This window comes from Microbacterium sp. SLBN-146, assembly GCF_006715145.1.
Classification (GTDB): Bacteria; Actinomycetota; Actinomycetes; order Actinomycetales; family Microbacteriaceae; genus Microbacterium.
In genome coordinates, this window is record NZ_VFMR01000001.1 from 2,010,456 (window position 1) to 2,066,765 (window position 56,310).

Genomic DNA, 56,310 nt, shown 5'->3' on the forward strand with positions numbered 1-56,310 from the left:
GTAGGCCTCGTCCTCAGCGCTCGGACGCGGAGCCGACTCGCGACCGGGCAGCTTGTACGCGCCAGGCGACCACATGAAGTAGTTGCCCGAGCTGTGGATGTTCATGGCGAACTTCAGCTTGGGGTTGTTCGCAGCGACCCAGTCGACGTTCCGCGACTCCGGCTCGCTGAGCTCCGACGGTCCCGCGTAGGTGTCGCTCGTGCACGACGACGATGCGCCCGAGTAGCCGTCCGTGAGGCTGTACGTGTCGTAGTTGCGGTTGACGTCCACGCCCCACGCGTTGCGGGCGTTGAAGTCGATCGACGTCGAGGTCGTCCCGTGGCAGTGGTTGGTCATGTTCCGGCGCTGCGACGCGTAGTCGTAGAACGAGTAGTGACCGCCGTCGGGGTTGACCGACGGGAGGATCCAGATGTCCAGGTTGTTGACGAGTTCCTTGACCTTGCCGTTGTGCGCGTAGTTGCGCAGGAGGCGCTCCGCGGTCTCGATCGTGACGAGCGGCGGCACCCATTCACGCGCGTGCTCCTGCGCGTAGGCGAGGACACCCGGCTTCGATCCGTCACGGACGGCGCCGATGCGGATCGCGTATACGGGGTGCGGGTCGCGCGACACGGATGCCGGAGCGTTGAGGCCGTCCGTCAGGGTGACGGTGCCCGCCACGACGACGGACGCGCCCGCGTTGCCGCGGTACGTGTACGCGTCGATGAGCTCGTGTGCGGCGGCGGACCCGTTGATCGCGGCCACGACGTCCGCCGCGGTGCTCGTGATCGCACCCGCTGCGTCGGTCGCAGGGTTGACGGTCACCGTGGTGCCCGTGACTCCGACCGACAGAGGAGCGTTCGCACCAGCGGGCTCGGCGATCGTGACGACGATGCCGTTGCCGCCTTCGTGTCCCCACGCGTGAGAGTCGATGCCGACGCGGTTGGCGTTGGACGTGCCGAGCACACCTTGGGCGAGGCGACGGTAGCCGTTGGTCTTGTAGGGCAGTTCGACGATCTCGGCGATCGAGGGGAACTCCGCCGCGAGGGCCTTGATGCGGTCGTAGAGCTCTGTCGGCGTCAGGTACGACGAGATGAAGTCGGTCTCGTAGTTGGGGCCGAAGACGTCGTCACCGTCGATGGGGAGCCAGTCGCTGACGGTCGCCTCGGCGGTCTGGCCGGTGGGGCTCGTGACGCGGACCTTGTCCGGGCGCGTCGTGACCGTCGTTGCTCCGCGGTGCTTGACGTAGACGCTCGCGTCGACGAATCGCGTGATGTTCTGCGTGCCGCCGGAGCCCATCTCGGTTCCCGGCCCGTTGTCGCGCTCGACGACCATCGGAGCCGTGTTGGTCTGGCCGTCGGCGAAACGCGCCTCGACGGACAGGTAGCCGACGCCGAACGAGGTGTAGTAGTCGGCCCGGAGGATTTCGACATCGGCGACGTTGGCCGCCATGCTCCGCGCCTGGAAGGCGAGGTTCTCGGCGACGGCCGCGGACCGGGTGGCTTCGCGCTCGGCGAGGACCTCCTGCGTGTCCTGTTCCGTGTAGAGAGCGGCTCCGAAGGTGAATCCCCGTGCTTCGAGCGCTTCGACCTGGCTCGGGGTGACGATGGCGCTCACCGTGAGCGACCCGTCGTCGTTCGTGTCGACGCCGTGGTCGAGGTCGATGCCGGTCGACACGAGGCGGTCGAGTTCGGACGTGTCGGGAACGGTGATCTCCATGACGCTGACAGCTTCGTCAGCCTCACGGAGGAGATCGAGGCGTTCTTCGTCCGTGCCGACGGCGGCACCGGGGGTGAGCGTGGACAGGAGCAGGCCTGCGAGGGCGGCCGCGACGGAGACACCTCCGACAGCTCTTCTTCTTCGTACTGCAGACAACAAAGTGCATCCCCTCTCTGGGCGCGCGTTCGTAGGACGGGCGAACTCGGAGTGGTGCGGAGGCGAATCGATGCAGACACTCCGACGTCGAGGCCGTGATCAACCGGGGGGTCGAGCGGGTCGCGGCGTGACCAATGTCTATCGGGTGGATAGATCCAGGTCAAGCGATTCTTGTGAATTGCCTGAAAGATGACGAGCGGAGTGCTTAGTCCGCATCGCCGAGCGCGGTCAAATTGTCGCGATGCGACAGCCGGATAGCGGCATCATGCCCGATGTCGACAACGATGGCGTCGACGCGGATGGCGGCGGTCACTCCCGGACACGACACGGGGATCTCTCGCCACTTTCAGGATATCGCCCGGGTGGGGGCTTGCCACAAGGCCCTGGTCCGGGTTGAGAATCGGTCCTCGTGACAACTCGTGAGACCACCGCCTTCGATCTTCCCGACCGGCTCGGGGCGAAACGCGCGCCCGCGCTCATCGCCGACGACGACGAGCACTTCGCCGCGATCGGCGAGGCGCTCGCTCTGTCCCGAGCAGAGACGGCGCGACGCATCGAGGACGCCCGTCGGCGACCGGCGGGATCCGGTGAGGGGGCGCTCGAACGGGATCTCGAGGTCCACCGGCTCTCCGCACAGCAGCGCACCCTCGAGCGCTACGGGCTCGACGTGTGCATCGGCCGGATGACACGCGCCGGCGTGGCGGACAGCGAGTCGTTCACGCGCGCCCCGCGGGTCTACATCGGTCGGACGGGCATGACGGATGCCGGGGGCCGGAGGCTCCTCGTCGACTGGCGGGCGCCCGCCGCGGAACCCTACTTCTCCGCGACGCCCGCCCGGCCGATGGGATTCGCCGCGCGGCGCCGCTACCGCTTCACCGGCGGGCGGGTGAGCGACTACTGGGACGAAGCGCTCACCGACGACATCGCCTCCACGGCGGCGCTCGATGACGAATCCGCCTTCATCGCGAGCCTCGGCGCTCAGAGGTCGCCGCAGATGCGTGACGTGCTGAGCACGGTGCAGGCCGACCAGGATGCCATCATCCGCGCCGATTCTCATGGTGCGCTCGTCGTCGACGGTGGCCCCGGCACGGGAAAGACGGTCGTCGCCCTTCATCGCGCCGCATACCTGTTGTACGCCGATCCGCGGCTCGCGCCAGGACGTGGCGGCATCCTCTTCATCGGTCCCCACGAGTCGTACCTCGCCTACGTCGCGGACGTGCTGCCGAGTCTGGGTGAAGAGAGTGTGCGGATGTGTACGCTGCGCGACCTCGTTCCCGAGGGTCGTCGAGCTGCCGTCGAGCACGACCCGCGCGTCGCGGTCCTCAAGGGCGATGCTCGGTGGACAGCAGTGATCGACGCTGCGCTCGGCCGCTTCGAGCAGCCGCCGAACGAGTCGGTCCTCATCGAGACGCCGTGGATGGATGTCACGCTCGACCCGGACGACTGGGCGGAAGCATTCGCCGCCGTCGAACGCGGCACTCCGCACGATGCCGCCCGTGAGGACATCGTCGCGACCCTCGCCGACATCATCGTGGACCGGATGCGAGCGGGACGATCGGCGCCGGGAGTCCGCCGCTATCTCGAGCGATCGGAGTTGCTGACGGACGCTCTCGACGCATGCTGGCCGCTTCTGGATGCCCCGGCCCTCGTCGCCTCGCTGTGGGCATCGCCGTCGTTCCTGCGAGCGTGCGCCCCCTGGCTGTCGGACGAAGACGCACGGCTGCTTCACCGCGACGACATCGGAGCTGCAGAGCCCGACCGGCACGCGTGGACCGTCGAGGATCTCCCGCTGCTCGATGCGGCGCGGGCGCGCGTCGGTGATCCGACCGCGGCGCTGCGCACCCGTCGTCGCGATGCCGAGCTGGCTGCGCGGCGCGAGGTGATGGACCGTGTCGTAGACGACCTCATCGCGGGCGACGACAGCGACCTCCAGCTCATGTCGATGCTGCGGGTCGAGGATGCGCAGTACTCGCTCGTCGACGATGCGGGTCTCGCGCAGGTCGACACAGGACGCTTCGACGGGCCGTACGCGCACATCGTGGTCGACGAAGCTCAGGAGCTCACGGATGCGCAGTGGCAGATGGTGCTCCGGCGCTGCCCGTCGAGAAGCGTCACGATCGTGGGCGACCGGGCGCAAGCGCGGAACGACTTCGCCGAGTCGTGGGAGAAGCGTCTCGCGCGCGTCGGATTCCCACACGTCGAGGTCGCGCATCTGACGGTCAACTACCGGACGCCGGAAGAAGTCACCGCCGTCGCCGAACCCGTCATCCGAGCCGCGATTCCCGACGCGAACGTGCCCGTTTCGGTGCGTCGGAGCGGTGTGCCGGTTCGGACGGCGCCGCGCGCCGATCTCGACGACATCGTCCAACAGTGGCTTGCGTCGCACGAGGACGGTATCGCGTGTGTCATCGGCGACCCCGCACAGGACGACAGCCCTCGCGTGCGGTCGCTCACCTCCGAGGGTGCGAAGGGCCTGGAGTTCGATCTCGTCGTGCTCGTCGACGACGGACGCGCCACGGCGGCCGACCGCTACGTGGCGATGACGCGCTCGACGCGAGAGCTCGTGATCGTCACCGACGCTACGCTCGAGGCGTGATGCCCCGCCAGATCGACGACGCCATTCTCCGTACCGCGCAGCCGGGCGACGAAGCCGGCATCCTCTCCTGTATCCACGGCCTCGCCGAGTACGAACGCGAACCCGACGCCGTCGAGAACACGGTCGAGATGCTCACCGAGACGCTCTTCGGTGAGGCCCCCGCGGCGTTCGCGCACGTCGTCGAGCGCGACGGTGCGATCGTGGGGATCGCCCTGTGGTTCCTGACGTATTCGACCTGGACGGGTCGACACGGCATCTGGCTCGAGGACCTCTTCGTCGATGAGAGTCAGCGCGGCCGCAGCTACGGTCGGGCGCTCATCGGTTCTCTTGCCCAGGTGTGCCTCGAGCGGGGCTACTCTCGCCTCGAATGGACCGTGCTCGACTGGAACGAGCTCGCGATCGGCTTCTACCGCTCCATCGGGGCGACGCCCATGGACGAATGGACGACGCAGCGTCTCACGGGCGACGCGCTGGAACGATTCGCCCGCAGCGCGGGATAGACCGATCTAGGCTGGCGGGAGCGAATGGCGTCAGGCGAAGGAGGAACGTCATGCCCCAGGTCCGCATCGCCGGAGTGGCGCTCGACGAGTCCGGCCAGCACGTTCTGCTGCTGAAGCCCATCGACCAGCTTCCGGGCGCGGGACGTATGCTCCCGATCTGGGTCGGCGCCCTCGAGGCGACCTCGATCCTCATCGCGATCGAAGGTGCTGCGACGCCCCGTCCCCTCGCGCACGACCTCATGAAGGAGATGCTGGCGACGCTCGAGGCGACACTCGAGCGCGCAGAGGTGACGCGCATCGACGATGGGACGTACTACGCCGAGCTGACGCTCGCGACGCCGCACGGCATCCGCACGATCGACGCCCGTCCCTCGGATGCCATCGCCCTGGCCGCGCGGGTCAACGCGCCGATGTGGGTCTCGGACAGTGTCATGGAGGATGCTGGTGTGCCCGACCTCATGGCGGACGAGACCGAGACCGAGGAGAGCGTCGAGGAGTTCACGCGCTTCCTGAACGAGGTCGACCCCGACGACTTCCGCGGCTGAGGCTCACCCCGGGGCGCGGCGGTAGAGCACCTCGGGTCGTCCGCGCGCGCCGAAGCGATGCGACGTCGTGACGAGGCCGCGCGCGATGAGGTGGTCGAGGTATCGACGGACGGTCGCGCGCGACGCGCCCGAGGCGTCGGCGATCGCTCGCACGCTGATCGGCGTCGACGGGTGCAACGCGGCGAGGATGAGCTGGAGGGTCGCGAGGGAGAGTCCTTTGGGGAGGGCTTCCGGACTCGCCGCAGCCGGATCCGTGCGAGCTTGAGGCGCGAGTCCGGCGAGTCCGGCGAGGCCGACGAGTCCGTCGATCTCGCCCTGCGCCAACCCGACGCTGACTTCGCGCGGGCGGTCGCCCCGCGCGCGGCGATACTCGCCGAGGCGGTCCGCGAACGCTTCACGGGTGAAGGGCTTCACGAGGTAGCCCGCGACGTGCGCGGCGGCGGCCTGGCGGATCGTGAAGGCGTCGCGTGCGGAGCTGATGACGAAGACGTCGACCTCCCAGTCGCGCAGCATCCGTATGCGGTGGAGCACCTCGATGCCGCTGAAGTCGGGGAGATTCATGTCGAGGAGGACGAGATCGACGCCGCTCGTCGTCGCGAGTTCCGCTCCCGCGCGCCCCGTCCGGGCGGTCCCGACGAGCACGAACCCTTCGAGCCCCGCGAGGTAGGACGAGTGGAGCCTCAGGACGGCGGGGTCGTCGTCGACGAGCACGACCCGGATGGTGGAATCCGTCATCGCCTCACCCCCGGCGCGGGCATCTCGACGGTGAATCGCGCACCGCCGAGGTCAGACGTCCCCACCGTGACGTCGCCGGATCGCGCGCGCACGTGACGTCGAACGAGATCGAGCCCGACACCGCGGTCGCCGCCCGACTTGCTCGACACTCCGCGCTGGAAGATCCGCGCGAGGTCGGAGGGCTCGATCCCCGGTCCATCGTCCGAGACGTCGATCACGATGCCGTGTTCGTCAGCACCCACGAAGACCTGCACGCGACCTTCCGGGGAGACGGCCTCGAGCGCGTTGCGGCAGAGGTTCGCGATGACGCTGAAATCCCCGTCGTCGAGGATGCCCCTCGGAGCGGACGACGCGGGATCGACGTCCAGGCGCACCCCGCGAGCCGTCGCGTCGGCGCTGAGGCCGTCGAGGAGGGCGCGAAGCGCGGGGTCGTCGAGGGAGAGGAGGCGGGGCGAGAAGACGCCGTGCCCGTCGGCGGAAGGGCCTCCTGACGAGTCGACTGGCACGATTCCGCCGATGTACTCGAGTGCCTCGGTCGTCTCGCCGTCGGCGACGAGGCCGCGGATGACGTGAAGACGCGTGTGGAACTCGTGCGTCTGGTCGCGCAGAGCCGCCGCGATGAGCCGCTGCGTCTCGAGTTCTCGGACGCCGCGCTCGAGCCGCCGCAGCCGACGCCCGACGAACGCCGTGATCACGCCGCTCAGCCCGAAGCCGACGACGAGCGAGCCGACGACCCAGGGCAACAGCCCGCGGACGGCGGCGTCGAAGGCAGTGGAGATGTCGCTCTCGAGGATGCCGACAGAGGCGGTTCCGACGATGGTCGAACCGTCGACGACGGGCACCTTCGCCCGCAGCGTGGGCCCGAGCGTGCCGATCTCTGTGCCCACGAAGGTCTCGCCGGCGAGCACCTCGCTCGGATCGGTCGATACCGGGAGCCCGCGCTCGGACGGTGTCGGGTGAGTGAGTCGGATGCCCGCGGCATCCGTCACGACGACGTAGTCGACGCCGGCCGCCTCTTCGATGAGGTCGGCGAGCGGCTGCAGTTCGCGCATCGCGGCATCCCTGTCGCCTTGCACGGCGGACTTCACCTGCGCGAGACCGGCGAGGCTCTCCGACACGTCGAGGACGCGCTCGGCCGTCGCCGAACGGATGCTGCGCTCCTGCACGGCGATCGCGATGACGGTTGTGACGAGGACGCACACGAGGACGACGGCGAACTGGACGACGAGGAGCATCGCCAGGCGCGTCCGCGTCGGCGGACTCGATGCGGCGGGCGTCGTCATCGACACCTCCTCGGCGTGAGCATCAAAGAGCGCAAATCGAAAAGGGCCGCACCTCTCGGTGGACCCGGTGTCATCCTACTCTCCACATCTGCCGCACAACGAGGTCGAAGCAGGAGGACGGACATGCGTCGCAGGATCACGGGAACGATCGTGGGGGTGGTCGCCGCCGCGCTCTTCGTCGTCGCGGCGGTCAACGCCAGCGCGACGGGCGGTGCCGCAAGCCCGCGCACGAAGCTCACCCTCGTGGCTCCCGCTGCCCCCGGCGGCGGATGGGACGCGTTCGCCCGGGAGGCACAGCAGGTTCTCCGCACCGACGGCATCGTCAGCGCCGTGCAGGTCATGAACGTGCCGGGTGCATCGGGGACGATCGGTCTCGGTCAGGTCGCCGAGATGGGCGACCGCCACGATCTCATGCTCGTCACCGGAGGAGTCATGGTCGGCGGAATCGTCATCAACGGTTCCACGGTGACCCTCGAGGACGTCACCCCGATCGCGCGGCTCGCCGACGACTTCAACGTCCTCGTCGTGCCGGGCGATTCCCCCTACGAGACCCTCGACGACTTCACGGCGGCGCTCGCGGAGAACCCGGGCGGGACGGCGATCGCGGGCGGTTCGCTCGGAGGGATCGACCACCTCTTGGCAGGCATGCTGGCCCGCGAGGTGGGGGTCGATCCTGCCGAGGTCAACTATCTCGCCTATCCCGGAGGTGGCGAGGTCGTCACGTCGATCCTGTCCCACACGGCGCACGCGGGCCTGTCGGGCTACAACGAGTTCCGCGATCAGATCGCGTCGGGCAACCTCCGTGCTCTTGCGGTGTCCGCGCCGGAGCCGATCGACGGCATCGAGGTCGAGACGTTCATCGAACAGGGGGTCGATGTCGCGATGTCCAACTGGCGCGGCTATGTCGCCCCGCCGGGCATCAGCGACGAGGTGCGGGACGACCTCATCGCCATCGCGACCGAGCTGCGCGAGACGACGGCCTGGGAGGACGTGCTCGCGCGTAACAACTGGGTCGACAGTTTCATGGTGGGCGACGAGTTCGCGGAGTTCATCGGAACCGAGACAGAGCGGACGGAAGAGATCATGACGGAGTTGGGACTGTGAGCGTCCAGGAGCCGTCGTCGATGACGACAGGGACGCTCCGGGTCGTGCGCACACCGCGCTGGTACACGGGACGCAGCGAGCTGATCGTCGTCGCGGGCGTCATCCTCCTCGCGTCTCTCCTCACGTGGGGGACGCTGGCGATGGAGGTACCGGACGGGACGGCGTTCCCCGGCCCCCAGTTCTTCCCCACGATCGTCGTCGTCTTCCTCTACGGCGTCGGCATTGCGCTCGCGATCGACGTGCTGCGCCGCCCGCAGCGAGCCCACGTCGCCGATGATCCGACCGAGATCTCCAACGAGATGCTCGAAGACTTCGGCGCGATCGACGCGACCAGCGAGATCCGCGTGGTATCTCCCGAAGACGTCGTCCCCGTCGGGCAGGTCCCGGCGTCGCGCGTCGATTGGCGCACGCTCCTCATCGTCGTCGGGGGGCTCGCCGGGTTCATCCTCGTGCTGCCGATCGCGGGCTGGCTCCTGTCGGCCGCGGCGCTCTTCTGGATCATCGCGTTCGCGTTCGGCAGTCGCCGACCCCTCATGGACATCGCGATCGCCGTCATCACCTCGTCCGTCGTCCAACTCGCGTTCGGAGCGGGCCTCGGTCTGCCGCTTCCCGCCGGCATCCTGGAAGGAGTGGCACCGTGGATCAGCTGACTCACCTCATGGAGGGCTTCGCAGTCGCCTTCACGCCGCAGAACCTCCTCTTCCTCGTCATCGGTGCCGTCCTCGGCACGGCGGTCGGTGTCCTCCCGGGGCTCGGCTCCGCGATGGCCGTCGCACTCCTTCTCCCCGTCACCTTCAGCCTCGATCCGACCGGCGCGTTCATCATGTTCGCGAGCATCTACTTCGGCGGTCTTTTCGGGGACTCCACCTCCGGCATCCTCCTCAACACCCCCGGGAACTCCTCCGCGATCGCCACGACGTTCGAGGGCCATCGCATGGCGAAGGACGGGCGCGCCGCCAAGGCGCTCGGCACGTCGGCGATCGGCGCCTTCATCGGCGGCACGATCGCGTGCGTGCTCGTCGTCTTCTTCTCGCCGTTCATCGTTCAGCTCGCGACGGTCTTCGGTCCTGCCGAGTATTTCGCGCTCGCCGTCTTCGCCTTCATCGCGATCTCGGCCGTCGTCGCCGACTCGATCGTGCGCGGCCTCGTCTCCTTGGGTCTCGGCTTCGCGCTGGCGATGGTCGGCATCGACGCCATGACGGGCGCGGAACGCTTCACGCTGGGAAGCCCCGTCCTCTTCGACGGGATCTCGATCATCGTCATCACGGTGGGCCTCCTCGCGGTGGGCGAGGTCCTGCACGTGGCATCCCACATCCGTCGTTCCGACGGCCCCGGCACGCTCGTCCGCCCGTCGGGGTCGCCGCTTCTCTCGCTGCGGGAGTGGCGGCAGGCGCTCCCGGCCTTCCTCCGTGGGACGGCGTTCGGTGTGCCGTTCGGAGCGATCCCGGTGGGGGGATCGGAAGTGCCGACCTTCCTCGCGTACGGCACGGAGAAGCGGCTCGCGCGGCGCCGGGGTGACACGGACTTCGGCAGCCGTGGTGCGATCCAGGGTGTCGCCGCGCCGGAAGCGGCGGGCAACGCGACGGCGGGTTCGGCGATGGGCGCACTCCTCGGCCTCGGACTTCCGACGTCGGCGACCGCCGCCATGATGATCGCCGCCTTCCAGCAGTACGGGATGCAGCCGGGCCCACTCCTCTTCGAGCGCAGCGGTGACCTCGTGTGGCCGCTGCTCGCGAGCCTCTTCCTGGGGCTCATCATCCTTCTCATCATCAACCTGCCATTCGCGGCGGTGTGGGCGAAGCTGCTCCTCATCCCGCGCCACTACCTCTACGCGGGCATCACGGTCGTCTCGATGCTCGGCATCTACGCGATCGCGTCGCGTGTCGTCGACCTCTGGATGGCGCTCGCGATCGGCATCGTCGGTTTCGGGATGCGGCACTTCTCGCTGCCGCTCGCTCCGGTCCTGATCGCGGCGATCCTGGGTCCCATGGCCGAGACGCAGCTCCGTCGCGCCCTCGCGGTCTCGGAAGGGGATCCCGGCATCCTCGTGTCGTCGCCGATCACGATCGTGCTGTACGCACTGCTCGCTGTGACAGTCGCGATCAGTGTCCTGCAGCACGTGCGGCACGCGGCGCGCGAGCGGTCGCGGCGGGCTCCGATGCGCGAGCGCGAGAAGCTCGATGCGTGAGTCGGCGGGATCGGCGCGGCATCCCGATAGTGTCGCCTCATGAGCGAACGACCGACCGTCTCCCTCGTCATCCCCGCCTACAACGAGGAACTGACGATCCGGCAGTGCCTCATCGCGGCGATCGAGCAGACGGAGCCGCTCGACGAGATCGTCGTCGTCGACAATCGGTCGACGGACGATACCCGAGGCGCAGTGGAGAAGATGATCGCGGCCTTCCCCGAAGCCGGCATCCGCCTGATCTCGCAGGACGAGGAGCAGGGGATCACGCCCACGCGGAATGCAGGGTTCGACGCCGCGACGGGAGAGATCATCGGGCGCATCGATTCCGACTCGATGCTGCACCCCGATTGGGCGGAGCAGGTGCGCAACGCGTTTCTCGCGGAGCCCGACGTCGGGGCCTTGAGCGGTCCCGTCGACTACTACGACATGCCCATGCGCGCCTTCGGTCTCCACGCCGACGATTCCGTCCGCAAGGTCACCGCCAAGCTCGCGGGCAAGTACGTCTTCCTCTTCGGCAGCAACATGGCGCTCCGCGCGAGCGCGTGGGCGGTCGTCCGCGACAAGGTGTGCCCGGATCGCGAGGACCTCATGCACGAGGACCTCGACCTGTCGGTGCACCTCGCTCTCGAGGGAATCAAGGTGGGATACGCGCCCGGCATGATCGCGGGCATCTCCGCGCGCCGCCTCGACACGTCCCCGCGCGACTACCTCTTCTACGTCGAACGTTTCGAGCGCACGTACCGCGCACACGGCATCCACGATGTCGGCGCGCTGACCCCGATGGCGGTGCTGATCGGGATCTACCCGGGTCTTCACGTGCAGCGGGCGATCGCGGCACGCCTCCACCCCGATGAGCAGCGGAGCCAGGCGTCCGCTCACCATGAGCTGACCGACTAGGGCCGGAACGCCACCGCGCTTGTCGCGGCTATCCGCCCTCGACGATGCGGGCGAGCGCGGCGAGGTGAGCTTCGAGCGCGATCCTGCCCTCGGCCGACAACGACACCCACGTGAATCGTCGGGCATCGGTGCGCGTCGACGAGGCCTCCTTGCGCACAGTGACAAGGCCGGCATCCGCGAGCACCTTCATGTTCTTCGACAGGTTGGCGTCGCTCTGACCGAGCGTGTCACGGATGACAGCGAACTCCAGTTCCGAGACGTTGCGCAGAAGACCGCAGATGCGAAGGCGAACGGGTGAGTGGATGATCTCGTTGAAGGCGGGGGGTGGGGACGGGCGGGACTCGACGCTCATGTCTTCGCGCCACCGCCCGCGAGTTCGAGCCGCAGCGCGGCGTCATAGCGACGCCCCAGCACGATCGTCGCGAAGAGGACGACGCCGGCCGGGAGCAGGCCCCACCACGCGGACTGCTCGGTAGCTCGGATGGCGAGCGCGGCCACCATCCCCGCGGCGAGCACGATGAGGGTGGTGACGAGGAGTCTCCGCGTACGTGGCCCGACCGGGCTGCTCGCCGAGACTCCGTAGCGGCGCGTGTAGGTCGTGGTGATCACGGGAAGCGACACGATCCCCGCGACGACGAGTCCGATCGAGAGGGGCGCGGGGAGGGTCTGCGACATCACGATCGTTGCGACGACCAGGCCGAGGGTGAGGTGGTACCACCAGGGTGTGACGACGCGGGTCGCGAGCGATGCGCCGTCAGCGGTGAGGCCGTCGAGGATCGCGCGGGCTTCGGATGGTGAAGGCTGGTCACTTTCCATAGAGGAAAGTGTACGAATCACTTGCTGATATGGAAAGTGAGTGCTCGGGAGGTCTGTAATAGTCACGGCCCGCGCACGAGATGAGGACCGCACCGGTGCACTAGCGTCGCAGTGTGTCGACGGCATCCGCTCCGCGCTTCGGTCTCCCCGCACGTACGGCCGACCCCGGCCTCATCGGTCTGCTGGGGTTCGCCATCGCGACCTTCACGGCGCAGCTTGCCCACTTGGGGGTGCAGGACGAGAGCGCGGTCTTCTGGGTCGGCGCGATCTTCGGCGGTGTCGTGCAGATCGTCGCGGGGATGCTCTCGTTCGCGATCGGCGACGACTTCCACTTCCTCGTGTACAACGCCTTCGGCTGGTACTGGCTCTGCATGCCGGGATTCCTCCTCGGCGGCGAACTCGGCTTCTTCGAAGTGGCAGGGCCCGCGCGCGGCGTCTTCACGCTGATGTTCGCGGGGCTCGCACTCCTCTTCGCGCTCCCTGGCGCGACGCACAATTCGGTCTTGCCGGTGACGCTGCTGTGCGTCTCGGCGGGCCTCGCACTGCAGTCCGCCTCGGCGTTCGGAGCCGCGCCGGGCTTCGGCGCCGCGGGCTCGGTCGCCCTCATCCTGGCATCCGCGCTGGCGACCTACATGCTCGCCGAGAAGTTCATCCGGAGGACGATGGGACGCATCGTCCTCCCGCTCGGGCGCCCGTGGCTCCGCGGCTCGACCGACTCGGAGTCCTGAAGCGGGGTCGCGCCGGCTTCGTTGACGGGATCAGAGGTATCCCGTTGTCGGATCGATCGAGGCGAGGAAATCACGGATCGCGGTCTCATGGTGCTCGTGACTCTCTCGCCCGGAGCCGGACGAGCTGAAGCCATAGCCGGGGTTGGGGCCGGAGATCCAGTCGTAGTGGACGGAACCGTCGTCGTCGCGCCTTCGGACCGTGAACGTCTCGCCGTCGACCTCGAACGTCCCGATCTCGGTATAGGTCGACGGGTTCGGGAGAGCGGAGGACGGGACGTAGATCACGTCGTCCTCCGCGGCATCCCGTCGGCTGTTCATCTGCACGACCCTACCGAGGTGCGCAGCGATCACACGGACGCGGTCGCGGTGCGCTCCGTGTTGGGCACCCAGCCGAGCGACGGCGCGACGTACTTCGCGAACGACTCGACGACGCGCAGGTTGAACGCGACACCCAGCTGGCTCGGGATCGTGAGCATGAGGGTGTCGGCCGTCTGGATCGCGGCGTCGCCGAGGAGCTGCTCGACGAGGGCGTCGGGCTCGGCGGCATACGTCTTGCCGAACGTCGAGCGCATGCCGTCGATGATGCCGATCTGGTCGCCGTCCTGACGTCCGCCGAAGTACATGTGGTCCTCGGCCGTCGTGAGCGGGAAGATCGAGCGGCTCACCGACACGCGAGGCTCGCCCGCGTGGCCGGCGTCGCGCCACGCATCGCGGAAAGCATCGATCTGCTCGGCCTGGAGGATGTCGAAGGGGCGACCATCCGCGGAGGTGAGGAGGGTCGACGACATGAGGTTGACCCCGATGCGTCCCGCCCACTCGGCCGAGTCGCGGTTGCCGGCGCCCCACCAGATGCGCGAACGGAGACCCGGTGAGTGGGGCTCGATCCCCTGCATGCCCGAACCGCCGCCGAAGGGCGACGACGCGTCACGCTCGGCGAGTCCCTCACCGTCGATGGCGCGAAGGAAGAGGTCGAAGTGCTCGCGGGCGAGGTCGGCACCGCGAGGGTCCTGAGCGCCCGTGTAGCCGAACGCCTCGTAGCCGCGCACGACGGTCTCGGGTGACCCGCGGCTCACGCCGAGAGCGAGTCGTCCGTCCGAGATGAGGTCGACGGATGCCGCCTCCTCGGCCAGGTACAGAGGGTTCTCGTACCGCATGTCGATGACGCCCGTGCCGACCTCGATGCGGCTCGTCTTCGCCGCGATCGCCGCGAGGAGCGGCATGGGGGAGGACTGCTGGCGCGCGAAGTGGTGGACGCGGAAGTAGGCGCCGTTGACGCCGAGCTCATCCATACCCTGCGCGAGATCGATGGCCTGAAGCATCGAGTCTTTCGCGGTGAGCTGTCGGCCACCGCCGAGGGGGCCGTAGTGGCCGAAGGAGAGGGTTCCGAATCGCTGCATGACAGGTCCAACCGTACGCCGGTCGTGTGCATTCCGCTGAATGGACAATTGGCGCGCGCAGGTCGTCGCCTCGGCAATGGACGTGCCCGATTCAGTTCGCGTTCACCGGGGGTCTTTCTGTACGTCAGCCGCAGCCGGTGGTGTCGAGGACCGTGACCACCCGATTTCTCACCCGTACGCGTGCCGCCCTCGCCTCCCTGGGAGCCGCAGCGATCGCTCTCGCCGGTGTCGGCATCGCAACGCCGGCCGCCGCTGCCCTCGTTGACGCCCTCCCGCCCCTCGTCATCACGGAGGTGATGCAGGACAACGCCGGCACGCCCGGTGATCAGGACTACTTCGAGTTCTACGAGGTCACCAACACGACGGCCACGGCGATCGACGTCGCCGACTACCGGCTGCAGTACAACGGTGCGGCGTTCATCGAGGCGGTGGAGCCGGGCACGGCGACAGCGCTCGCCGACGTCGTGATCCCCGCGAACGGCACCGCCGTCTTCTGGCTCCGCTACGCCGTCGGCTCGGGTGACGCCGCCGTCACGCAGTGGCAGCTGAGCGAGGCCGACTTCCGCCAGCACTACGGCGACGGAGCATCCACCTATCCGCTCTTCCATGCGATCGGCCAGGCCGGGTTCGCCAACTCCGGCGCCCGCACACTGCGCGTCTTCGAGGCTGACGGCACGACGCTCGTCTCGGGGTCGGACTACAACCGTGCGGCGACGAACCGCGGGAACGCCGACCACTTCCGGATGCCGGAGACCGGCGTCCTGCTGACCGACGCGACGGCGGGCGTGCCCACGCCCGGCACGGTCGGACCCGAGCAGCTCGTCCGCCCTGAGCCCGAGCCCGAGCCCGAGCCCGAACCGACTGAGCCGACCGAGCCCGGTGAACCCACGGAGCCTACGGAGCCGACAGGGCCGGGTGCGGGTGCGGACGGGAACGCGGGGGAGTACTTCCCGCTCGTCATCACCGAGATCTACGGCGACAACCCGGGGACCGACCTGTACGAGTACGTCGAGGTCACCAACACCACGACGGAGGCGATCGACCTCACGGCTGCCGGTATCGGCTTCCGCTACCACACGAGCCAGTGGAACGCCGGCTCGGCTCAGCCGTTCGTCCACCTCGACGGAGAGGGCGACACGCCCGTTGTCATCGCGGCGGGGATGTCCGCCGTGTTCTGGCTCAACTACGCGGAGGGCTCGGCGCAGCGCGGCATGACGAAGGAGCAGTTCCGCACGGCCGTCGGCGCCGACGCCGCGACTCCCGTGTACCGGTTCGGACCGCAGGCGGGGATCGCCAATGGCGGCGACCGCGGCTTCAGCCTCGTCGACGCGGAGGGCACCGTCCTCACCCGCGCGTGGGCACCCGCCGACGCGGATCCCGCGGGCAACTGGAACGCGCACTTCGCGGTTCCCGGCACGATCGGAAGCGTCGACGCCCTGCTGGTCGAAGCCGGACCCGCCGTCGCGACCTCGGCCGGCACCGTGACGCTCGCCCAGGTCACGAGCGCGCTCTCCCGTCCGACCGACCCCGCGCTGGCCGCTCCGCTCCTGCAGATCACGGAGCTCGCCCCCGACACTGCGAACGTCGGCGGCGGCGACGCGTACGAGTTCGTCGAGGTCTACAACGCATCGGATGCCGCGATCGACTTCGGCGACTACACGCTCTCGTACCTCTACACCGACAACGCACTCGGCGGTCCCGTGACACTGAGCTCGACGCTGTGGCCCGCGCAGCCGAGCGACGTCACGATCGCGCCGGGCGGAACGCTCGTGCTGTGGGTGAAGAACCCCGCCGGTGTCGCGGCAGGACTCACGGTCGCGGACTTCAATACGGCCTTCGGCACCGACCTCGTGCTCGGTGAGACCATCGTCGAGCTGTACAACGGCGGGATGTCGAACGGCGGCTCTCGCGGCATCCAGGTCCGGACCAACACGGGACACGACATCAGCCGCGCGTACTACTTCGCCGACGACCAGACGACCGCGAGCACGGCGATCCAGTACGGATGGAACTCCGCGGCTACCGTGCCGCTGTGGGTGCCGCCGACGCCCGCGGGCACGGTGCAGACGATGATCGGGCTCGCGGCACCGACGCCGGGCGCCGTGAGCGCCGACCAGGTGCCCGCAGCGTTCGTGGCAGCTCCCGCACCCGGGACCCCGCCGACGATCACCGACCTCACGGGCAGCTCGGACGTGCCCGACACGGCCGACCTCGACCTCGGCTTCGACGTGACCGATGACGTACTCGTGCGCTCCGTGACGTTGAGCCTCACCGACAACCTCGGTGCGACCGAGACCCGCAGCCTCGGCTTCGACGCGGCCAACCGCTACTACTACTCCGTTCCGGCGGCCGACCTCTTCGGCAAGCGCTGGATCGAGTACACCGTGATCGCGAGCGACGGATCGCAGGAGTCCGCCCTCGGCCCCGTTCGCGTCGACCTCCTCGAGGGCGAGCCGGACGCCGTGCGCCTCAACCTCGTCGAAGGGCAGTTCCTCGGTGGGGAACACCGCGTCACGGCGACCGCCGACAGCGGCCCGGCGCCCGAACTGACGATCGACGGGACTCCCGTGGCCGACCCCATCCCGTCCCTCGAGACGGGGCCCGTCTTCGCCTTCGAGGCTACGAGCACGGATGCGTTCTTCCGGAACGGCGTCCTGCTCGGTGACGACGTGCTGAAGGTCTTCGACGAGGGCTACTACTCGCGCATCGTGACGGTGGATGCCACTGTGCCGGTCGACCGCGTCGTGCCCGGCGAACCGCTGACGCTGACGATCGTCGCCGGGACGAAGGCGTGGCCGGAGGCGAACGTCGACGAGAACAACGACGACTTCGTCGGCATGAACCTGCGTCTCGCGCTCCCCGACGGACGCGTGCTGCGTCCGGCCTTCTGCGCCACGACCAAGGAGCAGGCGGGTGCCGTCACGGCTCCTGCGTTCGTCGAGTGCCCTGCTCCGGATACGCGGATCGCGTTCTCCGATGCCAACCTCGTCTCCTTCCTCGCGACGTTCGACGTGCCTGACGACGCCTTCACGTCGGTCTCGACGGTGTGGGACACGACGGCGGTCACCGACGGCTCACATGTCGTCGCGGCGCGCACCGATGCGGCGACGACGACGCGGACGGTGCAGATCGACAACACGGCTCCCGTCATCGAGAGCCCGCTCGTCGAGGGCGAGCGCTACCGCGGGCAGGTTGCGGTGGATGCGACGGCGACGGACGCGGGGTCGGGTGTGAGCTCCCTCACGGCGACGCTCGACGGGAATCCGATCTCGCTCCCGCTCGTGACGAGCTCGCTCGCGCTGGCACCCGGCGAGCATGTGGCCGAGTTCACGGCGACCGACGCCGTCGGCAATACCGGAACCCGCACGGTCACGTTCGAGACGGTCGACGAGCAGCCGGCGATCGAGCTCGATGGTCCCTCGGACGGCGAGATCATCGAAGGTGACAGTGCCGACCTGACCGCAACGCCGGGGTCGCCCGAGGAGGATGCGCTCGACCTCAGCTTCCGTGAGGGATACCGCTACGCTCCCGGCGACACGGAGCTGACGGTGACCTCGGGCACCGTGACCGACTCCGCGACGGCGGACCGGAGTGCCGGTGTCGCGCTGGGCGCCGACGATCTGCAGAAGCTCCTCGGAACCGACGGGGTCGAGGTGGAGACGACGAGCACGAGCGCGCTGCCCTACCAGCTGTTCACGGTGGCAGCGCCCGAAGGTGCCGGGCCCGGATCGCTCGCGCGGGTCGACTGGCGCGGCCGTGCGAACAGCGACGCGAAGGTGACGCTGTACGCCCGGACCGTCGACGGCGTGTGGGAGACGGTCGACCAGGTTCTGACGACCGACGACGCCCCGACCGACTTCACGCTCGAGGCGCTCGTGCCGGTCGATGGACACGTCGTCGAGGGCGAGCTCACCTTCCTCGTGCAGCACTCGGAGGGCTTCGCGGCGACCGACCTCTCGACGCGTGAGAGTGCCGCGGATCCGTTCCACCCCGAAGCGACGGCGAGGGCGGGGTACGACTTCACGATCGCGATCGAGTCGGACACGCAGTATTACAACGAGACGCCGGAGTACTACCGGCACCAGCTCGCGATCCATGAGTTCCTTCGCGAGGAGCGTGCGAACCTCAACCTGCAGTACCTCATCCACAACGGAGACATCGTCAACGTGCACACGCAGCCCGAGCAGTGGGCGAATGCGGATGCCGCGTACCGCCTGCTCGACGAGGCGGGACTGCCCTACGGCGTGCTCGCGGGCAACCACGACGTGGGCGGGTTCGCGGCCGACTACACGCAGTACTCCCGGTTCTTCGGCGAGGCGCGCTTCGCGGGGAACCCGTGGTACGGCGAGTCGTACAAGGACAACCGTGGCCACTACGACCTCGTCTCGGTCGGCGGAGTGGACTTCCTGTTCCTCTACATGGGATGGCCGACGCCGAACGACGTCGCCGACAACACCGAGGACATCGCGTGGATGAACGACGTGATCCGTCAGTATCCCGAGCGCAAGGTGTGGCTCAACCTTCACGAGTACATGCTGACGACCGGCGGACTCGGGCCGTTCCCGCAGCGCGTCTTCGACGAGGTCGTTGCGGCGAACCCCAACGTCTTCGCGGTGAGCTCAGGTCACTACCACGACGCCTATACGCGGACCGACGACTTCGATGACGACGGTGACGGCGTCGCCGACCGCACCGTCTACTCGATGCTCTTCGACTACCAGGGGCTTCCCGAGGGCGGCCTGGGCTACCTCCGCCTCGCGCACTTCGACAACGAGAACGGACGGATCCTCTTCCGCACCTACTCGCCGTCGCTGATGGACTTCACCTCCGACGACCCGTCGCTCAACGACCCGCCCGGAATGCAGGAGTTCGAGATCCCGTATGCCGCAGTCGGCATCACCCCGCAGGTCAAGACCCTCGCGACGGACTCGTTCCAGGTCGAGATCCTGACGGCGAACGAGATCGGAGCCGTCGCCGACGCCGCGTCGGGTCAGCCCGCCACGGTCACGTGGAACGGCCTGACCGAGGGCGAGCACGGCTGGTACGTCATCGCGGAGGGACCCTTCGGCGGCGTCCAGTACTCCGCGCTCCGCTCCTTCACGACGATCCCGGGCGAGACCGACCCGGGCGACGGGGACCCGGGTGACGGGGACCCCGGTGACGGGGACCCCGGTGACGGGGACCCGGGGGATGGGGACCCCGGTGAGGGAGACCCGGGTGACGGGGATCCGGGTGACGGGGAGACCGTGGAGCCGACGGGCACCGTGACAGCGGCGTTCGGTTCCGCGCTCGTGCCGGGCGGACGCATGCAGGTCGACTTCACGGGCTTCCAGCCGGGTGAGGAGGTGCGGTTCGTGCTGCACTCGACTCCGATGGCGCTCGGCGAGACCCTCGTCGTGGGAGCCGACGGCATCCTGAGCGGTGTCCTGCTGATCCCGACGGATGCGGCATCCGGTACACACCGCCTCGAGGCGGTCGGGGCGTCCGGACTGTCGGTCATGTCGGATCCCTTCACGATCTCGACTCCGGCCGGCGCGGGGCAGAGTGTGCTCCCGTTCACGGGTGTCGAGGCGACGCCGGTCCTCTTGGCGGGTCTCGTCCTACTCCTCCTCGGGGTGGGAGCCATGATCGTCGTCGCGCGGCGCCGACGCTCGCTCAGCTGACGACGGATGCCGGTCGTGGGCGCGTCCTCGGGGAGGCGCCCACTACCGGCACGTCGCAGCGATGTCGATCATCGCCTGCGACGGGTAGCCGTAGGCGTACACGCCGTTGCCCTCCGCCGTGTGCCCCATGCTGATCGCCCAGGCGGTCGCCCACTCCTCGTTCGCCGCGTCGTCCGCGGAGTCGAACTTGTCAGAGCATTTCGACGTGATGGCGTGCCCGACCTCGTGGGCGACGAGAGCGCGCGCGTTGGCGTCGGGCCACTCCTCCGCCACGGAATGCGACAGCGTGATCGTCGAGAAGCCGCCGCGGACGGCGTTCCATGTCGCCGTGCCGCCCATGCCCGCGGATCCTCCCGTGCCGGCAACGATCTGCGCCCAGTCGAAGTCGAGCACGACGCCGCCGGCGATCGAGCGCGCGTAGGCCTCGATCTCGAGGCGTGTCCCCATGAGCGGTCCCGCCTTCTCCGCGAGTTCCGAGGCCGACGACGCGGTCAGGGCCTCGGCGCGCTGCGCGTAGGTCGAGAAGGCGACGGCTGCTCCCGATCCGACAGCCGTCTGACCGACGACAGCCTCGGCGGCGTCACGGAAGTCGAGGACGACGACCGCGTTCGCCGAGACGTGGGCTGCCTCGAAGGCCGTCGCGGGAGCCGCCGCACTCGCGTAGAGCGCCCGAGCGGCGGTGTCGACCGGCTCGCCGCTGTCGTCGAGGCGTGTCCGCGCTTCGTCCATCCGGTCGATCGTGTCCTCGACGGCACGCGCTCGTTCATCGAGGGCGGATGCTTCGCCGAACAGCTCCCATGTCCAGGCGGGCTTCTCGGCGGTCCCGTCGTCGACACCCTCATCGAGAACCGTTTCGGCGTCGGCGGCAACGGTGGCCTGTGCAGCGACGGCCGTCTCGAACGCGGCCCGGGCCGTGGCATCCACAAGGTCATCCCGAGACGAATCGAGGATCTGCCCCGCTGACAGGAGTGACCCCTCGATCCCCGTGAGGAGAAGGTCGAGCCGCTCTTCGGCGTCGATTCCGATGACGACGGCCGCCTCGAGGTCGGCATGGGCAGCGTCGTAGGTGCGGTTGGCGACGACATGCACGGCCGCCGCCGCTGCACCGACCAGCATGACCGCGCCGACCCCGATCGCCCACGTGGCTGCAGCCTTGCGCGAGGCTCGGGGGCGAGTCGACGCCTCGTCCCTCGGATCTTCTCGGTCGGGCGACTCGTCGATGGGCGCGTCAGCCTCAGCGTTCTCCACGCTCAGACTCTAGATCGTGCCGGCGTGGGTGGTGGCTGCGATGCCGAATCGGGAGCGGGCCCCCTCCCGAAGGAGAGGACCCGCTCCACGCCGCCGTGATCAGCCGATGGGGGTCGGGTTCACGGGGTCGGGAGGAACGGGAAGCGAGCCGTTCACGCGGTTGCGGGCCTGGCACTGGCCCGTGCAGTTCGTCGCCCCCGCCGACAGTTCGATCGCGTCTTCGCCGAGGACACCGCCCATCCGGCCACCCGGCTGCACCACCCACTTCGTCACGGTGCCGCTTTGGAACGTCTTCACGGCGACCTGCGGGCTGTCTTTGCCGATCAGCATCTGGTGCGCGTTCGTGCCCGAGGCAACGGCATCCGTCCCGTCGCCGAAGTTGATCTTGCCCGTGAACTCGTTGACGAAATAGAAGAGTCCGGGTCCGAGAGTGTGGACGATCTCGACGGGGCTGGCGAACTCGGGCTCCATCTGGAAGATGCCGCCCTGCGCGCCGTCCTTGGCCTGCACCTTCAACTTGCCTGCCGCTGTCGTGAAGATCGCGACGATCGCGTCGTCCTTGACTTCGAGCTTGGAGAGCCGCACCCCGGACCGCTGCGTATCCGTGAGCGTCGGGACCTTCGACGAGAACACGACGGTGGGCGCCGTCACCATTCGCTGCGTGTCGTCTGTGCCCGTGAGGGTGTAGTCGTACACACCGAGTGTCACCGCGTCGATCGTGAAGCGGTTGTTGCGTCCGGACACTGTGATCTTTCCCGAAACCGCAAGGTTCTGGAGTTTGATGTCCTTGCCTGCGGCGGGGTTGTAAGTGGTTCCGTTGACCGTGACGGCGTAGTCGCCGCCCGTCGATGTCGTCTTCGCCTCGGCCGCGTTCGCGACGAAAAGGACTCCGGATGCCGCGATCAGTGCCGTGGCCAGGACTGCGGTTCCTCGTCTCAGCGAGATTCTGCTCATTCTCGTACCTCGTTTCAGCTGGGTGAGCCCCCTCACCATCCGTCGAGGCCGAAGAGAGCGGCAATCGGACGATGATCGTAGTACTGCCCGGACTGGTCGTACGACCATCGGTCACTGGTGGCCGGACCATGCGCGAGAGGACGCTGGAGCCAGTGATGACGCCAGGGCTTCGCCCATGGCAGGTCGCCGGACAGAATGAGCGAAGGGAACAATCATGAAGAAGCAGATCCTGTTCGGAACGGGCGCACTCCTGCTCGTGGCCGCGCCCGCCGTGATCGGGTTGTGGGGCAACGCCTCCTTCGCGCAGTCGGTGCCGGTGCGCGTGCCGGTATCGGGTCAGGTCATGACGGCGACTCCGATGCCGATGCCGACAGCGACACCGACCCCGTCGGCATCCGTCGGCGACGACGGCACGATCGACGACCACGGCGGCGACGTCCCCCGCGACCAGCGCACCGAACCGGGCGATGACCGCCGCGTGAACGGCGCCGGCAGCGACGACAGCAGCGGTCGGGGTGGCGGCGACGACAGCAGCGATGACCACGGCGGGGATGATTGAGTCGTGACCCAAGATGCACGCGTCTCCTCGTCCACGGCCCCGGCCGCGGATGGGGAGTCCCGCGTGCTACGGGTCACTCTCGTCGCAGCCCCGGAGTCCCCGGCGGTATCCCGTCGCCCCACGACGACACGGGCTGTCATCCTCCGGCTCGCGGCGGGCCTCGCTGCCGTCCTCGTCGTCGTGGGACTTCTCGCGACTTTCGCGGCGCAGTGGCTCGCGGAACGCGAAGCCGTCAATGACGCGGCGCATGTCACCGATGTCCTCGCGGACGCGGTGATTCAGCCGAACCTCACGGCCGACCTCGTCAACGGGGATGCCGCGGCCGTCGACTCCTTCGATCGGCTCATCCGCGAGCAGGTTTTGGGAGCCGACGTCGTCCGGGTCAAGATCTGGAGTCCGGAGGGCGTCGTGCTCTACGCCGACGAGCCACAGCTCATCGGGCGGTCATTCGAGCTCGACGAGGCGCAACGCCAGGCGCTGGCGAGTCCGTCCACGCGAGCGGCGATCTCGGACCTGTCCGAGGACGAGAACGTGTTCGAGTCGGGTAACCGGCTTCTCGAGGTGTATCGCCCGGTGTGGGCGCCCGACGGACGGCAGCTGCTGTTCGAGGTGTACCTTCCGTATGAGCCGGTAGCCGCGCGATCGGCTGACCTGTGGCGGGGATTCGCGGGCGTTACGACGAGCACGCTCCTCCTCCTGATCGTCCTCACTGCTCCGATCGTGTGGGGTCTGCTCCGCCGATTGCGAGGCGAGGAGACCCGACGTGCCGATCTCCTCCAGCACGCGGTGGAGGCATCCGATGGAGAACGTCGGCGCATCGCCGGGACGCTTCACGACGGACCCGTCCAGGAACTCGTGGCCACCAGCTTCGCCGCTGAGAGCGCCGCAGAGGCCTCGCGGTCCCGCGGCGATGATGTCGCAGCCGAGCAGCTTCGCGAGGTCGCGGCGTCGGTCCGCGGCAACGTGCGCGTGCTGCGGTCGCTGCTCATGGACATCTACCCTCCGGGACTCGCCGCCGCAGGCATCGGTCATGCCATGCTCGACCTCGCCGAGACGGCTCGCAGTCGCGGTGTGATCGCCGAGGTCGAACTGCCATCGCCCTTGCCTGGTCTCGCCGAACCTGATGTGCAGCTCGTCTACCGCGTCGCCCAGGAGACACTGCGCAACGCCGTCACCCACGCGGCCCCGTGCGGCGTGACGATTCGTCTCCGGGTCGTCGGGGCGGACCTCGTGCTCGACGTCGTTGACGATGGACCCGGATTCGATGTCGCGCTCCTCTCGCAGCCACCGGCGGGCGGGCACCTCGGTACGCGTGTCCTCCTCGATCTCGCGCGCGACAGCGGGGCCGAGCTCTCGATCGCCAGTTCCGCGGGGGAGGGCACTCGATGGCGCCTCCGCATCCCGTCGATCGCCACACGGAAGGCGGGCAGTGCATGATCCGCGTCATCGTCGTCGACGATCACGCCATGGTGCGTGAAGGCCTCGCCGCTGTGCTGACGGTGGACGGCGACATCGACGTCGTCGCCCTCGCCGCCAACGGTGCCGACGCGGTCGCGCTCGTCGAAGAGTTCACGCCCGATGTCGTCGTGATGGACCTGTCGATGCCCGTCATGGACGGTGTCACCGCGACGCGCGGAGTGCGCGCGGCATCGCCGGACACGCGAGTCCTCGTGCTGACCTCTTTCACCGATCGCGAGCGTGTCCGTCGCGCTCTCGAGGCCGGTGCCACCGGATATCAGTTGAAGGATGCTGAGCCAGCCGACCTGCGAGTCGCCGTGCGCGCGGTCCGCGCCGGTCACGCACCTCTCGATGCCCGTATCGCCGGAGCGCTCTTGCCGTCGGAGCGGCCCGATGAGCAACTCAGCGCGCGAGAGCGCGAGGTTCTGGAACTCGTCGCGCAGGGCCTTGCGAACAAGCAGATCGCGTCGCTTCTCGGCATCTCTGAGCGCACCGTGAAGGCCCATCTCGGCAATGTCTTCCGCGAGATCGGAGTTGCTGACCGCACGAGCGCCGCTATGTGGGCGCGCGACCATCTTGCGTGAGCATGACCACCCGTCGCCCGTCGCAGCCATGAAGATAGACTGCTGTCTATGAGTGACGTCGAGACGCCCGGCCTTGCGGTTCTCGCCGACCCTACGCGCGCACGGATCCTGCGGCTTATCCGCGACAGCGAAGACGGGCGGATGCTCGTCGGACACCTCGCTGACGAACTGGGCCTTCGCCAACCCACCGTGAGCCACCACATGGCCGCCCTCCACGCGGAGGGGGTGGTCGTACGGGAGCGCGACGGACGCCGCGTCTGGTACTCGCTCCATCCTGACGAGGTAGACCGGATCACGGCTCTTCTCGGCGCTCCACCGGTGAACGACGCCGCCGACTGGGATCGGGTCGTCGAAGATCTCGCCGCGCGCTACCGCGGCACCTTCAGTCGCGAGACGGTCGCCCACTACCTCGCAGACAGTCGGCGTCTGCTCGAAGCGCGGGGCGGAGCGCCGCTCCTCGCGTCCCGCGCCGCAGCCTTCACGACCGCTCGCCTCGACGACCTCGAACGCATCGAGGAGCGCGACGAAGACGATCCGCCGACGGTGCTCTTCGTCTGCGTCCAGAACGCCGGTCGCTCGCAGCTCGCGGCCGGGATCCTCCGCCAGCTCGCCGGTCCCCGGCTCGTCGTGCGCACCGCGGGATCGGCGCCCGCGAGCGACGTACGCTCGGTCATCGTCGAGGCTCTCGACGAGATCGGCGTGCCTCTGGGGGGCGAGTTCCCCAAGCCGCTGACGGACGAGGCGGTCAAGGCGGCCGATGTCATCATCACGATGGGGTGCGGCGACGCCTGCCCCGTGTATCCGGGGCGCCGCTACCTCGACTGGGATCTCGACGATCCCGTCGGGAAGCCGCTCCCCGTCGTGCGCGGCATCCGCGATGACATCTCCGAACGGGTGCACCTTCTTCTCTCCGAGATCTTCCCTTCTCCCGATCTTTTAGAAACATAGATATTGGTCTATGCTTTCTGTAAAACGAGGGAGCGAGACACCATGACCACGAAGCCCACCGTCCTGTTCGTCTGCGTGCACAACGCGGGCAGGTCCCAGATGGCCGCTGGATACCTCCAGGCCATCGCCGGCGACCGCATCGAGGTCCTCTCCGCGGGCTCGGAGCCCAAGGATCAGATCAACCCCGTCGCGGTCGAAGCGATGCGGGAAGAGGGGATCGACATCGCCGGCAACACCCCCAAGCTCCTCACGGTCGACGCCGTGAAGGAGTCCGACGTCGTCATCACGATGGGATGCGGCGACGCATGCCCGATCTTCCCCGGCAAGCGCTACGAGGACTGGCAGCTCGACGACCCCGCCGGCCAGGGCATGGAGTCCGTCCGCCGGATCCGCGATGACATCCGTGGCCGCGTCGAGACTCTCGTCGATCAGCTCACCGCGGTCGGTGAACCGTCGTGAACGTCGCACGGGGCCAGGACGGGCTCCTGTCACCCGACCGGGTCCTCCACCGCGCCGTCGAACGTCTCGCACACCAGTTCGCCGGCATGGTGAACGCCGAGACCGTCGATCGCGTCGTGTTCGAGTCGTACACATCACTCGCCCGCACGGCGAGGGTCACGACCCACTTGTCATCGATCGCGGAGAAGTTCGCACGCGACCGTCTCACGGCTCTCGCGCAGTCGCGCGGACTCCTCGCGAAGCCCGTTCCCGAGATCCTCTACGTGTGCGTGCAGAACTCCGGGAGGTCGCAGATGGCGGCTGCCATCACGCGCCACATCGCGGGGGAGCGCGTCCACGTCCGATCCGCGGGATCCCAGCCGTCGTCCGAACTCCTCCCGGCCGTCGTGACCGTGCTCGCCGAGCAGGGCATCGACGTCGGCGATGAGTTCCCGAAGCCTCTCACCGACGATGTCGTGCGTGCCGCGGATGCCGTCGTGACGATGGGATGCGGCGACGCCTGTCCGCTGTATCCGGGGAAGCGCTACCTGGATTGGCAGCTGAACGATCCCGGCATCCTCGATCTCGACGGTGTCCGAGCCGTTCGTGACGAGATCCGCCGCCGTGTCGAGGACCTCGTCGAGGAGCTCACGGCCGTGTCGTCGTCCGCCGCGCGGTGACGGTCGACACCGCCGCGCCGACGCGGTCCTCCCTCTGGCGGCGAGCGCTCGCCGAGTTCCTCGGGACGGCACTCCTCGTCGCGATCGTCGTCGGTTCGGGTATCGCCGCGGAGCGCCTCTCCGCCGACATCGGGCTTCAGCTCCTCGAGAACTCGATCGCCACGACACTCGGTCTCGCCGTACTAATCCTCCTCTTCGCGCCGATCTCGGGGGCGCACTTCAATCCCGTCGTCTCGCTCTCCGATTTCGTGCTCGGACGCCGCAGCCGCACGGGCCTGGCTCCCGGCGTCCTCGCGCTCTACGTCGTCGTGCAGATCCTCGGCGGCATCGCAGGCGCCCTCTTGGCCAATGCGATGTTCGCTGTACCGACGGCGGTGGCCACGACGGAGAGGGCGACGCCCGCGACCTTCCTCGCCGAAGTCGTCGCGACCGCGGGACTCGTCCTGCTCATCGTGGGACTTGCGCGGACGAATCGCAGCGTTCCCGTCATCGCTGCGGCGGTGGGATCGTATATCGGTGCGGCCTACTGGTTCACGAGCTCCACATCGTTCGCGAACCCCGCCGTGACGATCGGCCGGGTGTTCACCGACACGTTCGCGGGGATCGCGCCGGCGTCCGCCCTGCCCTTCATCGCTGCGCAGGTGATCGGCGCCGCCGTGGCGATGGGGCTCGGCATCCTGCTCTTCCCCGATCCGCCGACGGGCACACCCCCGATCACTGCATCGCCACAGAAGGCTCCGACCGAGTGACGCGCGGCGGAGTGTGGTCCGCCGCGGCCTCCTCTCGAGGCCGCCGCGCGGGGATCGCGTCCGGACGCGTGCTGCGGAGGTCGACGGAGGCCTCATCGTCGGCCGAGCGGCTCGCGTCCGCGGGAGGTGCGCCCCGGAGTGTCCCCGGCTCTTCTGCGACGACCGCGAAGCGGCGCCCCGTGACGGCACTCGGCGTGAGCTTGACGACGTGCTGCTTGAACCGCGGGCTCGCCGTCGCCATCCGCGTGATGCCGGTGCGTTCGATCTCCACATCGTCGCGGATGCGCTCGGCCGTGCCGCGGATCACGACGCTCCACCATTCGGAGCCGTCGTGCCCATCCACTTCGAAGGCGACGTGCGGGCTGTTCGAGATCGCGATGAGCTTGACGTCCGGTGCGGTGCGGATGTAGATCGCCCCTTCGAAGGCGACGTAATTGACGGGGAAGATGTCCGGCGCTCCATCGGTGGCCGTCACCGCCCATCTGCCGAGCCGCTCCCGTTCGAGGAGGCTCCAGCAGTCCGCAGTGCTCAGCCGCGGCTCGTCGGTCGTGGAAGTTCGCATGGCGATGTCCTCTCGCTCCGTCTCCATTCCACTCGGCCACGGTCTTCCGGTGAGGGCCCAAAGTCCCGCGGGGCCTCTGGTCTGCCACCCGCGAGCGCCGTAGCCTGGCGGAGACCCCGCAACCGTCCGAGGAGGGGGGGTGCACGCCGTGGACGACGACGATCTGTCGTTCCCCGATCCTCCGCGCCTCGATCTCGACGAAGCGCTGACGGCGCTCATGGCGCAGGCGGAGCGTTTCCGCACGACGCAGGGGCGACTTCGCGATCTCCTGACTGCGACCCGCGCCGTCCTCGAGGAGAGCGACCTCACGTCGCTCCTGCACCGGATCGTCGAGGCGGCAGCCACCCTGGTCGACGCGGAGTACGGCGCTCTCGGCGTCCTCACCTCCGAGGGTGACGCGCTCGAGCAGTTCGTCTACGTCGGTATCGATGACGAGTCTGCGGCCAAGATCGGGCACCTGCCGACAGGCCACGGACTGCTCGGGCAACTGATCGTCGATCCGCGCCCCATCAGGCTCGAGAGCGTCTCCGCCCATCCGTCGGCGGAGGGGTTTCCCGCACATCATCCACCGATGGACAGCTTCTTGGGAGTCCCACTGCGCGTGCGTGGCGCCGTCTTCGGCAACCTCTACTTGACGAACCGGCGAACGGGAACGTTCACGAAGGAGGACGAACAGCTCGTGGGCGCGCTCGCGGCCTCTGCGGGGTTCGCCGTCGAGAACGCGCGGTTGCTGCAGCACTCCCGCACGAGGGAGAAGTGGATGGCCGCAGCAGCCGAACTGTCGGCATCCCTGCTGTCGTCGCCCACCGAGACGGCGTTCGACCTGATCGCCGGGCGCATTCACGACCTCGCCGACGTCGATCGCACGATGCTCGTGCTGACGGGAGACGACGCCGCGCTCCTGCACATCGCCGCAGCGAGAGGAGAGGGCGAGTCCCGACTTCGGGGAATGACGACGACGGTGCGAGCGGGGGAGCTCGACGACGCCCTCGTGGCAGGGGCGATGTGCGCGCTCGCGTCGGCTCCCGCGTCGCACGGCGAGGCGTTCCGTGTCGTCCACGCGGGTGTGGCGGGCCCGGCTCTCGTGGCTCCCCTTCGATCGCGCGCGCGTCTGTGGGGGGCGACGGTGCTCGTGCGCGCTCCCGATCGTGCCCGGTTCTCGGATGCCGAGATCGAGAGCATCGGCGACTTCGCGTCGCGGGCGAGCATCGCGCTCGAGCTCGCCCACGCCCGCGAAGAGCAGCAGCGTGCTCGACTCGCCGACGATCGCCGGAGGATCGCGCGTGACCTGCACGACCACGTGATCCAGCAACTCTTCGGAACGGGGCTCACCCTTCAGGCGATCGCGGGCAGCATGGCTCCCGGCCATCAGTCCGAGAGCCTCCGCGAATCGGTCGGCCGGCTCGATGATGCGATCTCCCAGATCCGCACGGTGATCTTCGCCCTCTCCGGATCGGACGACACCTCGACCCGGCACCGCGTCCTCGATGTCATCGCGGAACTCTCGGCATCTCTCGATCGTCCGCCATCAGTTCGGTTCTCCGGACCTGTCGACCACGTCATTACGGCGCATCTCGCGGATGACGTGATCGCCGTCGTCCGCGAACTGCTCAGCAACGCTGTCCATCATTCGCGCGCCGACAACTTGTCGGTCGAGGTCGGTGCCGTCGATGCGAGCGTCGTCGTCGCCGTGGAAGACGACGGCGTCTCGATTCCCGCCGACGCGCACCGCAGCGGACTGTCGAACCTCGAAGAGCGCGCGGTTGCGCGCGGCGGCGTCTTCCTCGTCGACTCCGTCCCCGGACGGACGAAGGCGACCTGGCGTGTCCCCGTCCGCGACGAGGGTGACAGAGAGGATGCTGGCGAAGGAAAGGGTGCGGGAAACCCGGTGTCCCCGGGCCCCGCAGGCCCCGCAAAGGAGAGTTCTCGATGACCACGGTGTTCCTCGTCGACGATCACGAGATCGTGCGGCGCGGGCTGAGCGATCTCATCGGAAGTCAGCCCGACCTCGAGGTCGTCGGCGAAGCGGCGACCGTGCGGCAGGCGTTCGGTCGGATCGAGGCGACGCGACCCGAGGTCGCCGTGCTGGATGTGCGGTTGCCCGACGGAAGCGGCATCGACCTGTGCCGCGACATCCGCTCACGCCTCCCCGGTATCGCCTGCCTCATGCTCACGGCGTACGACGACGACGCGGCGGTGGGCGCGGCGGTCCTGGCAGGCGCCTCCGGGTACGTCTTGAAGGACATCGCGGGCAGTCAGCTCATCGGCGCGATCCGTGCGGTCGCGACGGGCAGGTCGCTCCTCGACTCCGCTGTCGCCCGTCGCGCGAGCGAGCGCATCCGCCAGAACGTCGACGACGACGATCCCCGCTTGGGGTCGCTCGGCCTCCGCGAACGACAGATCCTCCGCCTCATCGCCGACGGGCTCACGAATCGGCAGATCGGCGAGCGGCTGGGGATCGCGGAGAAGACCGTCAAGAACTACGTCTCGTCGCTGCTGAGCAAGCTGGGTCTCGAACGTCGCACGCAGGCCGCCATCTTCCAGGTCGAGCATCCCGGTCACTGAGCGCGCGTCACCTCTCGCGCGAGGCGCTCGGTACGACGACGATGGGGCATTCCGCGCGCCAGAGCACGTCGTGCGCCACCGAGCCCCACAGGCTTCCCGCCACGACACCCCGACGGTGGGTGCCGATGACGAGCATCGACGACTCCGGCGCGTACCGCAGCAGCGCCGTCGAGGCGCCCTCCCGATGCAGCTCCGCACAGACATCGAGTGCAGGATGCCGCAGCGACGCTGCCCGAGTCGCGGCATCCAGAGTCATCCTGTGCCCTTCGACGACCGCCTCGGGGCTCGCCATCCGCGCGGTCGCACCTGTGAACGTCGGGGTCGGCATGAGCCAGGCGTGTACGAGCCGCAGCGATCTGTCGGACTGGAACGCCTCATCCGCCCCGAACGACACGGCATCGTCCGACGAGTCGTCGGAGTCGATGCCCACCGTGACCGGATCGCCGACATCCACCCAGCCGGGAGGCACCATCACGACAGGCACCCTCGACCTCGTGCTGATCCGCAGGGGGAGCGGCCCCGCGAGTGCGGAGCGGAGCGGATGCCCGGGGTCGACGCCGACGACGACGAGATCCGCCTGTTCACGGGATCGGAGCAGCACGTCGACGACCCCACCCGCGGGGGACATGACGCGCACGGTGGTTCCGGGTGCTCGCTCACGGAGGAAGGCGTCGGCGTCGGTGAGTACCCGCATCGCTTCCGAGTGTTCCGCGGTGCCCCGCGAGACGACAGATGTCAGGCTCACGGTCGCCGGTCCGCGCGAGGCCCGTTCGGCGACCCACGTGAGTGCCGACACCGACGCCGGAGACCCGTCGAAGCCGATCAGGATGCGTTCCATGATCCGTGCTCATCGCACGATGATGACCGCCGTCGGCATCTGCTCGATCACCGCTTCGCTGGTCGACCCGAGCAGGAATCGCCCGATGGCGCCGCGCCCGTGGCTTCCGACGACGGCGAGCCGCGCGTGCTCGGCTTCGCGGCAGATCAGCTCGCCGGGGTACCCGGAGGCCACTACGACGCGCACGTCGAGGTCGGGGTAGTCCTGCCGAAGGCCCGCGAGCGAGATCGACGACTCCTCTTCCGTGAGCGCCTGCATATTGGCGAGGTACTCGGGAGGATAGGTGCCCGTCCCCATCGGCACGGGGAGAGGCGACCACGCGGTGACGGCCGTGAGGGTGTCGCCGTGCCGGTCTGCCTCCGCAGCCGCGAACCTCACGGCACGTTCCGAGACGTCCGACCCGTCGACGCCCACGACGACGCCGGTGCTTCCGAACAGGTCGCGGTCGGGGATGACGGCCACGGGACAGTGGGCGCCGGCCGTCATGCGTATCGCCTGCCCTCCGAGGTGCACACCGTCGGCGTGCCGGAAGCGGTTGCGTCCGATCACCAGCAGCTGCGCGTGTTGCGACACCTCGATCAACCGGGCGAGTGGCTTGCCGCGTTCGATCCGTGCTTCCGCGCGGACGCCGCGGGATCCGGCGAGTTCGACGGTGGCGTCGAGCATCAGTTCCGTCGCGGCGACGACTTCATCGACGAGGGCGCCCTCGCCCGACACTCCTGAGCCCGCCCCCACGACCGAGACGAGCAGCAGATCATGGTGCAGGGCGGCCGCCCGTTCGATGGCCCATTCGACCGCCCGTTGGGACGCCGTCGTGTTCGTGATCCCGACTGCGATGACGCCGTTCATGATGTCTCCTCCGCTGAGATGGATGCTTCGCCTCGAACGACGAGCACAGGACAATGCGCGTGCGAGACGCACGAGCTGCTCACCGACCCGAGCAGCAGACCGGTGAAGCCGCCGTGGCCTCGCGTGCCGACGACGAGCATCGCGGCATCCCTCGACGCATCGATCAGTTCGTGCGCCGCACCGCCCTGTCGAATGCCTGTGCGCAGCCAGGCGGGGGTGCCCGCGGGGAAGGCGCGCTCGACCTCTACTGCGAGGAGGCGCTCGGCGTTCGATCGGAGGCTTTCCGCCGACTCCGGGTAGTAGTACGCATCGCCCCACGCGAGGGTCGGGTAGTCCCATACGACGACGGCCTCGACCGGCAGGCCGAGCTTCGGCCCGATCTCTGCCGCGTAGCGCAGCGCCGCGCGAGACGGTTCCGATCCGTCGATGCCGACGATGATGCTTCTGGGGGTCGGGAGCGCTTCTTCCATGTCTGCATCCTCCGGCTTCCACCGGTCCGCATCGCGGGCCCAAGGTCCCGCGGCTCGCGGTGAACGGACCCCGTCCGTGGGACTTTCGACCCGCGGCATCCGTCCGGCGCGGAGAAGACTCGAACCGTCAGATTCCTATCGAGGAGAGAGTCATGCGAACAGCAGTTGTCACCGCATTCGGTGCGCCGGCAGTCGTCGAAGAGCGCCCGATCCCACACCCCGGTCCGGGGCAGGTGATGGTCCGACTCGAGACGTGCGGTCTTTGCCACACCGACATCCACGCGATGCACGGCGACTGGCCCGTGCAGCCGACCCTGCCGCTCGTTCCCGGTCACGAGGGCGTCGGCATCATCGAGGAACTCGGTGAGGGTGTCACGACCCGCACGGTCGGTCAGCGCGTCGCGATGCCGTGGCTCGGTCACGCGTGCGGCGACTGCCGCTACTGCGTCGACGGTCGCGAGAACCTCTGCGAGAAGCAGTACAACAACGGCTATGCGGTCGATGGCGGGTACGCCGAGTACATGCTCGCCGACGCACGGTTCGCCGTGCCGGTCCCCGACGGCGTCACGCCGCTGGATGCCGCGCCCCTGACGTGCGCGGGAGTCACGACGTACGCCGCGATCAAGAACGCCCACATCACGCCGGGCGAGACCGTCGCCGTCTTCGGCATCGGCGGACTCGGGCACCTCGCCGTCCAGTACGCCCGTCTCGTCGGCGCGAAGGTCATCGCGGTCGATGTCACGCAGGAGAAGCTCGACCTTGCGACGGAACTCGGCGCCGACCACGTCGTCAACGCGCTCGAGACCGACCCCGTCACCGCGATCCGTGAACTCGGGGGAGCGGATGCCGCCGTCATCCTGGCCGTCGCCCCGCAGGTCTTCCGCCAGGCGTTCGACGCACTGAACCGCGGCGGCCGGCTCGTGCTCGTCTCGCTCCCTGCCGGGGGGGAACTCACGGTGCCGATCTTCGACACGGTGCTCAAGGGCATCAGCATCATCGGCTCGATCGTCGGAACACGGCAGGATCTCGTCGAGGTGTTCGACCTGCACGCCGCGGGTCGCACGCGCGTCATCACCAAGACGCGCGACCTCGCTCAGGTCAACGAGTCGATCGACGAGGTTCTCGCGGGCACGGTTCCCGCGCGGCTCGTCTTCGCGTATCACACCGCCGATGTGGTCCCCACGGAGCACGAAGAGAGTGCCGCGATCTGACGCTTCGTTCTGCAGGAGAAGTCTCGACCACAGGATGCCGCGGCCACGCCCATCCTGTCGGAAGGATCTGTCCTGCGAACGGAGTCGGGGTCAGCCGGCCGGCACCGCGACGAGGAGGGTGTCGCCGATCAGTTCGGCGTCGTCCGGGGAGAGGCGATTCGGCGACGACGCCCACTCGACGGTGACACCGGCAGGGTTGGTCAGGGAGGGCATCCCTCCACCGCACGCGGAGGCGGATGCAGCAGGGTCGGGCGCCACGAGCACGATGCAGGTGTCACGTGTGCCTGTCGGTCGTCCGACCCAGTACTCATTGTCTGCACTGTCCACTCCGACGTACCGTGTGCTCGATGCGTCGAGCTCACCCACCTCCGCTTCGGCGGGCAGGGTGTCCTCGGCGGTCTGCTCCCGATCGAAGATGTCGGGCCCCTCACCGAAGCCCGTCGTGCAGCCGGCGAGGCCGAGCGCGAGTCCTGCGAGTGCGAATGCCGCGATCGTCCGCTTCATGCGCCGAACCTATCGGACGGGTACGGTTCCGCTGAAGACTTCAGCGGAACGGGTTCGGGGTGTCTCCGCCCGCGGCATCCGTCGAGCCGGCAGCATGCCCCTGGTCCCATGCGTCGCCGAGGGCCTCGATGTCTCGCGCGAAAGCGTCGCGGCGGGCCGGGGCTTCGACCAGGCCGAGCACGATGGGCCTCTCGGGGTCGTCGCCCTCGAACGCGATCCACACCGCTGAGCCGACGGCGACACCGTGCGCCGTGAACGCCGCGATCGGATGGACGCGGGCTGCCCACAAGGTCGCGCCGCTTGCCGGGATCTCCACCTGAAGGCGGCCCGCACCGCTCGGATCGTCGTCTGACACGACTGTTGCACGCTGAATTCCCACGCGCTCACGCTAGTCCCGCGACGGCTCTGCAGGGGAGATCTCTCCGACAGGATGCTGGGGGAGCAGGCGTCCTGTCGGAGCAAGTTTTCCTGCCTAGTGGGCGGGCAGGTGCCGGTCGCCCTCGCTTGCCCCGCCGCCTCTACACCAGGACTCGTTCACTCGGCAGGGAGCCCTGGGCGCGGGCATCCTGCGCAGTGGTTTTGTCCTGCGCACGGTCGGCTCAGTGGCCGCTGCCCAGTTCGCCGCTGAGCCGCCCGTGGAAGCGGGTCGTGGCGTCGTTCATGCCCTCGAAGACGACCGATTTGCCGAGGTGCTCGTACTTCGTCTGGATCGCGTCGAGCGCGGCGACCGTCGAGGCATCCCAGACGTGCGATCGGGACATGTCGATGACGACACGGTCGGGATCGTGGGTGTACTCGAACTGCGTCGTGAGGTCGTTACTCGATGCGAAGAACAGCTCGCCGTCGACGGTGTAGTGGGCGACCGGCGCGTATCCGTCGTCGACGCGGCGCGTGACCGTCACGAAGTGGGCGACGCGACGCGCAAAGAGGATCATCGCGGCGACGACGCCGACGCCGACCCCGATCGCGAGGTTGTGGGTCCAGACGGTGATGCCGACCGTCACCGCCATGACGAGCGTTTCGCTCTTCGGCATCCGCTTCAGTGTCGATGGACGGATGCTGTGCCAGTCGAACGTCGCGACCGAGACGACGATCATGACCGCGACGAGAGCCGCCATGGGGATGATCGCGACGATGTCGCCGAGCACGAGGACGAGGACGAGAAGGAACACTCCGGCGAGGAAGGTCGAGATTCGCGTCCGCGCACCCGACGCCTTCACGTTGATCATCGTCTGGCCGATCATGGCGCAGCCGCCCATACCTCCGAACGCGCCGGAGAGGATGTTCGCAGCACCCTGGCCGAGGGCCTCACGGGTCTTGCGCGAGTGCGTGTCGGTGATGTCGTCGACGAGCTTGGCCGTCATGAGCGACTCGAGGAGACCGACGATCGCCATCGCGGCGGCGAACGGGAAGATGATGCCGAGCGTCTCCCACGTCAGTGGCACGTTGGGGATGAAGAGCTCCGGGAGGCTCTGCGGTAGTTCGCCCTGGTCGCCGACTGTGGGAACGCTGATGCCGAAGACGACGGCGGCACCCGTGAGCAGGACGATCGCGACGAGCGGTGCCGGGACGACGCGGGTGATGCGCGGCATCCCGTACATGATGAGGAGTCCGACGACGACGAGCGGGTAGACCATCCACGGGACGCCGATGAGCTGCGGGATCTGCGACACGAAGATCAGGATGGCGAGGGCGTTCACGAAGCCGACCATGACGCTGCGCGGGATGAACCGCATGAGCTTCGCGACGCCGAGGACGGCGAGCACGATCTGGATGACACCGCCGAGAAGCACGGTCGCGATGAAGTAGTCCATGCCGTACTCGCGGGCAACAGGAGCGATGACGAGCGCGATCGCGCCCGTCGCTGCCGTGATCATCGCGGGCCGGCCGCCGAGGAACGAGATCGCGACCGCCATGACGAACGATGAGAAGAGTCCGAGGCGCGGATCGACACCGGCGATGATCGAGAACGCGATCGCTTCGGGGATGAGAGCGATCGCGACGACGAGGCCCGCGAGGACCTCGCGCGTGAGGATGCGGGGGCTCCGGAGCGCCTGCAGCACGGTCGGTTCGATGCGGTAGCGGCTGGCAGGATCGGGTGTGGGGATGACAACGGTCATGGGGCTCCATTCGGAACGGGCGAGGGTTGCTCGCGAGGGAGCGCACCGGTGCGCGGGGCTCCGTGAGCCCGAGGGGAGAAGATGGGAGTTCGCCGCGCGAAGAGCGGCCTCGATGAACTCTACCGTAACGTGAGGGTTGGAACGGAGTCGCATGCCCGAGCTGGGTACGATGCACATCGGCGAGCTCGCCGAACGCACGGGACTGTCGCTGCGGACGCTGCGGCACTACGACGAGATCGACCTGTTGACGCCGTCAGGGCGCAGTGAGGGCGGCTTCCGCCTCTACACCGCCGACGATGAGTCGCGGCTTCTGTTGATCCGTCGAATGAAGCCTCTCGGCTATTCGCTCGAGACGATGCGAGATCTGCTGAAGGTGATCGACGGACTCGCTGCCGACCCGGAGGACGCCCAGCTTCGTGAGCACCTCGACGCGATCCGCGCGGAGGCGATCGAGCGTCGAGACAAGCTGCGTGGTCAGCTTGCGGCTGCCGACGAGTTCGTAGAGCAGCTCAACATCCGCTAGCGCGGGGGCGGTGTGGTTGGGTGTGGGTGAGAGACCCCTCTCTCACCCACACCCGCTGCTCGTCGGGGCCTGGGGGACAGCCATTCCCGTGGGGGCCGGTGGTGAGCAGGTTCGAGGACGGTTGTCCTCAGGTGTGCCCGGGGGCACATGCCGGTTCTCGGTTCGCGGGGACGATGCCGCGAACCGAGAACAGCGGGTCAGGGCTTCAGCTGAATGCGAGAAACGGTGTTCCCGCTGCGGCAGACCAGAAGGAACTTGCCGTCTGGGCTCATCGCCAGTTGCGCCGGCGTGTCACTGAGCTGAATGGCGGCTGTCACCGCTCCCGTCGCGGTGGAGACGCGCAAAATGCGATTGGTGTTGTACGCGCTCATGTAGACATAGGCGCCATCAGGGGTAATCGCCGTGCCCTGGGAGCCACCACCACCGGGAATCACTGCCCAGTTGGTCGGCACGCGTGTTGCGGTGTTCACTCGCGCCTGATTGGTGTCGCTATAGCTTGCAACGTACAGCGTGCTTCCATCGGGCGACATCGTCATCTGGTGGGGATTGGCCGGAACGCTGATCGAATGTGTGACCGCATTGCTTGCGGTGTTGATTCGGACGACGTTGGCCCCTGACCAGCGCGATGCCCACACGGCGCTGCCATCGGGGCTGAACTCGATCCCGAGAATGGCAGCTCCACCGGTTGAGGGAACGCTGGCCGTCAGGGCATTCGTCGCCGTGCTGATCCGCTGAACTCCGACGTCATCTCCGACGAAGGCGTACGTGCCGTCCGGGCTGATCGCCACACTGCGCGCACCTGTCACCGGCACGGTTGCGGTCACGGTGTTCGTCGACGTGTTGACCCGCTTCACCCCGCCGTTGTAGTCGTGGGTCACGTACGCATACGATCCGTCGGGAGCGAAGGAGATGCCGTCGGGGTTCGGGGCCGTCGTGATCGTGGCTGTCACGGTGTTCGTGATGGTGCTGATCCGCGATACATTCCCCGCAGCATTGCTGCTCACGAAGGCGAACGTGCCGTCGGGGCTGATCTCAATTGCGCGAGGTCCCACGCCGACCGCGATCGTGGCGGTGATGGGCAGGATGTCGAGCATGCTCGTGTTCGTGAGCGGGCCCGAGATGGCGGAGATTGTCGCGGTCGCGGCGGTGGTGCCGGTCGCTGTGATCGTCGTACTGATCTGTCCGGCCGAGTTGGTCACGCCGGTGCTGGGACTGAAGCTCAGCGAGCCGGGGGTGTCGCTGGTGAATGACACCGTCTGACCGGGCCAGGGATTGCCGTGCGAGTCAAGGACTGTCGCGGTCGCGGTGATAGGGAGGCCGGGGGAGATGCCGGTCGCTGTCTGGGTGAGGAGCAGCGTGGAGTTGGCGGAGGTGGCGTGGGCGGGTACGGCGGTGGTGAGGACGATGGCGGGGGTGGCGAGGGCTGCGGCGGTGAGGACCTGCCTGCGATTGAGGCCTACCCCTTCAGCGGGGGGGGGGGGGGGGGGGGGTATTCATGGCTGCGGTCCTCCAGGTAGTCGGGTATGCGCTCCGCGCCCGGGTCGTGAGATCCGGTGAAAGCAAGAGGACGGTACGGCGCAACGAGCGAGGCCGGCATCCGGCGCAGGCGAAATCAGTGCGGTTGTCGGCCGGCGAATTCATCTTCCGCATCACCTCTGACACTGCGGCACGAGGTGTACGTAGCGTTCGTCCGCCCTCTCGTGGTTGGGTGTGTCCATGGCTTCGGAGCAGGCGCGCGTTCCCTCGTCGCATCCCGACGAGCCTCACCAGCAGGGGCTTGCTCAGCGCCTCAACTGGCTGCGCGCGGGGGTGCTGGGAGCGAACGACGGCATCGTGTCCGTCGCGGCGATCGTTGTCGGTGTGGCGGGCGCGACGAGCGACATCGCCCCGATCCTGACGGCGGGCATCGCGGGTCTCGTCGGTGGCGCGATCTCGATGGCCCTCGGCGAATACGTGTCGGTCAGCAGCCAGAGCGATAGCGAACGTGCGCTCATCGCGAAAGAGAAGCGCGAACTGGCAGAGATGCCCGAGCAGGAGCTCGAGGAGCTCGCCGGACTGTACGAGGCGAAGGGCCTCACGCCCCAAACGGCCCGCCAAGTCGCGGTCGAACTGACGGCGCACGACGCCGTCGCAGCTCACCTGTCCGCGGAGCTCAATATCGACGAGGGCGATGTCGTCAGCCCGTGGCATGCCGCCGGTGCGTCCGCTCTCGCCTTCACCGTCGGGGCGATCCTTCCCATGCTCGCCATCCTGCTTCCGCCCGAGGCGTGGAGAGTGCCCGTCACCTTCGTGTCTGTTCTCGTCGCGCTCGTGCTGACGGGCTGGATCTCGGCGTGGATCGGCGGCAGCTCCAAGCCGAAGGCGATCTTGCGCATCGCGATCGGCGGAGCCGCAGCTCTCGTCGCGACCTACGGCATCGGCCTCCTGCTCGGAGCAACCGGAGTCGTCTGACAACTTGACCGGCGACCACCAAGGCCGTTGTCACTGACTCGGGTCGCCGTCGGCGCAATGTCGAGGCGGGGTGCCATCATGGACGACATGACGACAGCGTTACTCGATCGGGCGATCTACTCCTACGCGGACGTGGACCGACTGGTCGGGCTGCACACGGGGACCGCACGCCGATGGCTGGATGGCTACCAGCGGTCTGGTCGCTACTACGACCCCGTTCTGCGCGAGAGTCCGACCGGCCAGGAGGTCGTCACCTGGGGAGAGATGGTCGAGGCTCGATTGCTCGCCGAGTTTCGTAGCAAGCACGTTCCTGTGCAGCGGCTTCGGCCGGCGATTGTGAGGCTCCGCGATGAATTCGGTCGTTATCCTCTCGCGCACGCCCAGCCCTTCCTCGAAGTGGACGGCCGCGAACTGGTTCGAGCCGTTCAGGAAGAAGTAGGTGTCGACCGTCCCTTGCAGTTCGTGGTCGTCCGAAATGGACAGACCATCCTTACTGAAGCGATGCAACGCTTCAACGACACTGCGAGGTACGAGGGCGGCGTGGTTGCAAGGTTGAGCCCCAGCCCCCGGACCCCGCAGGTCTCGATGGATCCTGAGCGCGCGTTCGGCCAGCCTGCAGTCCGAAATGTGCGTACAGATGCGCTTGCAGAGGCGTTTCGTGCGGGAACATCACGGGAAGAGTTGGCTGACCTCTACGACCTCGATCCGGGAGAAGTCGATTCGGCGATTCGGTTCGAAATGATCGCGAGTTCAGAGAACGCGGCCTGATGGCCCGCGGGTTCGCGCCGGTGTACTTCACCGACGAGAACGCGCTCGGTCTCGGCAAACTCTTACGGCGGAAAGGACGCGACGACGTCGTCTACCCCGGTCATGAGAGTCTTCCCGAGGTCCCTCTGGGCACGCTCGATTTGGACTGGATGAACGTGATCGGTGTGCGCGGGTACATCGTGCTCACTCGTGATCGGCGTATCAGGACACGACCCGCCGAGTTGCTTGCATACCGGGAAAACGGCATCCGTTCGGTATGAATCGGTGCCAAGCAAGACCTCGGGCCGCAGGACCAGCTGGACCTGTTCGAACGCTATGAGGAACGGCTTCGGCGGGAGATCATCAAGCTCGGGGCAGGGCCCTGGGCGCTTGCCCTGTCCGCATCGGGAGTTCGGCCGCTCGCGGTCAAAGCGAACGTCTGACAACCTCAGGCGCGTTCGATCGGCAGCCACAGCTCGGTGGTCGCGGTCGCAAAGTCGTCCGCGCGATCGAGGACGGCGACGATCGAGGGGCCCGGGCGGAGCCTCCAGGGATTCGAGGGGAACCAGTCCGTCGCTGTCGCGGCCCACGTCGACTGGAGCGACGCGGGATACTCCCCCTGCGAGAGGAACACCGCCCACGTCCCGGCGGCAACGTCGATCGCCTCGAGATCCGCTGGCACGGGCGTCGCGTCGGCGACGGCGACGCCGTGGAGGTAGGTCAGTTCGGTGCCCTCCGCATAATCGGGATCGACGTCGGCGCTCACCTGCAGGGGGCCGGACGGTTCTGCGCTGCTCAGCTCCTTCAAGCGGGCGTGCTCGGTCGCCGGCAGGGAAGTGATGAAGGACTGGATGTGAGGGTTGGTGCCCTCGTGGATGAGCGGCACACGCGCAGTGTGGCCGATGAGGCGGAAGGCGGGACGGTCGATGATGCGGGTGTCCATGGTGATGTTCCCTTCTACAGTCAGGCGGAACCTGAGCGTCGGTTGCGTCTGAAGGGGGCCACCGTTTCGGCGCACATCGCCGGGACCGACACCGTGCACGGACCGGAACGCGCGACCGAACGCCTCGGTCGATCCGTAGCCGTACGTCACGGCGATCGATAGCAGCTCACCGTCACCGAGGACATCTGCCACCGCGACGGACATTCGTCGCCGGCGGACGTACTCCGACAGCGGTAGTCCGGCGAGCGACGAGAACATGCGGCGCAGGTGGTACTCCGTCGTGCCGAGCGTCGATGCCAAGCCTGCGATGTCGATCTCCTCCGTGAGGTGATCCTCGACATACTCGACGAGGCGATTGAGCTCTGCGATCACGGTTCCCCCTTCGACCTCCAGCCTGCTCGCGCCCGCTGATCCGCACCCTACTATCGCGGTCCGATCCGGTCGGCGGCCGCCGGGTGCGGAGAAGTCCGGTAGGCTTGACAGTGATAGGCGAACTCTCATTCGTCTCGCCCCGGCCGCGTGGTAACGGTCGGGGCTTCTTCTTTTCCTGAATCGCCTGCTACGTCGACTCTCGAGGCCTCGTCGCGACCGCGGGTTTGCCCACGACCTCATTCGGTATGCCGCGCGAGAAGAACAGCGAGAAGAGCGCGATGAGCACGAGTGCGAAGAAGGCGATCCGCAGCGACGACAACTGCGCGTCGGCGTAGAGCTGCGAGAGGGTCTGCGCATCGGCGGCGTCGAGTCCCGCATCCGTCCCGATCTTGTCGACGCTCGCGGCCGGAACGATCTCGACCCCGCCCGACGTGCGCTCCGAGATGGTCTGCTGCACCTCCGAAGGGAGATCGCTCCCGGCCACGCCGGCGGCGAACGACGTCGCGAGCGCTCCGATGAGGATCGAGCCGACGAGGGCCGTCCCGAGCGACGATCCGAGGTTCTGGAACACGCCCTGCAGTCCGCCTACCTCGCTCGTGTCCTTCTCGGTCACCGCCGACATGTTCACGTTGCCGAGTTGTGATGCGAGCAGTCCCAACCCGGCGCCGGCGAAGAACATGCCCGTCCCGAAAATCCAGCTCGAGAGCTTCGGATCGATGGCGGACAGCAGGATGAGAGCGCTCGCGACAAGGATCCACTGGCCTACGCGGACGATCCGCCGGGGCGACCACACTTTCGACAGCCGTGTTCCCACGATCGACAGGAGGATGAGCGAGACGGAGAGCGGGAAGATCCGGATGCCGGTCTCGAGAGCATCCAGCCCGAGTGCCATCTGCAGGTAGACGGGCACCATGAAGAAGAGTCCCGCCGTCGTCGCGTACTGGGCGCCGAGTACCGCGAGACCGCTCCGCAACTGCCGGATCGAGAGCAGCGACACGTGGACGAGCGGTTCCTTCTCGTGCGCGATGAGGTGACGCTGGCGACGGAAGAAGAGCGCGACGACAGCGATGCCGATGACGATGAACCATGCAGTGAGAGAGATCCCCAACGGGGCGATCGCGACGCCGTTGATCTCAGGCGAGGAGAGAGGCTTGATCCAGCCCCACACCTTGCTCTGCAGCATCCCGAACACGATGAGGAGCAGTCCTGCTGCCGAGAGCAGCACGCTCAGCAGATCGATGCGGATGGGACGCCGCTCCGCGGAGTCGGAGATGTGTCGGGCGAAGAAGACAACCGCCGCCATGATGACCACCTCGGCGATGAAGACGTAGCGCCAGCTGAAGTACGTCGTGACGAAGCCGCCGATCAGCGGACCTGCGGCCACGGCTGCTCCCGACAGGGCCCCGATCATCGCGAAGGCCGTGATTCGATCGGATCCCTCATAGTTGTCGGCGATCAGCGCCGCGATCGCCGGGATCACGAGCACCGCGCCGAGACCTTCGATGATCGACCAGCCGAGGAAGAGAACCGTCATGTTCGGGGCGAGCGCTGTCAAGAGCGACCCGGCGGCATAGACGATCGATCCGATGATGAGTGCTCGACGCCGGCCCCAGACATCGCCGAGCTTCGCGCCCAGCAGCATGAGCGACGCCATCGTCAGTGTGTAGAAGGTGATGGCGGACTGCATCGCCGCGACCGAGCTGTCGAGATCCTTGACGACGGCACCGATCGAGACGTTCATCACGGTGCCATCGAGCACCATGACGAACTGCGCGCATCCCAGAGTGATGAGGACGGACCACTTCTTCATGGCATCGGCTTTCGACGAAGGGAGGCGCGGGCCTGAACGCTCACATTCAATACCCGGCGAGTGCGCGGGGCAATCGGTTCGCCGGTCGACGCGGTTGCGGACTGTGTGGCGCGCCGCCCTATGCGGCGGACAGGCGGGACGAGAACACGCGGATCCGCTCCCGCAGTGCTTCGAACGCGGCGTCGAAAGCGGCCGCGGTGCCCTCGACGGCGGGGTCGGCGATGGACCAGTGCAGATCGTCGCCGTCACGGAGGCGTTCGTGGGCGTCGTCGCACACCGTGATGATGAGATCACCGTCGGCCTTCACGTCGTCGATGTGCCGTGGGCGCCGTGAGGTGTCGAGGTCGAGGCCATGCCGCGAGGCGCTCGCGGCAGCACCCGGATTGATCGCACCCGCGGGCAGCGTGCCGGCCGAGGCCGCGGGCACGGCGCTGGCATCACGCCAGATCACCTCCGCCAGCTGCGACCGGGCGGAGTTCGCCGTGCAGACGAAGAGGACGCGATCGGGCGCCGAGACGCTCGCGGGCGCGAGGGTCTCGAAGATCTCGGGCCGCAGGCCCACATAGCTTCGACGGCGGTCGAACTCCGAACGCGTGCGGGCGATGATCTCCGCCGCCTCGAGAGTACGGAGGTGATGGGCGACCAGGTTGGATCGGAGGTCGAGGGCCGCGGCGATCTCGGACGACGACAGATCGCCCATCGTCAGCAGATCGACGATGCGCAGCCGAGTCTGATCAGCGAGGGCGGCGAAGATCCCCACCCGTCGTTCGAGGTCAGTCATCGACCCATGCATACCAGGCCGGAGGCGTTATGTCTACGGATATTGAGTCAGTGCGCGTTGAGTCTATGGTTGCCTGTCGGAGGGCCGCGATCGCAGCCCGCAGAGAGGTCTACGTCATGGGAATCGGAAGCGGCATCGCGCTTTTCGTCATCGGAGCCATCCTCGTCTTCGCCGTCAACATCGATACGGGCGGCTACGTGGACCTCGACCTGATCGGCTACATCCTGATGGGCGCGGGCGTCGTCGTCTTCCTCATCAGTCTTCTCATGATGCTGCGTCGTCGGCGGACGGAGTCGGTGGCACGCACCTCCGTCGACCCTGCAACGGGGGAGCGGGTCACGCGTCGCAGCGTCCGTGACGATGACCCGATCGCCTGACCCGGCGAAGACCACACCATTCCCCGCAGGGATGCAGGGGACGGTGGTGGGTGACCGCTATCACCTCGACTCGGTGCTGGGCGAGGGAGGCATGGGCGTCGTCTACCTCGCGAAGGACACGGTGCTCGATCGCTCCGTCGCACTGAAGATCTTCCGTGACGGGATGGAGGACAAGGCCCGGACGGCGTCGGAGTCGCAGCTTCTCGCGAGCCTCAACCATCCGGCGCTCGTCACCCTTTTCGACGCCCACGTCGCAGAGCATGCGCCGCGCTACTTGGTGATGGAGTACGTGGATGGACCGACTCTGCAGTCCGTCCTCACCGCCGGGCCGCTTCCCGCGAGAACGGTGGCGCGCATCGCGCGGGACCTCGCCGAGGCTCTGCACGTCGTCCATCGCGCCGGCATCGTCCATCGAGACGTCAAGCCGTCGAACGTGCTGCTTCGTCCGTCGTCCGTTCCCGGCGAACAGTTCCACGCGAAGCTCGCCGACTTCGGAATCGCGTACCTGCTCGACTCGACCCGGCTCACTGTGCCCGGCACGGTCATCGGGACCGCCGCGTATCTGAGCCCCGAGCAGGTGACGGGAGCCTCGCCCGGTCCGGCATCCGATATCTATTCTCTCGGCCTCGTCCTCATCGAAACCCTCACGGGTCGGCGCGCTTTCGCTCAGGAGAGTGGAACGGAAGCGGCACTCGCTCGCCTCGCCGGCGACCCCGTCGTTCCCGCGTCGTTGGGCACGGAGTGGGGTGCGGTATTGACGGACATGACCGCCCGGGATCCTGCGCACCGGCCTTCGGCGCTCGATGTCGTGGTCCGGGTCGCTGAGTTCGGCATCCGTCCCGCGGCTGCTCCTCTCGACGATACGGTCGCGGATCCCGTGCCCGTGCTTCCAGACACCCGCGATGCCGATCCGTCGACGCTGGTGCTCTCCGACGTCATCGGCTCGCCCTCCGAGTCCGAGTCCGAGCTTCGCGCGGGAAACCGGCGGAGGGCGGTCACCAGGTGGACGGTCGCGCTGGTCGCCCTGGTCGGTGTGGGTGCCGTCCTCTTCGGGGTGGCCGCACTGCTTCCGGGTGAGGAGCCCGCGCTCCCACCGGCGCTCCCCGCAGTGGATGAGCCGCTGGGGTCGCATCTGGAACAGCTGATGGATTCGGTGTCGCCATGATGCGCGTTCGTCGACTCAGAGCGGCCGCTGTGCTGGTGGCCGCGTCGCTCACCCTGGTCGGATGTGCGGCCTCGACTCCGGACATCGCCGCTCAGACGGCAGCTCTCCTGCAGACGCGGGTGGTCGCGATCGCGGAGGACGCGGCTGCAGGAGATCCCGCAGCGGCGCTCGATGATCTCGCAGCGCTCGAATCCGAAACTGCAGCGGCTCTCGCCTCGGGAGAGCTCAGCGCCGAGCGTGCGGACCTCATCGCGCAGGCGGTCCTTCTCGTGCGTGCGGACCTCGAGAGCAGATCGGCAGAGATCCCCGCGCCCGAGAACTCCGAACCCGCTGCGGTCGTCGGGCACACCGAGCCCGCGCCGACTCCCGTCGAGAACGCGGGGAATGGCGGACCGGATGAGGGCACGGAGAACAAGGCGCCCAAGGAAGACAAGGGGCCGAAAGAGGACAAGGGCGACAGTGGCAAAGGTGGAAAGGGAAGAGGGAAAGATGACTGAACGGTGGGCTCTCTCATGACCCCGAGCTCGGTTGCATCGACGGCGCGTTCCGCGCAGAGCTCCTCGCTCTTCCGGGCGCTCGCTCGCGTCGGCTACGTCGTGCTCGGCATCCTCCACGTCCTCATCGGGGTCATCGCCATCTCTCTCGCGACGGGTGGTGGCGGTCAAGCCGACCAGAGCGGCGCGATGGAGGGCATCCAGCAGTCGCCTCTCGGTGTCATCCTGCTCTGGATCATCGTGGTCGGACTGTTCGCCCTCGCGGTCTGGCAGATCGTCGAGGCGGTCGTGGAACGCGATCCGGATGCCAAGAAGAAGTGGGCCCATCGGGCGAAGTTCGCCGGCACGGCCGTGGCGTATCTCGCGATCGCCGGAACGGCCCTCGTGTACGCGCTCGGCGGACAGTCCGAGTCGTCGCAGTCCTCCCAGTCGTTCAGCGCGCGCCTTCTCTCGGCACCGGCGGGAGTGTTCCTGCTCGTGCTGGTCGGCCTCGTCGTGGCGGCGATCGGAGTGGCGTTCATCGTGCGCGGAGTGATGCAGGCGTTCACGAAGCACCTCGCGCTCCCCTCCGGTGCGGTCGGGAAGGGCATCGTCGCGTTCGGCGTCGCGGGCTACGTCGCGAAGGGCATCGCCGTAGCGGTGGCCGGCGTGCTGTTCGTCGTCGCCGCCGTCACGCATGACCCCGAAGTGGCCGGCGGGCTGGATGCCGCGCTGCGCTCTCTCGCCGAGCTCCCGTTCGGCGCATTCATCCTGTGGGTGGTCGGTGCGGGGCTCATTCTGTACGGACTCTTCTGCTTCGCCCGAGCCCGCTACGCCAAGCTCTGACGTCAGTACCCCGGCCTGGTCAGCGAGACGTCGGCGTCGTCGCGGAGGAGCTGCCGCATCGAGGGTCCTGAGGCCTTCCGACGCATACCCCTAGGGGGTAAGCTGACCATCAGCATGATTCGTAAAGTGCCGCTCGACAGAACACAGCAGTCCTCGCGCTCGCCGCTGTGGTTTATCGCTGCGCTGTTCGCCGGGCTCGTGATCGTCGGACTGCTGAGTATGCACACGATCGCGACCGCACACGCCGGTGTGCCGGGTCACGCGAGCTCGACGGGTATAACGGCTCCGCATCCTGATCACCTGCACGACTCGTCGTTGCCGATGGGCGACGACGCCGCCACCGCCTGCGAGAGCTGCAACGAGAACGGCCCCCATCATGCGATGGTCATGGCTTGCGTGCTCGGGCTTCTCGTAACGCTGCTGTTGGTGCACCGTCCCGCCGCGCTGCTGATCCGCGAGCGCGGACCGAGCGTCCTGATTCAGTTCCTCCATGCGCTCGGAACGCTGTTGCCCCGACCTCCTTCGCTCATCGTTCTGTCGATCAGTCGTACGTGATGTGCGGCACTCCGGCGACCGAGCCGGGTCCCGCTTCGCCCGCAACTCGGGCACATTCGACGATCTGATGAAAAGGACACAACTGCAATGAAGAAGTCTCGTACGGCCGCGTTGGCGGCCGCCCCCGTCGCGCTCGTCATCGCGCTCGCCGGGTGCAGTACCGCCGACGACGGCGGCCCGGGGATGCCGGGAATGAACCACGGAGGCGGCGCGCCGACGTCCTCCTCTGCGCGCGGGCAGGCGGAGTTCAACGTCGCCGACTCGATGTTCGTGATGATGATGATCCCGCACCATGAGCAGGGGATCGAGATGAGCGACATCATTCTCGGGAAGGCCGATGTGGACGAGAGCATCCTCGATCTCGCCCAGCAGATCAAGGATGCTCAGGGGCCCGAGATCGAGCTGATGGAAAGTTGGCTTGACGGCTGGGGGATGCCGTCCTCCGGCGGGATGGGTGAGATGGGCCACGGCGACGGGATGATGTCGGAAGACGACATGGCCGCCCTCGAGGCTGCCGAGGGGACGGAGGCGGCTCGTCTGTTCCTCGAGCAGATGATCGAGCACCACGAGGGAGCGATCGAGATGGCGGAGGAGGAACTGGATGACGGGGCGAGCCCCGAGGTCCTCGCCCTCGCTGAGCGGATCGTCACGTCGCAGACCGCGGAGATCGCGACCATGTCAGAGCTCCTCGCTCAGCTCTGACCATGAGAAGGGAATACCCCCAAGGGGTATCGGGTTTCGCTTGAAAGCAGCCTCGAACCGAGCTGGAGGGCAAGCCATGACCGATTCACACGCGGCGCACGACAGCGCGATGCGTCACACCGAGCACGGGGCATCTGCGGCCCACAGAAGCGACCACGGCGACCACGGCGGGCATTCCGCCCACGGCGCGGATCACGTCGGACAGTTCCGGCGCCTGTTCTGGATCAACCTGCTCCTCGCTATCCCGGTCGTCGGGTTCTCGAGCATGTTCGCCATGCTGGTCGGCTACTCCCTCCCGGCGGTGACGGGCGCGAATCTGATCGCGCCCGTCCTCGGGACCGTCATGTACTTCTGGGGCGGGTGGCCCTTCCTCACGGGGGCGATCGGCGAACTGCGGATGCGCAAGCCCGGCATGATGCTGCTCATCGGCCTCGCCATCACGGTCGCGTTCCTCGCGTCGTGGGGTGCGAGCCTGGGAGTGCTGGACCATGAGCTCGAGTTCTGGTGGGAGCTGGCCCTCCTGATCGTGATCATGCTCCTGGGCCACTGGATCGAGATGAGGTCGCTTGCCCGGACCACGTCCGCGCTGGACTCGCTTGCGGCCCTTTTGCCTGACGAGGCGGAGAGGGTCGAGGGTGACCAGATCGTGACGGTAGCGCCTTCCGATCTGCGGGTGGGTGATGTCATCGTGGTCCGACCCGGCGGCAGCGTTCCCGCCGACGGCAGGATCATCGACGGACGCGCCGACATGGACGAGTCGATGGTCACCGGTGAGTCCCGCGCCGTGGCTCGAACCATCGGCGACGCGGTCATCGCGGGGACGGTCGCTACGGACTCCGGACTTCGCATCGAGATCACCGCGACCGGCGCAGAGACGACGCTCGCCGGCATCCAGCGTCTCGTCACCGAAGCACAGAACTCGACGTCGCGCGCCCAGCGGATCGCGGACCGCGCCGCCGGTTGGCTGTTCTGGTTCGCGCTCGGTGCGGCTGCTCTCACGGCGCTCGTCTGGACGCTGCTCGGAAACCCCGATGCCGCCGTCACACGTACCATCACTGTCCTCGTCATCGCCTGCCCGCACGCGCTCGGTCTCGCGATCCCGCTCGTCGTCGCGATCGCGACCGAACGGGCTGCCCGTGGCGGCGTGCTCATCAAAGACCGCCTGGCGCTCGAAAGCATGCGCACCATCGACACGGTGCTGTTCGACAAGACGGGTACCCTCACCAAGGGTGAACCGACCGTCACAGCTGTGGAGCCGGTAGGCGACCTGAAAGCAGCGGAGGTGCTGTCGCTGGCCGCTGCGGCTGAGGCCGACAGCGAGCACCCGCTGGCGCGGGCGATCCTGCGCGCGGCGGCCGATCGGAAACTCTCGATCTTGACCGCGCGCGGCTTCACCTCATCGCCGGCGGTGGGCGTCGGCGCCACCGTGGAGGGTCGCCGGGTCCGGGTCGGCGGGCCGCGGCTCTTGGAGGAGCTGAGCCTCGACGCTGTTCCTGCTGCGTCGGGGTGGGCGCAAGAAGGCGCAATCATCCTCCACGTCGTACGTGACGGAGTCGTGATCGGCGGGCTGAAGCTCGCCGACGAGGTTCGCCCAGAGTCGAGGCAAGCCATCGACGCATTGCATGCCCTCGGCATCCAGGTCGTCATGATCACCGGCGACGCGGAAGCGGTCGCGGAAGCGGTAGCTCGCGATATCGGCGTCGATCGTGTCTTCGCCGGCGTGCGACCAGAGGACAAGTCCGCGAAGGTGGCCGAACTGCAGCAGGAAGGTCACCGTGTTGCGATGGTCGGAGACGGGGTCAACGACGCGCCCGCGCTCGCGCAGGCCGACGTCGGCATCGCGATCGGCGCCGGAACCGACGTCGCGATCGCCTCGGCGGGCGTGATCCTCGCCAGCGATGACCCCCGTTCCGTCCTCTCGTTGATCGAGCTCTCTCGAGCCAGCTACCGAAAGATGACGCAGAACCTCTGGTGGGCGGCCGGATACAACCTGATCTCCGTTCCCCTCGCCGCGGGAGTGCTGGCCCCGCTCGGGTTCGTGCTGCCTATGTCGGTCGGGGCCATCCTCATGTCCCTGTCGACCGTCATCGTGGCCGTCAATGCGCAGCTGCTGCGGCGCCTCGACCTCCGACCGCAAGCGAGTGGCCCGGGCCTCCAGGTCGCTGCCGTGGCGCCAACGAACTGAGTCGCCGCGGCCGGAACCTGTCGCCGCGCATGCGGCGGGACATCATGTGGCGGAGGATAGGGGATTCGAACCCCTGAGAGCTTTCACTCAACACGCTTTCCAAGCGTGCGCCATAGGCCACTAGGCGAATCCTCCAGGGTCCCGGAGGACCACGGGCAATCCTACCCGACGCGGGCGCGTGCCCCTGCCGCGTAGACGCTTCCGGGTCGGACGACGAGCGAGCGCGGTGCCAGGACGGCGAGGATCCGGCGCGCGGGCGGTGCGGAATCGCGCAGCGAGGCACGCACGGCGATCGCGGCATCCGTCACGTCGTCGCCGTGCCAGAACTCCGCCACCCGCGGGGGCGCGTAGCTCGCTCGTTCGATTGCGGCGACGAGGGTGTCCATGGCATCCGGGGGCACACCGTGCTCGAGCACGAGACGCTCGGCGAAGGCCCGGGGAGACTCGGCCCCGGGAACCGCGATGCCCACGTCGATCGCGGCATCCTGCACCGTCGTCCAGGCCGCGGCGGAGTCGCCGGCACGGGATGCCGCAAGAAGCTGACGACGACGGATGACGCGCAGGAGTCCGGGCAGCGAGAGCAACAGCAGAATCGCCAGCACGACGCCCACGGCCGGGAGCGGGTTGGCGGTGGTGACGGTGCCACCCGCTGCGGCGTCGTCGCGCGGGTCCAGGAGGTTGGTGCTCGCCGACGGGCTGGGCGACGCGCTCGCCGACGGCTGCGGCGCCGCGTCGTCGCTCTCGGTGACGGGATTCGGGGTGACGGCAGCGGGGGCGAACGCCGTCGGCGTTCCGAGACCGGCTGTCGGCTCGAACCCGATCCACCCGACACTCTGGAAGTACACCTCGGGCCACGCGTGCAGAAGAGAGCTGGAGACGGAGTAGACGAGCTGGTCGCCGATGCGTTCCTGCGTCGCGACGCCCGGGAGGTAGCCGACGACGATGCGGGTCGGCATGCCGAGCGTGCGGGCCATCAGGGCGAAGGCCGAGGCGAAGTGGATGCAGTAGCCCTCTCGCACCTCGAGGAACTCGGCGACCGCCTCGGCACCCGTGCCGTCGAATCCGTCTTCGACCGGCGCATCGAGCGAATAGCGGAACTCGCCCCCGCGGAACCACCGTTGCATCGCGATGAGCGCGTCGTAGTCGTTCGTCGTCTCGGCCGTGACCTCAGCGGCGAGCTCCGCGACGATGGACGGAACCTCGGCGGGCAGCGACTTCGCGTCGTCGAAGATGTCCGCGGCATCGGCCTGGGTCGCGCGGATCTGCTCGAGCGTCGGGCGGGGAACGCTCGCGACGACTTCGTAGCTTTGCCCTTGCGTCGACCCCGACTGCGAGACGACGGTCCGGTTGTAAGGGACCGCCGCCCACCGCCCGTCGAGGCCGCTCACCTCGACGGCGGGATAGGGGATCGGCGCCCACACCGACGCGAGATCGACGACATCGACGTTCGTCGTCGTGTCGACCATGCGGATGTCTTCGGCGATCCCCAACGCCCCCAGGCCGAATTCGCTGTCGAGTGGCACCGTGCGGACGCGGTCGGGGAGCCACACGGCACCATCGAAACGCGAGAGGGTCGTCGCGCGCAGGTAAGGGGCGTCGGTCTGGCTCGAGCGCACGCGAAGGACCTCGACGGGTTCGGGACGCCGCAGGTCGTCGCCGAGCTGAAGGCTCGCGTCGATCCCCGGACCGCCGCCCGGGCCCGTGCCTGTGCGCGCGAACGGCTGGGGGAGGGCGGGTGTCGCGACGAGGGTCACGACGAGAGCGATCGCCGCGATCCCGACGGCGGTCGCGGGAACGCCCGCGGAGCGTTCGGCGGCTCGCGCAGGTGCATCCTCGCGTGAGCGGGTCTCGGCCCGCAGCAGGAACAGGAGCGCAGCGGCGAGGAGGAGGAACGCCATGACATCGATCCCGCGGGGTACGGCGATGGCGGGGATGAGCGAGACGGCGAGGATTCCGACGGACGCCAGGAGCGGCATCCGTGCCGTCAAAACGACGTGGTCGACGACGATCGTCAGGATGCCGAGCGCCGCGACGATGAGGAAGGAGAGAGCCGGGGTGGCTTCGAGAGGCGCCGCGCCCACTGTGATCTCGTCGAGTGCCGTCTGGAACAGCGCAGGCACTTCGCGGAACGTCTCGAACGACGGCACGACCCACAGGAGCGCCGAGTCGCGGAAGAACACGAACGTGAGGAAGACGACCCACAGCACCGCTTCGATGAGCGACACCGCGACGGCGGGAAGACCGCGTCGCCGCGCGGCGAAGCCGGCGCCGAGGAGAATCCCGGCGAGCATGACGGTCCCGAGGAGCCAGGGCCCCGGTCGCACCATCGGGAGGACGGGAAGGAGCGCCGCGAGCAGCGCGCCGAGCACGGCGAGCGTGACGAGCAGGTCGCCCCTGCGCGTCCCGGTGGGGCGGTCAGATGACACGGCTCACCCCTCGTCCGACGGCGGCGCCCCACGTCGCGGCGAGGTCGCCCTCCGGATCGAGCGCGCAGGCGCGCCATCCGGCGTCTGCGGCGCGGTCGAGTGCGTCGCCGCGGGGACCGATCGCGAGGAGGATCGGAAGCGTGCTGTGCGGGGCGACCGGTGCGATCGCTTCGGCATCCGCGGGGTCGAACCGGCCGACGATGACCACGAGCGGACCCGTCGCCGCGCCGGCGAAGAGACGCTTCAGTCGAGCCAGCGAGTCATCGCGCCGGGCGGTGAGGGTCGCGAGATGCGTGGCGAGGTGCTCGATCTCGGGCATATCGCCCCCGTCGATCCGGTCTGCGATGACCGTGCCGTCGGAATCGATCACTTCGACCGCATAGCCGTCGTGCACGAGGCGGGCGACGGCGGAAACGCACGCCGACACCGCCATCTCGAAACCCGGATCGGATCCCGTCGACGTCATGGCCTCGGAAGACCAGCGCAGCACGCCGCGGTCGAGCACGACCGTGGCCTCCGGGGTCGACTCCTGCTCCTCTTGCCGGACCATGAGCTCGTCGCGGTGGGCCGTCGCCCGCCAGTGGATGCGTCTCATGGAATCGCCGGGCGCGTACGGACGTGCGACGAGGTTGTCCGCGCCCTGACCGAGCTGGTTCGTCGTGGTCTGGAGCGTGCCGCCCGTCTCGCCCGCGAAGTCGGCGAGGGGAGGGAGATCGACGATCGCCGGTGCGACCGTGACGGCTGTGCGGTCGCCGAAGACGATCGTCCGTCGCGCGATCCCGAACGGATCGGTCGCGCGGACCGAGAGCGGACCGATCGAATGGATGCCACGACGCATCCCCGTGACGGAGTACGAGAACCCGATCGTCCGCGCGCCCCCGTGGGCACCGCCCAGGAGCCCTGAACCGAGCGCGGGGAAAGGCCCCTCAGCGCGCCCCGCGAGGCCGGCCGGGAGCGCGTCGTGCCACGTGCCGGCGGGAGTCGGGACGGCCGTGCGCATGCCGACGCGGACGTCGACGAGGGTCTGTCGCCCCACGGAGGCGACATCGGGGTGGAGCCAGCGCACGACAGCGGCCGACCGTCGCATGACGAACAAGGACACGACGCCGGCGACGATGACGGCGGACAGAAGGATGCCGAAGTACTGAAGCTCGACGATCCCGAACTCGTGGGCGAGCACGAAGCATGTGATGGCGAGCGCGAGCGCACCGGTCCCGCGAACGGTCAACGGCCACGCTCGTCTCATGATCAGTTCACTGACGTGCGGCGATCGGCACCCGCACGCTCGCCGCGATGCGATCGAGGATCGTCGCGATCGTGTCGGAGACGTTGCGGGCGCGTGCTCCGCCTGCCGACCGCGTGGGGATGATGCGGTGTGCGAAGACGGGGCCGAGGAGTCCGGAGATGTCGTCGGGGATGACATAGCCGCGTCCGTCGAGAGCGGCCCACACCTTCGCGGCCCGCACGAGCTGAAGGGTCGCGCGGGGGCTCGCACCGAGCCGCAGGTCGGAGTTGTCGCGCGTCGCCCGGGCGAGCGCGACGGCGTAATCCTCGATGGCGGGCGCGACGTGCACGGCACGGGCCCACGCGATCAAGGCGGACACCTCGGTGCTCGACGCGACGGGAACGATGGCATCGAGGGGGTTGACGGTTTCGCGTTGGCGGAGCATGAGCGCTTCGGACCGCTCGTCGGGGTAGCCCATCGAGATCCGCATCATGAATCGGTCGCGCTGCGCTTCGGGAAGCGCGTAGGTCCCCTCCATCTCGAGGGGATTCTGCGTCGCGACGACGAAGAAGGGCTCGGGAACGTAATGCGTGCGCCCGTCGACCGTGACCTGTCGTTCCTCCATCGCTTCGAGAAGAGCCGACTGCGTCTTGGGGGAGGACCGGTTGATCTCGTCGGCGATGACGATGTTGGCGAAGATCGCGCCCGCCTTGAACTCGAACTCGCGCTCGACGGGATTGAACACGCTCACGCCCGTGACATCTCCGGGGAGGAGATCGGGGGTGAACTGGATGCGCCGGACAGTCGAATCGACGGATGCCGCGAGAGCCCGTGCGAGCATCGTCTTGCCGACGCCGGGCACGTCTTCGATGAGGAGGTGGCCTTCCGCGAGAAGGCACACCAGGGCGGACCGGACGGCCTCGGGCTTTCCATCGATGACGGTCGACACCGAGTCGAGGATGCCGTCGGTGATGCGCGCGAAGCCCTCGGCGGTGAGAGGAGCGGGGGAGCCCGGCGCGGCATCCGTCATGGCGGTATCCGTCACTAGCGACCTCCTCGGGTTCACCCGTCGCGGGGGTGGTCGAACGACGAGGGGGCCCCGGCGCTCACCCGTCGATCGTAACCCGGTGTTCCGGGGTGGGGGTCTGGGAGAACCCTGGGACGACATCGCCTCGTCGGATGTTGGGTAGACTTGTCGACAGCTCTCCGCGAGGCGGCATCCAGGCCAACTCCCCCAGGACGGAAACGTAGCAAGGGTAACCAGGCTCTGCCGGGTTCGCGGAGAGTCTTACTTTTCCCGGAGCGTTCGACCCCGGGGCCCTCGCGACACAGGCGTCGCGCGTAGGGTGGGACCGTGGCGCAGAGCATCTACATCACGTCCGCAGAAGGTCATACGGGAAAGTCGACGATCGCGCTGGGGGTGCTCGACACCCTGAGCCGGGCGACACCTCGTGTGGGGGTCTTCCGGGCGATCGCACGGTCGACGATCGAGCGCGACTACGTCCTGGAGATGCTCCTCGATCACGACGGCGTCGACCTCGACTACGACGAGTGCATCGGTGTCACCTACGACGAGGTGCGCCAGGATCCCGAGGCGTCCCTCGCGAAGATCGTCGAGCGGTACAAGGCCGTCGAGGCGCAGTGCGACGCCGTCGTCATCGTCGGGAGCGACTACACCGACGTGGGAAG

At 68.1% G+C, this 56,310-nt stretch carries 54 protein-coding genes, 1 tRNA gene, 1 other RNA gene and 1 pseudogene (2 of these 57 running past the window's edge); 32 read left to right on the forward strand and 25 right to left on the reverse strand.

The window, feature by feature from the left end:
* On the reverse strand, positions 1-1,851 hold the 5' portion of the coding sequence (locus tag FBY39_RS16700; RefSeq protein WP_260837497.1) for a M14 family zinc carboxypeptidase. The gene continues 1,173 nt to the left of window position 1, outside the view; the window shows 1,851 of its 3,024 coding nt (coding positions 1-1,851); it begins with the start codon at positions 1,849-1,851; the stop codon falls past the left edge of the window.
* 409 nt (positions 1,852-2,260) lie between these two features.
* Between FBY39_RS16700 and helR the strand changes: the two genes are divergently transcribed.
* Genes helR through FBY39_RS08625 form a run of 3 tightly spaced genes read left to right on the forward strand, consistent with a single transcriptional unit; the run spans position 2,261 to position 5,492 of the window.
* Complete coding sequence (helR, locus tag FBY39_RS08615; protein WP_141931925.1) at positions 2,261-4,447, forward strand: RNA polymerase recycling motor ATPase HelR; 2,187 nt, start codon at positions 2,261-2,263, stop codon at positions 4,445-4,447.
* The gene (locus tag FBY39_RS08620; protein WP_186337002.1) at positions 4,447-4,947 is read left to right on the forward strand and encodes a GNAT family N-acetyltransferase; all 501 of its coding nucleotides are present in this window, start codon (positions 4,447-4,449) and stop codon (positions 4,945-4,947) included. Before helR ends, FBY39_RS08620 begins: the two co-directional genes overlap by 1 nt.
* Positions 4,948-4,997: 50 nt before the next feature.
* Positions 4,998-5,492 carry a bifunctional nuclease family protein gene (locus FBY39_RS08625; protein WP_141931926.1) on the forward strand — a complete coding sequence of 165 codons (495 nt, stop codon included), beginning with the start codon at positions 4,998-5,000 and terminating at the stop codon, positions 5,490-5,492.
* Between the two features lie 3 nt (positions 5,493-5,495).
* Here FBY39_RS08625 and FBY39_RS08630 read toward each other — a convergent pair whose 3' ends face one another.
* Both FBY39_RS08630 and FBY39_RS08635 read right to left on the reverse strand, forming a co-directional pair.
* On the reverse strand, positions 5,496-6,227 hold the full coding sequence (locus FBY39_RS08630) for a response regulator (protein WP_141931927.1): 732 nt from the start codon (positions 6,225-6,227) through the stop codon (positions 5,496-5,498).
* Positions 6,224-7,510 carry an ATP-binding protein gene (locus tag FBY39_RS08635; RefSeq protein ID WP_260837498.1) on the reverse strand — a complete coding sequence of 429 codons (1,287 nt, stop codon included), beginning with the start codon at positions 7,508-7,510 and terminating at the stop codon, positions 6,224-6,226. Before FBY39_RS08635 ends, FBY39_RS08630 begins: the two co-directional genes overlap by 4 nt.
* Before the next feature lie 123 nt (positions 7,511-7,633).
* Between FBY39_RS08635 and FBY39_RS08640 the strand changes: the two genes are divergently transcribed.
* Genes FBY39_RS08640 through FBY39_RS08655 form a run of 4 tightly spaced genes read left to right on the forward strand, consistent with a single transcriptional unit; the run spans position 7,634 to position 11,699 of the window.
* On the forward strand, positions 7,634-8,614 hold the full coding sequence (locus tag FBY39_RS08640) for a tripartite tricarboxylate transporter substrate binding protein (protein ID WP_141931928.1): 981 nt from the start codon (positions 7,634-7,636) through the stop codon (positions 8,612-8,614).
* 20 nt (positions 8,615-8,634) lie between these two features.
* Positions 8,635-9,264: a tripartite tricarboxylate transporter TctB family protein gene (locus FBY39_RS08645; protein WP_141931929.1), complete on the forward strand. Its 630-nt coding sequence runs from the start codon at positions 8,635-8,637 to the stop codon at positions 9,262-9,264.
* Positions 9,252-10,802, forward strand: a complete 1,551-nt coding sequence (locus tag FBY39_RS08650; protein ID WP_141931930.1) for a tripartite tricarboxylate transporter permease — start codon at positions 9,252-9,254, stop codon at positions 10,800-10,802. Before FBY39_RS08645 ends, FBY39_RS08650 begins: the two co-directional genes overlap by 13 nt.
* Positions 10,803-10,841: 39 nt before the next feature.
* Entirely contained in the window at positions 10,842-11,699 is an 858-nt protein-coding gene (locus FBY39_RS08655) for a glycosyltransferase family 2 protein (protein ID WP_141931931.1), read from the forward strand.
* A 28-nt stretch (positions 11,700-11,727) separates the two neighbouring features.
* Here FBY39_RS08655 and FBY39_RS08660 read toward each other — a convergent pair whose 3' ends face one another.
* Positions 11,728-12,051 (reverse strand): transcriptional regulator, encoded by a 324-nt coding sequence (locus tag FBY39_RS08660; RefSeq protein ID WP_141931932.1) that lies wholly within the window; start codon positions 12,049-12,051, stop codon positions 11,728-11,730.
* Positions 12,048-12,515, reverse strand: a complete 468-nt coding sequence (locus FBY39_RS08665) for a hypothetical protein (protein ID WP_141931933.1) — start codon at positions 12,513-12,515, stop codon at positions 12,048-12,050. Before FBY39_RS08665 ends, FBY39_RS08660 begins: the two co-directional genes overlap by 4 nt.
* 113 nt (positions 12,516-12,628) lie before the next feature.
* On the opposite strand from FBY39_RS08665, the gene FBY39_RS08670 reads away from it, so the two are divergent.
* Complete coding sequence (locus tag FBY39_RS08670; RefSeq protein WP_141931934.1) at positions 12,629-13,243, forward strand: acetate uptake transporter family protein; 615 nt, start codon at positions 12,629-12,631, stop codon at positions 13,241-13,243.
* Positions 13,244-13,273: 30 nt separating this feature from the next.
* Here the strand turns inward: FBY39_RS08670 and FBY39_RS08675 are convergent, their stop codons facing one another.
* Both FBY39_RS08675 and FBY39_RS08680 read right to left on the reverse strand, forming a co-directional pair.
* Complete coding sequence (locus tag FBY39_RS08675) at positions 13,274-13,561, reverse strand: hypothetical protein (RefSeq protein WP_222115680.1); 288 nt, start codon at positions 13,559-13,561, stop codon at positions 13,274-13,276.
* Positions 13,562-13,590: 29 nt separating this feature from the next.
* On the reverse strand, positions 13,591-14,640 hold the full coding sequence (locus tag FBY39_RS08680; RefSeq protein WP_141931935.1) for an LLM class flavin-dependent oxidoreductase: 1,050 nt from the start codon (positions 14,638-14,640) through the stop codon (positions 13,591-13,593).
* A 152-nt stretch (positions 14,641-14,792) separates the two neighbouring features.
* On the opposite strand from FBY39_RS08680, the gene FBY39_RS08685 reads away from it, so the two are divergent.
* Positions 14,793-20,303 carry a lamin tail domain-containing protein gene (locus FBY39_RS08685; protein WP_260837499.1) on the forward strand — a complete coding sequence of 1,837 codons (5,511 nt, stop codon included), beginning with the start codon at positions 14,793-14,795 and terminating at the stop codon, positions 20,301-20,303.
* A gap of 42 nt (positions 20,304-20,345) precedes the next feature.
* Here the strand turns inward: FBY39_RS08685 and FBY39_RS08690 are convergent, their stop codons facing one another.
* Both FBY39_RS08690 and FBY39_RS08695 read right to left on the reverse strand, forming a co-directional pair.
* Positions 20,346-21,551, reverse strand: coding sequence for a hypothetical protein (locus tag FBY39_RS08690; RefSeq protein WP_141931936.1), 1,206 nt, complete (start codon positions 21,549-21,551; stop codon positions 20,346-20,348).
* A 99-nt stretch (positions 21,552-21,650) separates the two neighbouring features.
* Positions 21,651-22,505, reverse strand: a complete 855-nt coding sequence (locus tag FBY39_RS08695) for a hypothetical protein (protein ID WP_141931937.1) — start codon at positions 22,503-22,505, stop codon at positions 21,651-21,653.
* 214 nt (positions 22,506-22,719) lie between these two features.
* Between FBY39_RS08695 and FBY39_RS08700 the strand changes: the two genes are divergently transcribed.
* From FBY39_RS08700 to FBY39_RS08730, 7 genes are read left to right on the forward strand one after another with little or no spacing between them, the layout of a single operon-like run.
* Positions 22,720-23,064 carry a hypothetical protein gene (locus FBY39_RS08700; protein WP_141931938.1) on the forward strand — a complete coding sequence of 115 codons (345 nt, stop codon included), beginning with the start codon at positions 22,720-22,722 and terminating at the stop codon, positions 23,062-23,064.
* A 3-nt stretch (positions 23,065-23,067) separates the two neighbouring features.
* The gene (locus tag FBY39_RS08705; RefSeq protein WP_141931939.1) at positions 23,068-24,501 is read left to right on the forward strand and encodes a sensor histidine kinase; all 1,434 of its coding nucleotides are present in this window, start codon (positions 23,068-23,070) and stop codon (positions 24,499-24,501) included.
* Positions 24,498-25,106, forward strand: a complete 609-nt coding sequence (locus tag FBY39_RS08710; RefSeq protein WP_141931940.1) for a response regulator transcription factor — start codon at positions 24,498-24,500, stop codon at positions 25,104-25,106. The genes FBY39_RS08705 and FBY39_RS08710 overlap by 4 nt, the downstream gene beginning before the upstream one ends.
* A gap of 48 nt (positions 25,107-25,154) precedes the next feature.
* Entirely contained in the window at positions 25,155-26,054 is a 900-nt protein-coding gene (locus tag FBY39_RS08715; RefSeq protein WP_141931941.1) for a metalloregulator ArsR/SmtB family transcription factor, read from the forward strand.
* A gap of 42 nt (positions 26,055-26,096) precedes the next feature.
* Positions 26,097-26,513: an arsenate reductase ArsC gene (locus FBY39_RS08720; RefSeq protein WP_141931942.1), complete on the forward strand. Its 417-nt coding sequence runs from the start codon at positions 26,097-26,099 to the stop codon at positions 26,511-26,513.
* Positions 26,510-27,172, forward strand: coding sequence for an arsenate reductase ArsC (locus FBY39_RS08725; protein WP_141931943.1), 663 nt, complete (start codon positions 26,510-26,512; stop codon positions 27,170-27,172). Before FBY39_RS08720 ends, FBY39_RS08725 begins: the two co-directional genes overlap by 4 nt.
* Complete coding sequence (locus FBY39_RS08730; protein ID WP_141931944.1) at positions 27,169-27,921, forward strand: MIP/aquaporin family protein; 753 nt, start codon at positions 27,169-27,171, stop codon at positions 27,919-27,921. Before FBY39_RS08725 ends, FBY39_RS08730 begins: the two co-directional genes overlap by 4 nt.
* Here FBY39_RS08730 and FBY39_RS08735 read toward each other — a convergent pair.
* Positions 27,887-28,483 carry a pyridoxamine 5'-phosphate oxidase family protein gene (locus tag FBY39_RS08735; protein ID WP_160133054.1) on the reverse strand — a complete coding sequence of 199 codons (597 nt, stop codon included), beginning with the start codon at positions 28,481-28,483 and terminating at the stop codon, positions 27,887-27,889. The two genes, FBY39_RS08730 and FBY39_RS08735, sit on opposite strands and share 35 nt — an antisense overlap.
* Positions 28,484-28,622: 139 nt before the next feature.
* Here FBY39_RS08735 and FBY39_RS08740 point away from each other — a divergent pair, with 139 nt between their 5' ends.
* Positions 28,623-30,416: a GAF domain-containing protein gene (locus FBY39_RS08740; RefSeq protein ID WP_222115681.1), complete on the forward strand. Its 1,794-nt coding sequence runs from the start codon at positions 28,623-28,625 to the stop codon at positions 30,414-30,416.
* Positions 30,413-31,048: a response regulator transcription factor gene (locus tag FBY39_RS08745; protein WP_141931947.1), complete on the forward strand. Its 636-nt coding sequence runs from the start codon at positions 30,413-30,415 to the stop codon at positions 31,046-31,048. Before FBY39_RS08740 ends, FBY39_RS08745 begins: the two co-directional genes overlap by 4 nt.
* Positions 31,049-31,055: 7 nt before the next feature.
* Here FBY39_RS08745 and FBY39_RS08750 read toward each other — a convergent pair whose 3' ends face one another.
* The 3 genes from FBY39_RS08750 to FBY39_RS08760 are packed head-to-tail and all read right to left on the reverse strand — an operon-like array spanning position 31,056 to position 33,205.
* Entirely contained in the window at positions 31,056-31,886 is an 831-nt protein-coding gene (locus FBY39_RS08750; protein ID WP_141931948.1) for a universal stress protein, read from the reverse strand.
* A gap of 9 nt (positions 31,887-31,895) precedes the next feature.
* Positions 31,896-32,735: a universal stress protein gene (locus FBY39_RS08755; RefSeq protein WP_141931949.1), complete on the reverse strand. Its 840-nt coding sequence runs from the start codon at positions 32,733-32,735 to the stop codon at positions 31,896-31,898.
* Complete coding sequence (locus FBY39_RS08760) at positions 32,732-33,205, reverse strand: universal stress protein (protein ID WP_141931950.1); 474 nt, start codon at positions 33,203-33,205, stop codon at positions 32,732-32,734. Before FBY39_RS08760 ends, FBY39_RS08755 begins: the two co-directional genes overlap by 4 nt.
* A 152-nt stretch (positions 33,206-33,357) precedes the next feature.
* On the opposite strand from FBY39_RS08760, the gene FBY39_RS08765 reads away from it, so the two are divergent.
* A complete protein-coding gene (locus FBY39_RS08765) occupies positions 33,358-34,416 on the forward strand; it encodes a zinc-dependent alcohol dehydrogenase (RefSeq protein ID WP_141931951.1) in 1,059 nt (352 codons plus the stop codon).
* Between the two features lie 90 nt (positions 34,417-34,506).
* Here FBY39_RS08765 and FBY39_RS16605 read toward each other — a convergent pair whose 3' ends face one another.
* The 3 genes from FBY39_RS16605 to FBY39_RS08780 all read right to left on the reverse strand — a co-directional run bounded on the left by FBY39_RS16605 (position 34,507) and on the right by FBY39_RS08780 (position 37,040).
* Positions 34,507-34,920 (reverse strand): hypothetical protein, encoded by a 414-nt coding sequence (locus FBY39_RS16605; protein ID WP_222115682.1) that lies wholly within the window; start codon positions 34,918-34,920, stop codon positions 34,507-34,509.
* 40 nt (positions 34,921-34,960) lie between these two features.
* Entirely contained in the window at positions 34,961-35,299 is a 339-nt protein-coding gene (locus FBY39_RS08775) for a phage baseplate assembly protein V (protein WP_141931952.1), read from the reverse strand.
* A gap of 220 nt (positions 35,300-35,519) precedes the next feature.
* Complete coding sequence (locus tag FBY39_RS08780) at positions 35,520-37,040, reverse strand: SulP family inorganic anion transporter (RefSeq protein ID WP_141931953.1); 1,521 nt, start codon at positions 37,038-37,040, stop codon at positions 35,520-35,522.
* A gap of 151 nt (positions 37,041-37,191) precedes the next feature.
* On the opposite strand from FBY39_RS08780, the gene FBY39_RS08785 reads away from it, so the two are divergent.
* Positions 37,192-37,563: a MerR family transcriptional regulator gene (locus FBY39_RS08785; RefSeq protein WP_141931954.1), complete on the forward strand. Its 372-nt coding sequence runs from the start codon at positions 37,192-37,194 to the stop codon at positions 37,561-37,563.
* Between the two features lie 197 nt (positions 37,564-37,760).
* Here the strand turns inward: FBY39_RS08785 and FBY39_RS08790 are convergent, their stop codons facing one another.
* Both FBY39_RS08790 and FBY39_RS16840 read right to left on the reverse strand, forming a co-directional pair.
* Positions 37,761-38,657, reverse strand: coding sequence for a YncE family protein (locus FBY39_RS08790; RefSeq protein ID WP_260837500.1), 897 nt, complete (start codon positions 38,655-38,657; stop codon positions 37,761-37,763).
* An 81-nt stretch (positions 38,658-38,738) separates the two neighbouring features.
* A pseudogene (locus FBY39_RS16840) lies at positions 38,739-38,816 on the reverse strand (hypothetical protein); the annotation flags it as partial.
* Positions 38,817-39,279: 463 nt separating this feature from the next.
* Between FBY39_RS16840 and FBY39_RS08795 the strand changes: the two are divergent.
* The 3 genes from FBY39_RS08795 (at position 39,280) to FBY39_RS08805 (ending at position 41,042) form a co-directional block, all read left to right on the forward strand.
* Positions 39,280-40,014 (forward strand): VIT family protein, encoded by a 735-nt coding sequence (locus tag FBY39_RS08795; protein WP_141931955.1) that lies wholly within the window; start codon positions 39,280-39,282, stop codon positions 40,012-40,014.
* A 78-nt stretch (positions 40,015-40,092) separates the two neighbouring features.
* Positions 40,093-40,782 carry a DUF433 domain-containing protein gene (locus tag FBY39_RS08800; RefSeq protein WP_160133056.1) on the forward strand — a complete coding sequence of 230 codons (690 nt, stop codon included), beginning with the start codon at positions 40,093-40,095 and terminating at the stop codon, positions 40,780-40,782.
* Entirely contained in the window at positions 40,782-41,042 is a 261-nt protein-coding gene (locus FBY39_RS08805; protein WP_141931957.1) for a hypothetical protein, read from the forward strand. Before FBY39_RS08800 ends, FBY39_RS08805 begins: the two co-directional genes overlap by 1 nt.
* A gap of 167 nt (positions 41,043-41,209) precedes the next feature.
* Here the strand turns inward: FBY39_RS08805 and FBY39_RS08810 are convergent, their stop codons facing one another.
* The 3 genes from FBY39_RS08810 to FBY39_RS08820 form a co-directional block, all read right to left on the reverse strand.
* Positions 41,210-42,076: an AraC family transcriptional regulator gene (locus FBY39_RS08810; protein ID WP_141931958.1), complete on the reverse strand. Its 867-nt coding sequence runs from the start codon at positions 42,074-42,076 to the stop codon at positions 41,210-41,212.
* Between the two features lie 187 nt (positions 42,077-42,263).
* The gene (locus FBY39_RS08815) at positions 42,264-43,886 is read right to left on the reverse strand and encodes an MFS transporter (protein WP_141931959.1); all 1,623 of its coding nucleotides are present in this window, start codon (positions 43,884-43,886) and stop codon (positions 42,264-42,266) included.
* A 118-nt stretch (positions 43,887-44,004) separates the two neighbouring features.
* Positions 44,005-44,667 (reverse strand): ArsR family transcriptional regulator, encoded by a 663-nt coding sequence (locus tag FBY39_RS08820; protein WP_260837502.1) that lies wholly within the window; start codon positions 44,665-44,667, stop codon positions 44,005-44,007.
* Between the two features lie 116 nt (positions 44,668-44,783).
* Here FBY39_RS08820 and FBY39_RS08825 point away from each other — a divergent pair, with 116 nt between their 5' ends.
* From FBY39_RS08825 to FBY39_RS08855, 7 genes are all read left to right on the forward strand, one after another.
* Positions 44,784-45,044, forward strand: a complete 261-nt coding sequence (locus FBY39_RS08825) for a DUF6458 family protein (RefSeq protein WP_141931961.1) — start codon at positions 44,784-44,786, stop codon at positions 45,042-45,044.
* Positions 45,028-46,209 (forward strand): serine/threonine-protein kinase, encoded by a 1,182-nt coding sequence (locus FBY39_RS08830; RefSeq protein ID WP_141931962.1) that lies wholly within the window; start codon positions 45,028-45,030, stop codon positions 46,207-46,209. The genes FBY39_RS08825 and FBY39_RS08830 overlap by 17 nt, the downstream gene beginning before the upstream one ends.
* Positions 46,206-46,706 (forward strand): hypothetical protein, encoded by a 501-nt coding sequence (locus tag FBY39_RS08835; RefSeq protein ID WP_141931963.1) that lies wholly within the window; start codon positions 46,206-46,208, stop codon positions 46,704-46,706. Before FBY39_RS08830 ends, FBY39_RS08835 begins: the two co-directional genes overlap by 4 nt.
* Positions 46,707-46,721: 15 nt before the next feature.
* Positions 46,722-47,528: a DUF1206 domain-containing protein gene (locus tag FBY39_RS08840; protein ID WP_141931964.1), complete on the forward strand. Its 807-nt coding sequence runs from the start codon at positions 46,722-46,724 to the stop codon at positions 47,526-47,528.
* A gap of 126 nt (positions 47,529-47,654) precedes the next feature.
* The gene (locus FBY39_RS08845; RefSeq protein WP_141931965.1) at positions 47,655-48,083 is read left to right on the forward strand and encodes a DUF6153 family protein; all 429 of its coding nucleotides are present in this window, start codon (positions 47,655-47,657) and stop codon (positions 48,081-48,083) included.
* Between the two features lie 87 nt (positions 48,084-48,170).
* Entirely contained in the window at positions 48,171-48,785 is a 615-nt protein-coding gene (locus tag FBY39_RS08850; protein ID WP_141931966.1) for a DUF305 domain-containing protein, read from the forward strand.
* 76 nt (positions 48,786-48,861) lie between these two features.
* Complete coding sequence (locus FBY39_RS08855) at positions 48,862-50,970, forward strand: heavy metal translocating P-type ATPase (protein WP_141931967.1); 2,109 nt, start codon at positions 48,862-48,864, stop codon at positions 50,968-50,970.
* Between the two features lie 47 nt (positions 50,971-51,017).
* Here FBY39_RS08855 and FBY39_RS08860 read toward each other — a convergent pair.
* The 4 genes from FBY39_RS08860 to FBY39_RS08875 form a co-directional block, all read right to left on the reverse strand.
* A tRNA-Ser gene (locus FBY39_RS08860) sits at positions 51,018-51,105 on the reverse strand.
* Between the two features lie 26 nt (positions 51,106-51,131).
* The gene (locus FBY39_RS08865) at positions 51,132-53,396 is read right to left on the reverse strand and encodes a DUF3488 and transglutaminase-like domain-containing protein (RefSeq protein WP_260837503.1); all 2,265 of its coding nucleotides are present in this window, start codon (positions 53,394-53,396) and stop codon (positions 51,132-51,134) included.
* Positions 53,386-54,642 carry a DUF58 domain-containing protein gene (locus tag FBY39_RS08870; protein ID WP_141931968.1) on the reverse strand — a complete coding sequence of 419 codons (1,257 nt, stop codon included), beginning with the start codon at positions 54,640-54,642 and terminating at the stop codon, positions 53,386-53,388. The genes FBY39_RS08865 and FBY39_RS08870 overlap by 11 nt, the downstream gene beginning before the upstream one ends.
* Before the next feature lie 7 nt (positions 54,643-54,649).
* Entirely contained in the window at positions 54,650-55,651 is a 1,002-nt protein-coding gene (locus FBY39_RS08875) for a MoxR family ATPase (protein WP_141934040.1), read from the reverse strand.
* Positions 55,652-55,818: 167 nt separating this feature from the next.
* On the opposite strand from FBY39_RS08875, the gene ffs reads away from it, so the two are divergent.
* Both ffs and pta read left to right on the forward strand, forming a co-directional pair.
* An RNA gene (gene ffs / locus FBY39_RS08880) (signal recognition particle sRNA small type) lies at positions 55,819-55,915 on the forward strand.
* A 60-nt stretch (positions 55,916-55,975) separates the two neighbouring features.
* Positions 55,976-56,310, forward strand: the beginning of a protein-coding gene (pta, locus tag FBY39_RS08885; protein WP_141931969.1) for a phosphate acetyltransferase. 1,810 nt of this gene lie beyond the right edge of the window; the window shows 335 of its 2,145 coding nt (coding positions 1-335); the start codon lies at positions 55,976-55,978; the stop codon falls past the right edge of the window.

Coding starts and splice junctions, on each gene's coding strand:
- FBY39_RS08620 (WP_186337002.1), top strand. CDS start 4,447: ATGCCCCGCCAGATCGACGACGCCATTCTCCGTACCGCGCAGCCGGGC.
- FBY39_RS08625 (WP_141931926.1), top strand. CDS start 4,998: ATGCCCCAGGTCCGCATCGCCGGAGTGGCGCTCGACGAGTCCGGCCAG.
- FBY39_RS08630 (WP_141931927.1), bottom strand. CDS start 6,227: ATGACGGATTCCACCATCCGGGTCGTGCTCGTCGACGACGACCCCGCC.
- FBY39_RS08635 (WP_260837498.1), bottom strand. CDS start 7,510: ATGACGACGCCCGCCGCATCGAGTCCGCCGACGCGGACGCGCCTGGCG.
- FBY39_RS08640 (WP_141931928.1), top strand. CDS start 7,634: ATGCGTCGCAGGATCACGGGAACGATCGTGGGGGTGGTCGCCGCCGCG.
- FBY39_RS08645 (WP_141931929.1), top strand. CDS start 8,635: ATGACGACAGGGACGCTCCGGGTCGTGCGCACACCGCGCTGGTACACG.
- FBY39_RS08655 (WP_141931931.1), top strand. CDS start 10,842: ATGAGCGAACGACCGACCGTCTCCCTCGTCATCCCCGCCTACAACGAG.
- FBY39_RS08660 (WP_141931932.1), bottom strand. CDS start 12,051: ATGAGCGTCGAGTCCCGCCCGTCCCCACCCCCCGCCTTCAACGAGATC.
- FBY39_RS08665 (WP_141931933.1), bottom strand. CDS start 12,515: ATGGAAAGTGACCAGCCTTCACCATCCGAAGCCCGCGCGATCCTCGAC.
- FBY39_RS08675 (WP_222115680.1), bottom strand. CDS start 13,561: ATGAACAGCCGACGGGATGCCGCGGAGGACGACGTGATCTACGTCCCG.
- FBY39_RS08680 (WP_141931935.1), bottom strand. CDS start 14,640: ATGCAGCGATTCGGAACCCTCTCCTTCGGCCACTACGGCCCCCTCGGC.
- FBY39_RS08695 (WP_141931937.1), bottom strand. CDS start 22,505: ATGAGCAGAATCTCGCTGAGACGAGGAACCGCAGTCCTGGCCACGGCA.
- FBY39_RS08700 (WP_141931938.1), top strand. CDS start 22,720: ATGAAGAAGCAGATCCTGTTCGGAACGGGCGCACTCCTGCTCGTGGCC.
- FBY39_RS08710 (WP_141931940.1), top strand. CDS start 24,498: ATGATCCGCGTCATCGTCGTCGACGATCACGCCATGGTGCGTGAAGGC.
- FBY39_RS08715 (WP_141931941.1), top strand. CDS start 25,155: ATGAGTGACGTCGAGACGCCCGGCCTTGCGGTTCTCGCCGACCCTACG.
- FBY39_RS08720 (WP_141931942.1), top strand. CDS start 26,097: ATGACCACGAAGCCCACCGTCCTGTTCGTCTGCGTGCACAACGCGGGC.
- FBY39_RS08735 (WP_160133054.1), bottom strand. CDS start 28,483: ATGCGAACTTCCACGACCGACGAGCCGCGGCTGAGCACTGCGGACTGC.
- FBY39_RS08745 (WP_141931947.1), top strand. CDS start 30,413: ATGACCACGGTGTTCCTCGTCGACGATCACGAGATCGTGCGGCGCGGG.
- FBY39_RS08750 (WP_141931948.1), bottom strand. CDS start 31,886: ATGGAACGCATCCTGATCGGCTTCGACGGGTCTCCGGCGTCGGTGTCG.
- FBY39_RS08755 (WP_141931949.1), bottom strand. CDS start 32,735: ATGAACGGCGTCATCGCAGTCGGGATCACGAACACGACGGCGTCCCAA.
- FBY39_RS08760 (WP_141931950.1), bottom strand. CDS start 33,205: ATGGAAGAAGCGCTCCCGACCCCCAGAAGCATCATCGTCGGCATCGAC.
- FBY39_RS08765 (WP_141931951.1), top strand. CDS start 33,358: ATGCGAACAGCAGTTGTCACCGCATTCGGTGCGCCGGCAGTCGTCGAA.
- FBY39_RS16605 (WP_222115682.1), bottom strand. CDS start 34,920: ATGAAGCGGACGATCGCGGCATTCGCACTCGCAGGACTCGCGCTCGGC.
- FBY39_RS08780 (WP_141931953.1), bottom strand. CDS start 37,040: ATGACCGTTGTCATCCCCACACCCGATCCTGCCAGCCGCTACCGCATC.
- FBY39_RS08785 (WP_141931954.1), top strand. CDS start 37,192: ATGCCCGAGCTGGGTACGATGCACATCGGCGAGCTCGCCGAACGCACG.
- FBY39_RS08790 (WP_260837500.1), bottom strand. CDS start 38,657: ATGCTCGACATCCTGCCCATCACCGCCACGATCGCGGTCGGCGTGGGA.
- FBY39_RS08795 (WP_141931955.1), top strand. CDS start 39,280: ATGGCTTCGGAGCAGGCGCGCGTTCCCTCGTCGCATCCCGACGAGCCT.
- FBY39_RS08800 (WP_160133056.1), top strand. CDS start 40,093: ATGGACGACATGACGACAGCGTTACTCGATCGGGCGATCTACTCCTAC.
- FBY39_RS08805 (WP_141931957.1), top strand. CDS start 40,782: ATGGCCCGCGGGTTCGCGCCGGTGTACTTCACCGACGAGAACGCGCTC.
- FBY39_RS08815 (WP_141931959.1), bottom strand. CDS start 43,886: ATGAAGAAGTGGTCCGTCCTCATCACTCTGGGATGCGCGCAGTTCGTC.
- FBY39_RS08820 (WP_260837502.1), bottom strand. CDS start 44,667: ATGACTGACCTCGAACGACGGGTGGGGATCTTCGCCGCCCTCGCTGAT.
- FBY39_RS08825 (WP_141931961.1), top strand. CDS start 44,784: ATGGGAATCGGAAGCGGCATCGCGCTTTTCGTCATCGGAGCCATCCTC.
- FBY39_RS08830 (WP_141931962.1), top strand. CDS start 45,028: ATGACCCGATCGCCTGACCCGGCGAAGACCACACCATTCCCCGCAGGG.
- FBY39_RS08835 (WP_141931963.1), top strand. CDS start 46,206: ATGATGCGCGTTCGTCGACTCAGAGCGGCCGCTGTGCTGGTGGCCGCG.
- FBY39_RS08840 (WP_141931964.1), top strand. CDS start 46,722: ATGACCCCGAGCTCGGTTGCATCGACGGCGCGTTCCGCGCAGAGCTCC.
- FBY39_RS08850 (WP_141931966.1), top strand. CDS start 48,171: ATGAAGAAGTCTCGTACGGCCGCGTTGGCGGCCGCCCCCGTCGCGCTC.
- FBY39_RS08855 (WP_141931967.1), top strand. CDS start 48,862: ATGACCGATTCACACGCGGCGCACGACAGCGCGATGCGTCACACCGAG.
- FBY39_RS08870 (WP_141931968.1), bottom strand. CDS start 54,642: ATGAGACGAGCGTGGCCGTTGACCGTTCGCGGGACCGGTGCGCTCGCG.
- FBY39_RS08875 (WP_141934040.1), bottom strand. CDS start 55,651: ATGACGGATGCCGCGCCGGGCTCCCCCGCTCCTCTCACCGCCGAGGGC.